We start from the raw sequence: 57137 nt of genomic DNA on the forward strand, positions 1-57137 counted from the left end.
CACCCCGACCACGAACCACCCACCTGGCCCACCACCTGGACCCAACAACACCCCACACCCAACACGCCCCAACACCAAGCGCCAGAAACCCCAGCACCAGAACGGCAACACCAGGAACCACAACACCAAAGACACCAAGCAGCAGAACAGCACACCCAAGACGCTCCGCCACCTGAACACCACGTCCCCAACCGGCGCGCGCCGGAGCAGTCGGAACTACCAGACGCCCAGACATATCAGCTGACAACAGCCGATCCACATGCTTCGGCACCGGCTGACTCCAGCACACCTCATCGAAAAAGCAGTACCAAGCACCCGACCGGGCAAAGGGCAACCAAAAGGGGCCAGGCCTACGAGAAAGCCCCCGTCACCTAGTGCGATGCGGGAGGACTGTCCCGGGCCCTGAGTGTCCCGCTCCGGACCTTTTCAGAACGCACTCCACCGGCGTCGGGCTTTCCCCGGCTGCAGATATCCCGCTAGATTCATCAGTAAGATGACTAATTTCGCGAATCACACCCAAGCCACCGCGTACTGGACCACCGCGCGCGAGCACGGCGAACTGCGCTCCGAGGAATTGTCCGCGCCGGGGCCCGACGAAGCCCTGGTCCGCACGCTCTATTCCGGCATCAGCAAGGGCACGGAGATGGTGGTGCACCGCGGCTCGGTGCCTCCCCGGGTGGCCGAAGAGATGCGTGCACCGCAGCAGGAGGGGGACTTCCCCGGGCCGGTGAAATTCGGCTACCTGTCGGTGGGAGTGGTGGAGGACGGCCCCGAAGCCTGGCTGGGACAACGGGTTTTCTGCCTGAACCCGCACCAGGACCGTTATGTGGTGCCTATCAGCTCGTTGACCAGGATTCCCGCTGACGTGCCGTCCAGGCGTGCAGTGCTCACGGGAACTGTCGAAACAGCGGTGAACGCACTCTGGGAAGCCGGCCCCCGGCTGGGCGACCGCGTGGCGGTTGTGGGCGCAGGGCTGGTGGGCGGCATGGTGGCTACGCTGTTGCGGACGTTCCCGCTGGGGCGGCTGCAGCTGATCGACGTCGATGCGGACCGCGAGCAGCTCGCCGACGCACTTGGTGTCGACTTCACGCACCCCGATGACGCCCTGGCTGACTGCGACATCGTCTTCCACTGCTCCGCGTCCCAGAAAGGCCTGGAGCGAAGCCTGCAACTGGTTGGTGACGAGGGCGACGTCATTGAAATGTCCTGGTACGCCGACCGGGAAGTCACCTTGCCACTCGGCGAGGATTTCCACGCCAGGCGCCTCTCGATCCGCGCCAGCCAGGTTGGCGTCGTCGCACGGGCGCGCCGCCATCGCCGCACCAACGCGGACCGCTTGGACCTCGCCGTCCAGCTCCTGGCCGATCCCGTCTTCGAAGCTTTCCTCACGGGCTCGTCGCCCTTTGCTGACCTGCCGGACGTGGTCAGGGACCTCGCCAGCGGCGCGAGGAACGCGCTGTGCCACGTCATCGAATACCCCCAAGACCCCGAAGTCCCTTCCAGCCCGCAGAGGTAGCCCATGTTCAACCTGACCGTCCGTCGTCACTTTATGATCGCCCACAGCCTGCCGCGCGAAGCGTTCGGCCCTGCCCAGGGCCTGCACGGCGCCACGTTTGTCGCGGAAGTGTCATTCCGCCGGCGGAGCCTTAACAACGACGCCATAGTCCTGGACATCGGCGCCGCCGGCACGGTCATCGAAGGGGTGCTCGCCGGCCTGAACTACAAGAACCTGGACGAGCACCCCGACTTTCAGGGAAAGCTCAGCACCACGGAGGCGCTGGCGGAATACATCGCCCAAAAAGTTGCAGCGGAAATCAAGGAAACGGACGACGGCGGCCAACTGGAAGGCATCGACGTCACCCTGCGTGAAAATCCCGACGCCTGGGCCACCTTCTCGCTGGACCTCGCCACCTGAAACATGGCCCGCCTCCGCTTCCTGGTGCCGGCAAACATCCGCCACAACTCCGGCGGTAACGCCTACAACGCCCGGCTGGTGACAGGACTGGAATCACTGGGCGCAAAGGTGCAACTACTGGCCATCGAAGGGACCTGGCCGGACGCCTCCGCGAACCAGCGGCGGCGCCTCGGCTCACTTCTCGGCGCCTGGGACCATACCGCCGGAACGGCAGCTGATTCCAGGTGGCACACCACCCCTCCCATCCCGCCGGTAACCATCGTTGACGGGCTGGTGGCCGTCGGCGCACCGGACGAGATGGAATGGGCAGCAAAAGCCCGGCAAAACACGTGGGTCCTGGTCCACATGCCGGTTCCGGCATCGCAGGATCCCGGCCCGCAGGAGAGGGAAGGCCGGGCGCTGCGTGCGGCCACCGGTGTGATCTGCACCAGCGCCACCGCCGCAGCCACGCTTGCAGCCCGCCACAACCTCCGCCGGATCCATACCGCCCGTCCCGGGGTCGCCCCCGCCGCACTCGCCGCAGGCTCCGCGCCGCCGCATATCCTTGCCGTTGCCGCGCTGCTCCCCAATAAGGACCAGCTGCTGGCGGTATCGGCGCTTGTCCGGCTGCAGGACCTCGACTGGACAGCCGCCCTGGTGGGTTCCGACCAGGCCGACCCCGGCTACGCCGTGAAGGTCCGCGCGGCGATAACGGCCAACGGGCTGAACGGACGTGTGCGGGTTCCGGGCGAACTGGCCGGTCAGGAGTTGGCGAATGAGTGGCATGCCGCTGACCTGAGCCTGTTGGTCTCGCGGGCGGAAGCATTCGGCATGGTGGTCACTGAATCGTTGGCCCGCGGCATTCCCGCGGTCGTCCGCCACGGCACGGGGGCAGTCGAGGCGTTGGGGCTTGCGGGGTTGGTGGCGGACGACGGCGGGCCCCGGCTTCCCGGCACAACCGTGGCATTTCCCGAGGGCGGCGCAGACAGTCCGGCCAGGCTGGCGGGGGTTCTCCGGAACTGGCTCACGAAACCCGCCACCCGGACAGAGTGGCGGGACGCGGCCGGCGAAGCCCGGAAAGCCCTGCCTGGCTGGGCGGTGACGGCACAGTCCGTCCTCGATGCCCTCGCCGGCGCCTGACTCGGCTCCCGGCCAGCCCATCCCCAGGCCGGGTGCCCGGGGTCCGGACCGCCCGCACGCCTGGTGCCCGGCCAGCCAGCCCCAGGCGTGGCGCCCGGTCAGGACCCGTTCCGGTGTCCCGCAAAAAAGTCGCGGAGCAACACCGCACACTCGGCTTCGCGGACGCCCGGATAAACCTCAACCCAGTGATTGAGCCGGCGTTCCCGCAAGACATCGAAGACAGACCCCGCAGCCCCGGCCTTTTCGTCCCACGCCCCGAACACCACGCGGGGAATCCGCGACAGCACCACCGCGCCCGCGCACATGGCGCACGGTTCCAGGGTCACTACAAGGGTGCAGTCCGACAGCCGCCAGCCGTCCCCGGCCAGAGGGCCGGCAGCGGGCGTGCCAGCCACGGGCTTATCGGCCAGAGGCGCACCGGCGCCCGACGCGCCGCCCACGGGCTGGATCCCGCCGCTCCCCGCTGCAGTCTTGCCTTGCTCAGCGCCCTCGTAGCCGCGAGTGGCGGCAAGCTCCCGCAGCCGGGCAGCAGCAGCGCGGATGGCCACCACTTCGGCATGGGCCGTGGGATCGCCCAGTTCCTCGCGCCGGTTGCGGCCGTAGCCCAGCACCGCGCCGTCAGGGCCCACCACCACGGCCCCGATGGGAACATCCCCGGTGTCAAGGGCGCCGCGGGCTTCCGCCAGGGCAAGGCGCATCCATTCGTTGTGATTCATTCCAGCGGAGACCATGGGTCAATGATAGTTTCGACGGATATCCGGAACCCGTGACGCACTTTAGCCGGGAGGCACAATGAGCACCGTCAGAGACCGTGTGGACAAGTGGATCAAGCCATACGCAGCCCTTTGGCTGACCCTGATCATCGGCGGTGCCCTGGTCATCACGCTTGCCCTCCTCGGCGCCGAAGTCTATTCGGACGTGGTGGACGATGAGGGCCTTGCAAGCCTGGACCTGCCGGCACTTGACTACGCCCAAACGCTCCGCAACCCGGAAACCGACGCCTTCGTCACGGGCTTCACCAACGTAGGCGGCGGCATCGGCATGCCGATCCTGGCCAGCATCCTCACCGCGTGGCTGACGTTCCTTAGCCGCACCTGGCGTCCCATCCTTCTCGTTGCCGGCGCTGCAGCCGTGTCCACGCTGGCAACCACCGTAGGCAAAAGGCTGGTGGGCAGGACCCGGCCGGACCACGCCGAAGCCGTTCCGCCGTATGAGGATTCACCCTCGTTCCCCAGCGGCCACACCCTCAACACCACTGTGGTGATCGGTGTGCTCATCTACCTGATGTGCCTGCAGTTCGAACGGCTCTCCGTCCGCATTACCGCTATCGCCGTGGGCGGCGCCTTTATTGTCGCCATGGGCCTGAGCAGGGTCTTCCTGGGCCATCACTGGATGACGGACGTGATGGCAGGCTGGTTCCTGGGCCTGGCGTGGGTGGGCATGGTGATCCTGGCCCACAGGCTGTTCCATCTGACCCGCAGGAAGGCCCACGCCGGACCCGCGCCGACATTTGAGCACCCGGTCCTTCGCGAGGAGCAGAAGTAGCGCAACCCACAGTGCCTTTACGGGCCTGCACGCCCGATCCACCTGTTCGCCGGATGATAGTTTTAGACCCATGCGCACTCTTGTTGTGGACCACCCGCTGGTCGCCCATAAGCTCACCGTCCTGCGGGACAAAAACACCCCGTCGCCGGTGTTCCGGCAACTGACGGAAGAGTTGGTGACGTTGCTGGCTTACGAGGCCACGCGCGAAGTCCGCACCCAGCCCGTCACCATCGAGACTCCCGTCAGCACCACGGTGGGCACCGCCTTCACCAAACCCACACCACTGGTGGTTCCCATCCTGCGCGCGGGGCTGGGAATGCTTGAAGGCATGACCAAGCTCGTCCCCACCGCTGAGGTGGGTTTCCTGGGCATGGCCCGGGACGAGGAGAGCCTGGAAATCATCACCTACGCCGAGCGCCTGCCCGAAGACCTCACCGACCGGCAGATCTTCGTCCTGGACCCCATGCTGGCCACCGGCGGCACACTCCGCGAGGCCATCAAGTTCCTGTTCAAGCGCGGCGCCTCGGACGTCACCTGCATCTGCCTCCTCGCAGCACCGGAAGGCTTGGCGAAGCTGGAGGAGGAGCTGGGCGAGTCCAATGTGACAATCGTGCTGGCCTCCATTGACGAGCGGCTCAACGAGAAGTCCTACATCGTTCCCGGCCTCGGTGACGCCGGCGACCGACTCTACGGCATCGCAGGCTAACCAGCCACCGGGCCGCGCAAAAACTGCCGGCGCGGTCAGCGGTGGCCGAACCCGTGGCCAGGAGCCCTTTCCTGGCCCCGGCACCCGGGCTACCCTGAGCGGATGGACTGGAAACTTGAACTTGTACTGGTGCCCGTCTCCGACGTGGACCGTGCCCGGGATTTTTATGCGAACCAAGTGGGTTTCACCCTTGACCACGATCACCGGGTCAACGAGAACCTGCGCTTCGTCCAGCTGACCCCGCCCGGATCAGGCTGCTCCATCGCAATCGGCGAGGGGCTCTCAGATGCGCCGGCAGGGTCCGCCCCCAACCTGCAGTTGGTGGTTCCTGACATCCAGGAGGCGCACCGGCACCTGAAAGCCAACGGTGTGGATGTCACGGATATCTCGGACCCCGGCTGGGGTGAGTTTGTGTATTTCAAGGATCCGGACGGCAACCAGTGGGCCGTCCAGTGCATGGCTAAACTTCCACCCATGTAGCTGACGGCCTGCCGTGAAAATTCGGACGGGCACGCCAGGAGCCGGGTGACGTGCAAAGCCGGCTGGGGCGCTGGGGCGCTGAACGGCTAACCGTGCTGCTGGCCAGGGTTCAGGTCCGAGACTGCCTTGGCCACGCGCCTGGCCCGGGTCTCTTCGGTTTTTGCCAGGGCCAGGGGCTCTACCAGGCGCCGCTGGGCGCTGTAGTTCAAGGCGGCGTACGCGTCGGACGCGGTGCTGTCTGCAGCCAGCGCGGCCGCCAGGTCAGCGGGCACCTCCACCACGCGTGGTTCGGTGTCCACCACCACGTCCACCTCAACGGCGTCCCCCGCGCCCGCCCCTGTCAGCTCACGATTAGCTGCGCTCAGGCCGATCAGGTAATGCCCGCCCATAACGGCAATGCTGCTGCGGTAGGACGCCCCGTTCAGCGTCACCACCACCGGCGGCCGTTTTCCGGCCGCCAAGGCGTCCACAATGCTGGCCGGGACTTCGATGCCGGTCTTGTTGCCGGAGCCGGCAATAACGGTGGTGAATTTCATGCCCCTTAGTATGGTGCCCGCGGAAGCGCCGCGTCACCTGTAGGCGACCCGGCGGTCCCGGGGACGGGACCGCCGGGATGGACCCCGCGGCTCCTAGTACCAGTTGTTGGCGAGGTGGAAGTTCAGGGCGGCTGCGGGGGAGCCGTAGCGCTCCTTGATGTAGTTCAGGCCCCAGTTGATCTGGGTGCGGTAGTTGGTGAGGTAATCCGCGCCGGAGCTTGCCATCTTCTCGGCCGGCAGCGACTGGACAATGCCATAGGCGCCGCTGCTCGCGTTGGTGGCCGTAGTGGTCCAGTCGGATTCTTTGGTCCAGAGCGTCAGCAGGCTCTGCATCTGGTCCGCCGACCAGCCGTAGGATGCCAGCTGGCTCGCCGCATAGGCCTGCGCACCGGCAGGGTCATTAACCGCGACGACGGGAGCGGGCTCCGGCGCTGGGGCAGGCTCGGGAACCGGTGCCGGTGCAGGCTCGGGGGCCGGTGCAGGAGCGGCTTCCACGGCGGGCGCCGGTTCCGCGGCAGGAGCAGCCGGAGCGGGCTCGGCGGCCTGGGGTGCAACAGCGATCGGCGCCGCAGATTCGCTCGGCGCAGCCTGGATTTCGCTCTTCTCCAGGCTCAGTGAGGAGCTTGCCTCGGCGGCTTTTGTTTCAGCCGCCACCGGGGAGGTGACGGAGCTGGTGGCTTGGCCGGCGGCACCGACTCCCACCAGCAGGGCGCAGGACGCGGCGAGGATGGCCGTGCGCCGGCCCAGGACGGCAATGCCGCGCTTTTTGGTGTGGAATGGACTGTCGGCCCCATTTTTCGGGCGCGTTTCTACCGGGAATTCAGACATGATGGATCGCCTCTCACACCTGCGGAGTTAGCTGTCGGGTTCGGATGAGGGCATCCGGCCATCCGGAAAATTCACGAAAATGGCTTAACCCCAAGGGCACGCAGTGCCCGGGACTGTGGGTCCCCCGCCTCTGCCATGGGTCAAGAAGGATCCGGAAGCGGCAGAGCTAGGCGTCATCCGGACATGCGCCCCGAACGGGAACCGCACCCTTTCGACGGTACAGGAGTCCGAAGCTTAAGTCACATTTAGGTAACGGACATCACGACGGCGGCGTGTCAGGTTGTGGAGGCGGCCGCCGCGAGCGGGAGGGAGATGGTGAATTGCGTCCTGCCCGGCTCGGACGTCACCCAGACCTTCCCGCCGTGCGCCTCGATGATCGACTGGACGATGGAAAGCCCCAGCCCGCTGGTGCCCTCCGCGGCGGCGGCCCCGGCCTGGTCGCCGCTGCCTTTCCTGGCCGCGTCCGCGCGGGCAAAGCGTGAAAAGACCTGGTCCACGAACCCTGCCGGGATCCCGCCGCCGTCGTCCGTCACCGTGACGAACGCCGTGTTGTCGGCCGTACCCACCCCAGCCAGGACGGTGGTTCCGGCCGGCGTGTGTTTCCGGGCGTTCGAGAGCAGGTTCATCAGGACCTGACGGAGCTGGGCTGGATCGCCCGTGACCACCACAGGCTCGTCCGGCAGTTCGAAGCGCCAATTGTGTCCGGGTGCCATCACCTTCTCGTCGCTGACGCTTTCCACCACGAGTTGCGTCAGGTCCACCTCGCTGAGCTTCAGCGGCTGGCCCTCATCCAGCCGCGCCAGCAGCAGCAGGTCTTCCACCAGCGCCGTCATACGCTCGGACTGGCTCTGCACGCGTGCCAGCGAACGGGCACCGTCGGGCGTGAACTGCTCCGTCATGCGCATCAGCTCCGTGTAACCACGGATGGCCGTCAGCGGGGTGCGGAGTTCATGCGAGGCGTCAGCCACGAACTGGCGCACCTTGGTTTCACTTTTCTGCCTCGCCTGCAGCGCGCTGGCCACGTTGTCCAGCATCAGGTTCAGCGCGTGCCCCACGCTGCCCACCTCGGTGCCCGGATTGGAGTTCGACGGCGGGACGCGCACCGCGAGTGCCACCTCGCCGGCGTCCAGCGGCAGTTGGGAGACCCTCGTGGCCACTTCCGAGAGTTGTTCCAGCGGTTTCATGGTGCGCCGGATCAGGACGGTGCCGATCAGCCCGACCAGCAGGAGACCGCCCAGGGATACAAAAACGAATGTCCACACCAGCGATGTGAGCGTGCTGTCCTTGACTGCCAGGGGGAGCCCGGTCACCAGGACGTCGCCGAAAGAGGTTTCGACGGCCACCAGCCGGTAGCTGCCGTTGGACAGTTCCCGGTCCACTGGCTTGCCGTCCGTCGCCAGGCCCAGGAGGACAGGCTTGTCGTCAGCCGCGAGGGGGGTGCGGGTGGTGTCTGAGGCGAGGAAACCGCCCGTGTTCACCTGGCCGTTGCGGATGCTGGCGTTGACGGTGCCCACACTCTGGCCCCGTGCGTCCAGTGGGTCCCGGCCGTTGAAGCCGCCCTGCGGCGGGCGGCCGGGATCGTTGGCCCGCTCCGCCGCCTGGCTCAGCTGGGCATCAAGCTGGCGGGTGAGGAAGGCATCCATTGAGGCGTAGCTGACCACCCCCACCGCGCCGCAGATGGCGATCAGCAGGGCCATGGCCAACGCCACCAAGCGCGTCCGCAGATGCCAGGTGGCGGGTCGGAGCACGCTCCGGCGGGGTGCCTCCGGGGCTGGTGTGGTGGCCACAGAACCTACTCTGCAGGCTTGATGACGTAGCCGGCACCGCGCACGGTATGGATCATGGGCGGGTGCACGGCATCAATTTTTTTGCGCAGGTAGGAAATGTAGAGCTCCACGATGTTGGCCTGGCCACCGAAGTCGTAGTCCCACACCCGGTCCAGGATCTGGGCCTTGCTGATGACCCGCTTGGGGTTCTCCATCAGGTAGCGGAGCAGCTCGAACTGGGTGGCGGTCAGCTGCACGTCGTCACCGGCGCGGGTCACTTCCCGGGTATCGATATTCAGGACCAGGTCGCCCACCACCAGTTCGGAGGTATCCATGGCGGCCACCCCGGAACGCTGCACCAGCCTGTGCAGCCGCAGCAGGACCTCCTCCATGCTGAATGGTTTGGTGACGTAATCGTCCCCGCCCGCCGCCAGGCCCACGATCCGGTCATGGATGGCGTCCTTGGCCGTCAGGAACAGCGCGGGTACCTCCGGGGCGAACGCCCGGATCCGGCCCAGCAACTCGACGCCGTCAAAGCCGGGGAGCATCACATCCAGCACCAGGACGTCCGGGCGGAAGTCCTTGGCCAGCTTCACGGCCTCCGGCCCGTCCGCGGCCACGGCAACGGACCAGCCCGCCATGCGCAGGCCCATGCTCATCAGTTCGGAGAGGCTGGGCTCGTCGTCAACCACCAGGGCCCGGATGGGGGACCCGTCCGGGTGGGACAGCTGGGGGAGGTTGTTGGTCATGGAGTGCGAAGTGGCCATGGGACAACTCTCCGATCGTTCGGTTAAGCCCGGCTTTGGGGTTCCTGTGTCCAGGCTGTGAATCCCAGCCTAGCGACCTGGGTGCCGCTCAGGTTGGAACGTCCGCCGCAGCTGGCGGGAGTCCCGACCGGCTCCAGCGCTTTCGAAGAACGTCCAGGGGCCAGGCTGCAGGGATCTTGCGGGAGCGCACCGGGAACTTTTTCCGGAGAAGCCGGACATCGGCTGGACAGCAGGGTGCGGGAAGGGAGGAATTTTCGTGAATTCGGCTTGGCTGAAGTTCTTAATCCTAAAAGAAGGAATTGCCGAATATTGTTCTCAACAACATGGATTTTCCAGGTGCTGAACGGATAACGAACGTTATTCTTTACGCCGGACAGAATCGTGATCTGCAACACAAAAGCGCATTTTGTCTCACCATGCGGACGATGCCGTCCATTGTTACTTGCAAGTTGGCATTGTTACGCGTCACACTTCCAATGTGAACAAGAACTCAACAGCACCTGCAGCCGCAGAATATTGGCCCAGCACACCCGCTGCTGCCGACATGCGCTGTTGTCGAATGTACGCCTGACTTCCCACCCTCCGAAGTTCTTAGGCATTCGCCCCCAGCCCAGCGTCGGGCGTCCCTCCCCAATTCGCAGTGCGGGGAAACCCAGCATTCGAGCCGCCCAGGCGGCCATTCACATTGAGGTAAGCACAACATGACCGTTGCATCCGGATACGTCCACATCTCCGTCCGTAACGCCGCCAAGGCCGGCCAGCCCTCGGGTCTTCGCCCGGGCTTCGGACCCCGCCCCGCGCTGGCTCCCGCAGGCAGCGGAAACACCTTCCCTGCGCAGGGCTACGCCCCCCAGGGATATAACCCCAACTCCTACGGGCAGCTCCGCGCCGTTCCTGCCGAGCCCGCGCCCCTTACGGCCCCCACCCCCGTGATTGCCGGGCCCAACGCCGTCCGCCCTGTGGCGAACGAGAACGTGGCCCGGGGCTTTGTTCTCTACATGGGCATCGATGAGGAAACCGCCGCAGCCGCAGGTACCTCCATCGCCAAGCTCGCCCAGGAAATCCGGGCCTACGCCCAGTCCCTGGTCACCGGCGCCGAAAGCTACGCCGCCGTTGCCGTGGCTCCGGCAGGCACCCCCGGTTCCGCGCTCGACGTCGTCCGTTCCACCTTTGGCGACCCCACCGTCAACGCCCGCCAGCGCACCGAAACCCCGCGTCCCCAGCTTCCCCAGGAACCCCGGCCCTCCGGCGTCCTGATCGACCTGGCCCGCCGCGAGGTGCACCTGGACGGCGAGTCGCTGAACCTGACCTTCAAGGAGTTCGAACTCCTGAACTACCTGGTGGAAAACGGCACCCGCACGGTTGGCCGTGACGAGCTTCTTGAGGGGCTGTGGCGCAACGCCGAGGAAGTGCCCAATGAGCGCACCATCGACGTGCACATCCGCCGCCTCCGCTCCAAGCTGGGACGCCTGGCCAACACGGTGCGCACGGTCCGTGGCCAGGGTTACCGCTTCTACGAGCACCCCGAAGTTGTTGTCTGGGCCGCTCCGGAATACTCGATCTAGCCTTACCACCGCCCGGAGGCAGATGGCCGCCGCGGTTGGGTGCGGGGCGGACGATAGGCTTGGGCCATGAGTGAGCACCACGTAAAACGCCTGGTCCTGATGCGCCATGCCAAGGCTGACTGGCCGGGCGGGGTGGCCGACCATGACCGTCCGCTGGAGGAACGGGGGCACCGCGATGCGCCCGCCGCCGGCCGCTGGCTTGTGGACCATAACGTGCTGCCGGATTTCATCCTCTGCTCGAGCGCGCTGCGGACGCGGCAGACCTGCACCTGGGTGTGCTCGGAACTGGGCGATAAGGCGCCCACGCCCAAGCTGGAAGGTGGCTTGTACGCCGCATCCGCGCTGCGGATGCTCTCGGTGGTCAACCAGGTGCCGGATACCGTGACCACCCTGATGCTGATCTCGCACCTGCCCGGTGTCCAGGACCTGGCCATGCACCTGGCGTCGCGTGATTCGGAACATGACGCCTACATGGACGCCGCCACCCGGTACCCCACAAATGCCCTCACGGTGCTGGAGACGGAGAAGACGTGGGCTGAACTGGACGGCCAGGACGCCCGGATCACCAGCTTTACAGTTCCGCGGGCCCGCTGATCTCCCGCAGTATCGCTGCCACGTGCCTGATGCCCGGGCTGGCTGTCATGGTGCGGCGGTAGACGATCCCCACCTGCCGTGCCTGCGCCGGGTTGGTGACCGGCACGGCCACCACCTCCGGCGGCAGCACCCCCCGGCCCAGCCGCGGCACCAGGGCCACCACGGCGCCCTGCTGGACCAGCGCGATGTGCGTGGCAAAATCAGGATCGTAGACCTGGATGTTGGGCACCCGGCCCAGCCCGGTGAAGATCCGCAGCAGGGCTTCGTTGCAGATTGCCCCGTTGGGCGTACTGATCCACCGTTCCCCCACCAGGTGGGCCGGTTCAACCTCGGTCCGGCCGGCCAGCGGGTGGTCCCGATGGACCAAAACATCGGCCACGTCCTCGCACAGCCACTCGAGGGTGAGGTGCTCCGGAATCACCAGGGGAACTGAGTTCCAGTTGTGGACCAGGCCCAAATCGGCCTCTCCATTGGCCACGCGGGCCACCGCCTCCCGCGGATCCTCGGCCAGGACGCTAACGTCCAGCATGGTGCCGGCCGCAGCCAGGCGGCCCAGGAGGGGGCCCACCAGCCCCCGGCAGGCGGTGGAGAAGGCCACCACCCGGAGCTTGCCCTCGGGTTTTGCGGGATCGGCCAGCAGGGTGGACTGAAGTTCCTCCAGTTCGGCAAGGATCCGCCGGCCGTAGGCGGCCAGCGCTTGACCCCGCTCGGTCAGCAGCACACCGCGGCCCCGCCGTTCCAGGACCGCGAAGCCCGCCTCCTTCTCCAGCTTCTTGACCTGCTGGGAAACGGCCGAGGGGCTGAAGCCGATCGACTCCGAAGCGGCGATCACCGATCCGTGCTGTTCAACGGCTGCAAGGGCACGCAGTGAGCCAATATCGATCATGAAGCAAACGTACATTGTTTTATAAACAATTCAACGCTGGTGCTTCATTCGTCGGTCTGCGACAGTGAGACCATGAATCTCCGTGACACCCTGTTGGCCATAGCAGTCGCCGTCCTGTGGGGCTTGAACTTCGTGGCCATCGACATCGGCCTGCACCCCGCTGGCCAGGAGGTTCCGCCCCTGCTGTTTGTGGCCATCCGGTTTGTCCTGGTGGTGTTCCCCTGCATCTTCTTCATCCGGAAACCGGACGTAAGCTGGGCGGCAATCATCGGTGTCGGACTCTTTATGAGCGCCGGCCAGTTCGGGCTCCTCTACCTCGCCATGGCGCTGGGGATGCCCGCGGGCCTCGCCTCACTGGTCCTGCAGGCGCAGGTCTTGCTGACCATCCTGCTGGCGTCGATGTTCCTGGGTGAACGGCCCAGCCGCCGGCAGGTGGGCGGGGTGGTTCTTGGTGTGGCGGGCCTCGCCGTCGTGGCTACCGGGCGCAGTGCCGTTGCACCGTTGCTGCCCCTGGTGATTGTGCTGGCGGCGGCCCTTTCCTGGGCGGCGGGAAATGTCATTGCCCGGCGGGCCAAGGCGGCATCCGGGCTGGGCCTGGTGGTCTGGTCGGGGGCCGTGGTGCCGCTGCCGCTGGCCGGCCTGTCACTCGTGGTGGACGGCCCCGAAGCGGTGTTCACTACGCTGGGCAACCTGCAGGCACCCACCATCCTGAGCGCGCTCTACACGGCCGTCTTCGCATCGCTGGTGGGATACGGCATCTGGAACCGGCTCCTGGCCAGCCACCCGTCGTCGTCGGTGGTGCCGTTTACCCTGCTGGTGCCAGTGGTGGGGATGAGCGCCGCCTGGCTGGTGCTGGGTGAGGTGCCCTCGGGGCCGGAAGTTGCTGGCGGGCTGCTGCTCCTGGCGGGGGTGGCGACGGCGGTCCTCACCTTCGGGCGGGGCCGGCGCCAGAGCCGGCGCGCAGGCCTGGATCCGTTGACGGTAGACGGGGTTGACGGCGTGGACGGGGTAGGCGCCGCGGGTATGCGCGGGACCGGGGTGCGCTGAGCCGGGGTGCGCTGTGCCGACGTGCACTGCGGTGGCGTTTGTTGGGTTGGTGTTCGGGCGTGTGCTGCGGCGGCGTGTGTTGGGCTGCTGAGCGTTGGGCGGCGTTTGTTGGGCTGGTGTTCCGGCGCCTACTGCTGCGGCGTGCGTTGGGTTGCTGAGCGTTGGGCGGCTGTGCGTTGCGTTGATGTCCGCTGGGACGCAGTGCGCCCGGCGGCGGCAGCGCGGGCTGCGGCCGTGCGCCGGGCCTGGGCCGGTACGCCGGTACGTGCCCGGCCGGTGGCAGCCCCCCGCTGGGATTGTCTCCCTTGGGAGGTCCCGCGTGGCGTGCTGCGGGTCCGTGTGGTGCCGGTTTGGCCGGGGCGGGGTCGGCCGGCGCGGGTTTGGCCCGGCAGGCGCCGTCCGGAGGTTCCCTGCCTGGCCCGGCGGCCAGCCGGCCACGCTGCTCCAAGGAAGAGGATGACGAGTGTAGCCGCGGCAGCAGCCCCGGCCCCATAAAAGTAGTCGTCCGGATCGCCGGTGGGCAGCGGGGTCCCAATGAACGAGCGCTGGCCGGCAAAGGCGAGCTCCCAGGTACTCAGGAACGCCAGGCTGAAGCCAATGGCCAGGCTGAAACAGGCGCCCGCTGCCAAGAGGGCAACCCGCCGGCCGCGGACCAGGATCTCGCCAACGGCGGCCAAAAATGCCACTGTGAGGACCCCCAGGAACGCAAAGAACACGGGCAGCGCGAGTGTCATCCCGGTGAGGACCAGCAGGCCCAAGGCCACGATCCCCGTGACTACCGCGAACTTGCCGCTGTTCCCCATGTGGCGCATTGCTCCATCATCCCGCAGGCGCGGGCGCCTTCAGGACGTAGCCGCGCATGATGGCCATGATTGCTGCAACGCTTTGGTCACGGGTGCGCTCCGGGTTGTAGGTCTGCCGGTCCAGTCCCACCACAAAGCAGGCGCCGAAGATCGCCGTTTCCAGGCTGCCGCGCGAAACGGTCGCGTCCACGGGGTAGGTTTTGGCCACGTTCTCCACCGCAGCGCCGATCACCGCCAGTAGTTCACCGCGCAGCACAGCGAACGTTCCCTGCCATTCGCTGGGGATGCGCCAGTTTTCGCTCACCCACAGGCGGGCGAAGGAAGGGTAGTCGGACATAAAGTCCATGGCCGCACCGATCATCCATTCCATGGCAAGCAACGGATCCTGCGTGCCGGAGGTGTCGGGATCCTGCGTGCCGGCGGGATCCTGCGTGCCGGCGGTGCCGGGGTCCTGGGCGCCGGCGGGAACGGCGGGGGCAGGCCCCTCCAGCCGGGCCTTGAGGATGTCCACGCCGTGCCGCAACAGTTGGGCAATCAGCTCGGATTTGCTGCCGAAGTTGTAATAGACGGTGCCCTTGGAAACGCCCGAGGCCGCAGCGATCTCATCAACAGTCACACCGGCGGCCCCGCGCTCGCCGATCAGCTCCATGGAAGCGTCGAAGATTTTCTGCCGGGTGGCGCCGGTGCGTGCGGGCCGCAGGGCTTTGGCAGGCTCAGGGGTTCCGATGCTCATACGGCGATCTCCGGCTTGAGGCTTTTCAGCGTCCAGTATTTGTTTTTGCGTACTGCCAGGGTGGACAGGGCTGCCCCCAGGAGGGTGTAGCCCAGCAGCCCCAGCACGGTGGGGATGATCATGGACAGGTCGGCGCCGTAGATCAGGTGCCGCATGCCGGTGACCACATATCCCATGGGCAGGATTTCATGGACCACGTGGAGGGGCTGCGGCGTGGTCTGCCACGGGAACGTGCCGCCGGAGGACACCAGCTGCAGTACCAGCAGGATCAGCACCACCAGCTTGCCGGGGGAGCCCAGCAGGGCCACCACACCCTGGATGAGCGCGCTGAAGGCCATGGCGGCCGCCAGCAGGAAGAGCCACATCAGGAACGGGTGGGCCGGGTTCAGTCCCAGCGCCAGGTCCACCACCAGCGTCAGCAGGGTGGCCTGGACCACCGATACCGCCAGGAACGGCAGCCAGCCGCCCACCGCAATCTTCCACGACGGCGCGTTGGAGGCCAGCGCACGCTGGGTGATGGGCCGCATCGCCTGGACCAGCATAAAGATTCCGATCCACATGGCGAGGGTGAGGAAGAAGGGTGCCAGCCCCGCCCCGTACGAGCCTGCCTTCGCCTGCGAGACGTTGCTGACGGACACTGGATCGGCGATCACGCGGGAGAGGTTGCTCTTTTGTGTGTCGTCGGGGTTGGGTACCTGGCCCGCGCCCTTGCCGATTTCGTCTGCCAGGGTCCTGGACCCGTCCGCGGCTGTGCCGGCACCCGCGGCAAGCTGGGCGGCGCCGTCGTCGAGCTTTCCGGCTCCGGCCACCAGGGAACCTGTGCCGTCCACGGCGGTCTGTTCGCCGGTGGCCAGGGTGGCGGCGCCGGTGTGCAGCTGGTCCGCACCACCTGAAGCCTGCACAATGGCGTCCTTCAGGGCGGGGGTAGCGGCAGCCAGCTGGGATGCGCCGACGCTGACAGCTTCTGCGCCGTCCGCCAGCTGCTGGATCTGGGCGGCGTCGGTCTGCAGCTTCGTTTTGGCCGTAGTGACCGGGTTGGACGCGGCCACTGCGTCGAAGTCGGCAAGAATGCTGTCTGCCTGCTCCTGCGTGATCACGCCTGCGTCCATCAGCCGGGTGTTGGATGCCACCACCCGGTCCCGGAGGCCTTTGTCCGCGGCCTCCAGTTGTGCGGCAACGTCCTGGACCTTGGTGTTGAGCTGCGCGTTTCCAGCCGCGACCTGCGCCGCACCGTCCGCCAGCGTCTTTGAATCGGTGGGGAGCATGGACGTTTTGTCCCTAAGGAGGGACAGCCCGCTGCTTAGGGAGCCGGCACCCTCCGTCAGCTGGTTGGCACCGTCGCGGAGCTTCACCTGCCCCGCGTAGAGTTCGTTGGCTCCGCTGTTCAGGGCAGTTGTTCCATCATGCAGGGTAGCGGTTCCGTCCCGAAGGGTGGCTACACCATCGGCCAGTTGCCCCGCGCCGTCAGCGGCCTTGAGCATCTGGGTGTGGATGGTGCCAAAGCCCGTGAGCAGCTGGTTGGCAGTCTCTTCGCCCACCTCCGTGGCCACGGTGCTGTGCACCGCGGTGGTCAGCTTGTCCACGATGGTGCTCAGGAGGTAATTGTTGGCGTCGTTGGTGGTGACATTGAGCATGGCCTGGCTGGCGGAGTCGAAGCTGCCCGGCGAGACCAGGTTGGCGGAAAAGTCCTGCGGAATTTTCAGCGCAAAGGCGTAGTCGCCGTTGCTGACGCCCTGATCCGCCTCCTGCGTGCTTGCCACGGGGATCCAGTGGAAGACGTTGCCGTCCACCAGGCTGTCGGCCACTTTTTCGCCGGCCGCCAGGGTGCTGCCGTCGGCAGCGGTGGCGCCGGTATCCTCCACCACCAGGGCGGCGTCCAGGTGGTCCAGGTTGCCGTACGGATCCCAGTTGGCGTAGAGGTACACCGCGCCGTACAGCAGCGGGACCATTGTCAGGGCAAGAATGGTCAGCTTGGGCAGCAGCCCACCGGTCATGCGCTTGAGTTCGGAGCGGGCCAGCCGCAGCACTGTCACTTGGCAACCTCAGTTTCGGTTTCGGCTATGTGTCTGGCCGGCACTCTTGGCTCCGGCTCCGGCTGAGCAGGGGTGGGTTCCGCCGGCTGTGGCTCCACTGCGCCGGAGCGCACGGCCACGGAACCCGGCGTGGTGGGCTCTGGTACGGCAGTTTCCGGCCCGTCATTTTCCTGCCCGGGCACAGCGTTGCCGATTTCCGCGACAGCCCCCGACCACAACGCCGGGACGGCACTGACGGTGGCGACGACGGCGAGCTGCCGGCCGCCGTCGGCCGCCAACTGCATCAGCCGCGGCAGCCAGTCCTGGGGATCCGCGCTGTGCCGGTCCGGGGAATCCACCACCACAAGGTCCGTGTGCGGGTTCGCCAGGGCAAGCGCCGTCAACAGTTCGAGGCGCCGCTTTGGGCCCAGTTGCTCGGTCCAGAGGTCCGCGATGTCCTCGAAGCTGTGGACCTTGAGCCAGGGTTTGCTGAGCAGCGCCCCACGGTAGCGGCGGGGGATGAGTGCCAGGTCCTCGGTCACCAGGTCGCGGACACTGAGGTGCCGCTCGGGCTCGTTGACGTCCACCGCGTCCACCAGCGCACTGGCCTGCCGAAGCACTTTGATGCGCGGATTGGCGTCCCAGGTGATGGTTCCCCCGCCTGGCTTCATCCGGCCGCTGAGGGCAAGGGCCAGCGCGGTCCGCTGGTCCTGCCGGGCGCCGGTGACCAGAAGGAGCCCGCCGCGCCGCACCGAGAGTGAGGTGGCGGGGAGCAGCGGGTCCCGGCGTCCGGGGACGTGGAGCTGGTGTGCTGAGAGCAAGGAAGGCCTTTCAGGGGATACGTCTGTATCCAGCCTAACCGAACTGACTGGTCAGTTCAAATAGCTACGCCTCGTGCTTAGAGCCCGTATTTCTCCAGAAGCCGCAGCCACACCTCGCTGATGGTGGGGTAGGAGGGGACGGCGTGCCACAGCCGGTCCAGCGGAACCTCACCCACAATGGCGATCGTGGCCGCGTGCAAAAGCTCCGCCACGTCGGGTCCGGCGAAGGTGGCGCCCAGGAGCACCTTGCGGTCCTCGTCGATCACCAGCTGGGCCCATCCCTCATAGTGCTCGGAGTGCAGGGATGAGCCGGCCACCTCGATGGGCAACTCCACCGAGGAGGCGTTGCAGCCGTCCTTCCTCGCGGTGTCCAGGGTGCGCCCCACCATTGCCAGCTCAGGGTCGGTGAACACCACACTCGGCACGGCGTGCTGGTTGGCGGTCTGGGCGTACCGGCTCCAATCGGGGGCTGCGCCTTTGAGGGTTCCGTTGGCCCGGGCGCTGATGGCGTCCCCCGTGGCCCGGGCCCCGTATTTGCCCTGGTGGGTGAAGAGGTTCCTGCCGGCGGCATCGCCCACGGCATACAGCCACGGCTCGTCGCCAGGTGCGCCTGCCACCAGGCCGGTATTGTCTGTGGCCAGGTTGAAGCGGCCGTTGCTGTCCGGGCCCAGGCCAACACTTTCCAGGCCGAGGCCCTCGAGGGCCGGGTGCCGCCCGGTGGAGACCAGGACCTTATCCGCCGTTACGGTGGTGCCGTCGCCCAGCGCCAGGCTGAACGTCCCGTCGTCGTTCTCCTTAATGCTGTTGGTGGCGGTGTGCAGCCGGAGCTCCACGCCGTCTGCCCGCAGGCCTGCGGCCACAAGGTCGGCGGCTTCGGTGGGGAAGCTGCCCAGCAGGCTGCTCCTCGCTACAAGGGTTACGGCCGCGCCAAGGCGGGCAAAAGCCTGTGCCAGTTCGACGCCGGCAACGCCGCCACCCAGGACGGCCAGGGACGCCGGGATTTCGCTGGCAGATGTGGCCTCCCGGGTACCCCAGACCTGGAGGTCCTCCAACCCATCGATGGGAGGTATGGTGGGCATCGAGCCGCTGGCCAGGACCACGGCGTGGCGTGCCTGCAGCCGGTGCTGCACGCCGTCCAGACCGGCCACCTCCACCTGCCTGGGCGCTGTCAGCCATGCGTGGCCGCGCACCAGCTCAATCCCGGTGTCCTTGACCCAGTCAACCTGGCTGTCATCCTGCCAGTTGGACGTGAAATAGTCCCGCCGCTTCAGCACCGCGGCGGCATCGAGGAGTTTAGTCACCGATTCCTTGGCGCCGGGGGTGGTCTGCGCTCCATGCAGGGCGGTTCCCGGGCGGAGCAGCGCCTTGGAGGGCATGCAGGCCCAGTAGGAACACTCGCCGCCCACCAGTTCGGCTTCCACCAGCACCACGGAGAGCCCGCCCTGGACCACCCGGCCCGCCACATTCTCACCAACGGCGCCAGCGCCGATCACCACTACATCAAATTCGCGCTCAACGGCCTCGGGCATCATGGGAAAAGCCTACGCCGGGCAACGTGTGAAGAAGCGCGTGGCGGACCCGGGGCCGGCGGTACGGCGGATGCGGGGTCTGGTCGGAAAACCAGCACCGACACACAAAAAAGGTCCGCACCGGCGAACCGGTGCGGACCTTTTTGGTGCGCCCAAAGGGATTCGAACCCCTGACCTTCTGTTCCGTAGACAGACGCTCTATCCAGCTGAGCTATGGGCGCATTCCGTGTCCCAGGAGAAGAACCGCACTCCCTGAACCTCGAATTACTTTACGCGAGGGTTGGCCGTGTGCCAAATCGAAACGCCTGTAATCTGCACAACTAGACCGGTCTACGTGACCTTAGTCACTTAAGCCGCGCTTTCGGGCGAAATTTTCCGCGTATTTCCGCGGTTTTCCCATTCCGGGTCCCGGCGACCCCTGAAAAGACCCCAAAAACACGAGTGGTCCGGACCATAGCATTTAGCACACACCGATGAACCCCAGGAAGGGATCCGATATGAGCGATCTGGCGCACAAGCCGCTGCTTGAGAATGCACCCACCACCCATGCCGGCCTGCTGGCTTGGGTTGAAGAGGTTGCCGAGCTCACGCAGCCGGACCGTATCTACTGGGTGGACGGCTCTGAAGCTGAAAACACCCGCCTCACCGATGAGCTCGTGGCAGCCGGAACGCTGACCCGGCTGAACCAGGACACCTTCCCGAACTCCTTCGCGGCGTTCTCCGACCCGGCAGACGTTGCCCGGGTCGAGGAGCAGACCTTCATCTGCTCGGAAAACAAGCGGGACGCAGGCTTCACCAATAACTGGATGGAACCGGCCAGCATGAAGGAGAAGCTGCGCGCCTTGTTCGCCGGCTCCATGCGCGGCCGCACCATGTACGTCATCCCGTTTGTGATGGGCCACCTTGACGCCGAGGACCCCAAGTTCGGCGTGGAAATCACCGACAGCGCCTACGTTGTCGCCTCGATGCGGATCATGGCCCGGATCGGCACGGACGTCCTGGACCGGATCACCGAGACCAACGCGTTCTACGTCCCCGCCCTGCATTCGCTGGGTGCCCCGCTGGAAGCCGGCCAGGCGGATGTGCCTTGGCCCTGCAACCCGGATAAGTGGATTGTGCACTTCCCGGAAGAGCGGTCCATCTGGTCCTTCGGCTCGGGCTACGGCGGAAACGCCCTGCTGGGCAAAAAGTGCTACGCCCTGCGGATCGCGTCCGTGATGGCCCGCGACGAAGGCTGGCTGGCCGAGCACATGCTCATCCTCAAGCTCACCTCGCCGGAACAGAAGACGTACTACGTCTCCGCTGCCTTCCCGTCCGCCTGCGGCAAGACCAACCTCGCGCTGCTCGACCCCACCATCGATGGCTGGAAGGTCGAAACCCTGGGTGACGACATCACCTGGATGCGTTTTGGCAAGGAAGGCGAGCTGCGCGCCGTCAACCCCGAGGCAGGCCTCTTCGGCGTGGCTCCGGGGACCGGCTGGGGCACCAACCCCAACGCCATGCGCGCCATCGCCAAGGGCAACAGCATCTTCACCAACGTGGCGCTGACCGACGACGGCGGCGTGTGGTGGGAGGGCATGACGGAGGAAGTGCCGGCGCACCTCACCGACTGGCAGGGCAACTCCTGGACGCCTGATTCCGACGCCCCGGCCGCGCACCCGAACTCCCGTTTCTGCACCCCGATCGACCAGATCGACATGCTTGCCGAGGAGTACAACAGCCCCGACGGCGTGGAGCTTTCCGCGATCCTCTTCGGCGGCCGCCGCAAGACCACCATCCCCCTGGTGACCGAGGCCCGCAGCTGGTCCAACGGCATCTTCATGGGTTCCACCCTGTCCTCGGAAACCACTGCCGCGGCAGCCGGCGCGGTGGGTGTGGTCCGCCGCGACCCCATGGCCATGCTGCCCTTCATCGGCTACGACGCCGGCGACTACCTGAACCACTGGGTCAACCTGTCCGCCAAGGGCAACCCGGAGCGCCTGCCCAGGATCTTCCTGGTCAACTGGTTCCGCCGGAACGCCGAGGGTGGTTTCGCCTGGCCCGGCTTCGGCGACAACGCCCGGGTCCTCAAGTGGGCCATCGAGCGCCTTGAAGGCAAGGCTGACGCCGTGGAGACCCCCATCGGGTTTGTGCCCACCGGCGACGCGATCGACCTCAAGGGCCTGGACATGACCCCGGCGGAGGTCGAGGACGCCGTCCGCGTGGATCCCGCCGAATGGGCCACCGAGCTCGCATCGATCGAGGAGTGGTACGCCAACTTCGGCGGCTCGCTCCCGGACGCACTCCAGTCGGAACTCGCCGGGCTGAAGGAACGCCTCGGCTGATTCTTACGCGTACGACGGCGGCCCCGCACCTTTTTCCGAAAAAGGTGCGGGGTCGCCGTCGTTATGCTGCCGCGGTGCCGCCGAATTTGGCAGTGGACAGTGGACGCTGGACAGCGGCAGGCGCGGGGTCGGTGCAGCTCAGCCTGCCTGCCAGATGTCGGGACCAAACACCTCGTAGTGGATCGAGGTGGCGGGGATGCCGGCGTCGATGGCCTCGCTGCGGATGCTGCGCATAAAAGGCAGGGGGCCGCAGAGGTAGAGGGCGGCGCCGGCCGGCAGGTCCACTTCCCGCAGGGACATAAAGCCCTGGTTGGATCCGGCTGCGGGCTCCTCCAGCCACAGCTGCAGTTCCGCGCCGTCCAGCCGCGCGACGTCATGCGTCATCTGACTGCGCAGCGCCCAGCTGTCCATTGTGCTTTCTGCGTGCAGCACCAGGACCTGCCGCTCCGAACCGGCCGCCGCGAGCGAGCGCAGGATGGAGGCTGTGGGGGTGCAGCCGATACCGGCCGAGGCCAGGATTACGGGGCCGGTACCGTCTTTGAGCGTGATTCCGCCGTAGGGATTGGAGATCTCCAGGATGTCGCCAACCTGGACGTCCCGGTGCAGGACGGGGGAGACCTCGCCACTGTCGTCGAGTTTGGCGGTGAAGCTGCGGCCGGTGCCGGCGTCCCCCGACAAGGAGTACTGGCGGACCTGGCGGATCCCGTCCGGCAGCGCGACCTTGACGCTGATGTATTGGCCGGGCAGCGCTGCAGTGACGGGGGTGTCGTCGGCAGGTTCCAGTGTGAAGGTCAGGGCGCCGCTGCCGGCGGGGGTTTTGGCGGTGACGGTCCAGGGCATCCACATGCGGCTGTTGGCCTGGCTGGCGTACAGTCCCTTTTCGAGTTTGATCAGGGCGTCCGCCATCAGCCAGTAGACCTCGGTCCACGCTGCGGTGATGTTGGGGGTGATGACTGCGGCGAGGTCCTCGGCGATGGCGGCGAACAGGTGCTGGTACACCACCTGGTACTGCGGTTCGCTGATGCCAAGCGACGCGTGGCGGTGGGCGATGCGCGCCAGGACAGCCTCGGGCAGAGTTCCTGGATTGTCCACCAAATGGGTTGCAAATGCGGCGATGCTGCCGGCCAGGGCCTGCTGCTGGGTGCCGGAGCGCTGATTGGACCGGCTGAACAGGCCGTCCAGCAGTTCCGGGTGGGCGGTGAACAGCCGGTCGTAGAAGTTGGTGGTGATGGCACCGATCCGTGAGCCAACCAGCGGGAGGGTGGCTTCGATGACGGGGCGTGATTTGTCCGACAGCATGGGAACTCCTGAAGTAGGGACCGGGGCCTTCGTTCGGCCGATAATACTTGCATTGGAAATGCAAGTATTTATGCCCCATTTCTACACTGCGTAGAAATTTGGGTCAAATCCCTCGTGGGTGGGCAGCTGGGTGCGGGCAAAACCGGTCGGGTCAGAGCCCGGGGCGCAGGCCAATCAGTTGGAAGACCGGCGCCATCTGGCCGCTTCCGGGCAGTTCCGCCACCACGACGGTGTCGAGCTCCCGGTAGAAGGCCTCGCGGGCCCTGGCCAGCGCGGCCCGCAGCTTGCAGTCGTTGATCAGCGGGCACGGTCCGCCGGGGGCCACGCAGTCCGCAGGATCGGTCCGCGTATCAAGCTCCCGGAGGACCCGGCCAACAGTGACCCGGCGGCCGGCAGGGTTCAGCCGGGAACCGCCTGAGCGGCCACGCTCCACATCGATCAGGCCAAGGGCCCGCAGCCTGGCCATTGCCTTGCTCACGTGGTTATACGGCGTCCCCACCGCATCGGCGATGTTTTGGGTGGTGAGCAGGGTCCCGTCCGGGACTGCGGCGAGCACCAGCAGTGCCCGCAGGCTGACATCCGCGAACGCGTTGATCTTCACGGCAGCTCTGGTCTAGTCCACCCAGATAACGGGCTCGTTAGTGTCTGCCGCGAGTTCCCCGAACTCCCACGTGTGGGTGGCCTGGTTGGCCGCGTACGGCAGCGCGGCGGCGAACACTGCGCCGTCCCGGTGCTCGGTGGCCACGGAGATGGCGTCCGAGTCCTCCTCGAGCAGCATGATGTCGCAGACCACTGCCGCCGCCCGGAAATCGTCCCGGTTCTGGCGCAGCAGGGCGTGCAGGTCGCTGATCATGGCGTCGGCGTCGAAATCCGCGTCCTCCCCTGCCGGGGAGTCAGCGGGGGAGACCGCCACCAGGCGCACCTCGCCGTCGTTCTGCACGGTCAAGGCGAAGGGCAGGAAACCGCCGTTGCGCTCCAGCTGTTCCTGGGCTGCACTGACGCCGGTCCCCAGGAGGTTTTCCAGGTCCGTGGCCGTGGCCTCGGGCACCGAATCGCGCCATGGGAGGTCCCCGTCAGTGGTCTGGTCCGCGGCGGCAACGCCGTTCTCTTCCGCCAAGGGTCAGGCCCGCACGATCGACAGGACCCGGTCGCGGACGCGTTCCATGGTGGCGCGGTCCGTGGCCTCTGCGTTGAGCCGCAGGAAAGGTTCGGTGTTGGAGGGGCGGAGGTTGAACCAGTAGCTGCCGTCGTTGGCCGTGAACGTGCTGCCGTCCATGGTGTCGATGGTGATGTCCTCGGCGGCGAAGTCCTGCCGGACGCGGTCCACAGCGCCGGCCTTGTCCTCGATTTCGGAGTTGATCTCGCCTGAGCTGACGTACGGTTCATATTCGCGGCCCAGGTCGGAGAGCGCGCCGTCCTGCTCGCCGAGCGCGGCGAGGACGTGCATGGCGGCCAGCATGCCGGTGTCCGCGTTCCAGAAGTCCCGGAAGTAGAAGTGGGCTGAGTGCTCGCCGCCGAACACCGCGCCTTCCTCAGCCATAACGGCCTTGATGAAGGAATGGCCGACACGCGTGCGGACGGCGCGGCCGCCGTCGTGCGCCACCAGTTCCGGAACCGCGCGGGAGGTGAGGAGGTTGTGGATGATCGTGGGGGTGCTTTCGCCCTGGGCCTTCGCGCGGGCAATCTCGCGGCGCGCCACCATACCGGTGATGGCCGACGGCGACACCGGCTCGCCTTTTTCGTCAATCACAAAGCACCGGTCGGCGTCGCCGTCGAAGGCGAGGCCGATATCGGCACCGTGCGCCACCACCGCTGCCTGCAGGTCGCGGAGGTTTTCCGGCTCCAGCGGGTTGGCCGGGTGGTTGGGGAAGGACCCGTCCAGCTCGAAGTAGAGCGGAACGATGTCGAAGGGAAGCTTGGGCAGCAACGTGTCGCCGAGGACGGCGGGGGTGGTCAGGCCGGCCATGCCGTTGCCTGCGTCCACCACGATCTTGAGCGGGCGGGAACCGGTGAGGTCCACCAACGTGCGCAGGTACTCGGCGTAATCCTTGAGGACGTCACGGACGCCGATCAGGCCACGGGTTTCCGCTGCGGGGATGCTGCCGGTGTTGAGGTACTGCTCGGCGAGGGCCTGGATGTCCTTGAGCCCGGTTTCGGAGGAAATGGGCACGGCCCCGGCCTTGGACATCTTGATGCCGTTGTAGCCGGCGGGGTTGTGGCTGGCGGTGAACGTGGCGCCCGCCCGGTTGAGGAACCCGCAGGCAAAGTACAGCTCATCGGTGGAGATCAGGTCCAGCAGCTCAACGTTGGCGCCGCGGGTGGCTGCGCCGTCGGCGAAGGCCTTACTGAACTCGGGGGATGAGGGCCGCATGTCCCCGCCCACCAGGATGGTCTGGCCCTCAAGTTCCAGAATGTCCACAAAGGCGGCCCCCACGGCTTCGACAATTTCGGCGGTGATGGACTCGCCCACAATGCCACGGACGTCGTAGGCCTTGAAGGATGCTGAAAGATCAAAAGTCTTTGTCTGTTCGCTAGTCACGGGCTTTATCTTACGTGGGCCGGTGAAGCGGCTGTTCAGGTGCGGGCGCGGCGGCATTTTGTGACGGCGCCGGGGCACGGCCCCCGGCCCGGTTGTCCACAAACGGGACTCCGGTTGGGTGGGGTGTCGGTGCCGGCTGGGATACTGAATCAATGGTCGATAACCAGAACGCCACCGCAATGTCCCCTTCCACAGAAACCGGAACCGCCCCCACCGGCACCCTGGTGGCCGGTGATGCCCCGGCTCCCGGCGGCACCCGCGGGCAGGCGCTGGAAGTCCTGCGTGGCCTGGTGGGCCACCCTGACGCCGCGTTCCACGACGGCCAGTTTGAAGCCATCGAGGCACTGGTCGACGGCGGCCGGCGGGCCCTGGTGGTCCAGCGCACCGGCTGGGGCAAATCGGCGGTCTACTTTGTGGCATCCCTGCTGCTTCGCCGGCGCGGCGCGGGGCCAACCCTGATCGTTTCGCCGCTGCTGGCCCTGATGCGGGACCAGGTGGCCGCCGCGGCGCGGGCCGGAGTCCGGGCGGTGGCCATCAACTCCGCAAACCAGCTGGAATGGGATGCGGTGCGCCAACAGCTGGCAAATGATGAGGTGGACGTCCTGCTGGTGTCCCCGGAACGGCTTACCAACCCGGCGTTCCGCGAAACCCAGCTGCCGGAGCTCATCCGGCGGACCGGGCTCCTGGTCATTGACGAGGCCCACTGCATTTCCGACTGGGGCCACGATTTCCGGCCGGACTACCGTCGCATTGCGGATCTGATCACGCAGTTGCCGGACACCGTCCCCGTGCTGGCCACCACGGCCACCGCCAACTCACGTGTGGTCCATGACATCGAGGAGCAGCTCGGCGCAGGTGTCCTGACCATCCGCGGCGCCCTGGGCCGTGACTCGCTGCGGCTGGGCGTCCTCCGGCTGCCGGACTCCCGGCAGCGTCTGGGCTGGCTGCTCACGCACCTGGCGGAGCTCCCCGGCAGCGGCATCATCTATACCCTCACGGTGTCCGCGGCGGAGGACACCGCCCGGCTGCTGGCGGAGGCAGGCCACGAGGTCCTTGCCTACACCGGCCGCACCGATCCGGCGGACCGCGAACGTGCCGAGCAGCTCCTGAAGGACAACCAGGTCAAGGCCCTCGTGGCCACGTCCGCGCTGGGCATGGGCTTCGACAAGCCGGACCTCGGCTTTGTGGTGCACCTCGGGGCGCCGTCCTCTCCGGTTGCCTACTACCAGCAGGTGGGCCGCGCCGGCCGTGGCGCCGCCAACGCGGACGTCCTGCTGCTCCCTGGCTCGGAGGACCGTGACATCTGGCAGTACTTCGCCACCGCCTCCATGCCGTCAGAGGAAAAGGCTGCGGCAGTGCTCACCGCCCTGGCCGAAGCCGGATCCGCCTTGTCCACGGTGGCGCTCGAAGCGCGTGTGGACCTTCGCCGGACCCCGCTGGAGCTGCTCCTGAAGGTACTGTCCGTGGACGGCGCAGTGGAGCGCGTTGGCGGCGGCTGGCGCTCCACCGGCCAGCCCTGGAGCTACGATGCCGAGCGGTACGAGCGCATTGCCGAAGCCCGGGTGGACGAGCAGGACTCCATGGTGATCTACCAGGACACCGCCGGGTGCCGGATGGAGTACATAACCTCCGTCCTGGACGACGAAACGGCCCACCCCTGCGGCCGCTGCGACAACTGCGCCGGGCAATGGTTCCAGGCCGATGTGGCTGCCGATGCCACGGCAGCCGCGGGCCAGACCCTCAGCCGGGCGGGCGGCCCGCTGGAAGCCAGGCTGCAGTGGCCCAGCGGCATGGACCGGCTGGGCGTCCCGGTGAAGGGGAAGCTTAAAGCGGGGGAGGGCCTGTCGGAAGGACGGGTCCTGGCGCGGCTGACGGACCTGGGGTGGGGCGGGGCCCTGCGGGGGATCTTCGCTTCAGGGGACCAGGACCAGCCCGTGGAGCCGGGCATGCTGCAGGCCTGCGTGCAGGTCCTGCGCGAATGGGGCACCGGGGACGGCCGCAGCGCCGGCTGGAGCGGCGCCGGGAGGCCGGCCGCCATCATCAGCATCCCGTCGCGGAGCAAGCCCCAGCTGGTGGGCTCGCTGGCACGGGGCATCTCCGAGATTGGCCGCATCCCCTACCTGGGGGAGCTGCAGCTGGCCCACGGCGGACCCACCGGCGCCCGCGGCGGCAACAGCGCCTACCGCCTGGCCGGCGTCTGGGACAGGCTGGTGGTGGGCCCCGAACTGGAAGAAGCCCTGACCGGGGTGCAAGGCCAGAGCGTGATGCTCATCGATGACCTCGTGGACAGCCGCTGGACGGTGACCGTGGCCGGCCGTGCCCTCCTGCAGGCCGGGGCGGGAGCCGTGCTGCCGCTGGTGCTGGCGCAGGCCGGCTGACGGGCAGGGCGCGCGGGGAGGTCCGGGTTCAGGCAGGTCCGGCTGCGTTTGCTGCGTTGCCGGGCCGGCTGACTTCCGCGCCGGCGTGCCGCGATAAAAAGAGGCTGTCCACGGTGCTGGCCAGCATCAGGACAGCCATGGCCAGGAACGCGCCGCGGAACGGGGCCGCCTGGTCCTGCCCAAAAACGGCCACCCCGTCGAAAAGCCGGATCAACAGGGCCGCCACGGCGATGCCGGCCCCGGCGGCGAGCTGCACCAGGGTGGCCGACACCGTGTTTGCCGAGGTCAGCATGGCGGGGACGATGTCCGCGTACTGCACCGACGCGTAAGCGGAGAACCCGATGGACCGGAAAACGCCGCTAAGGACCAACAGGGCGAAGATCAGGGCGCCGGGTGTATCCGGGGTCAGCGCGGCGCACAAGGCGAAGGTCACCGCTGATGACAGGGAAGCAAACACCAGCATCGCCTTGAACCCGAAGCGCCGGATCAGCGGCGTGGTGGCCGGCTTGATGCCAATATTGCCGATGAAGACCGCCGCCACCATGATGCCTGCCTGCAACGGCGACCAGCCGAAGCCCGACTGGAACATCAGCGGCAGCAGGAACGGGACCGAGCTGATGGTCAACCGATAAATGAAACCGCCCGTGGCCATGGCCCGGAACGTGCGGGTCCGGAACACCTCCAGGTTGAACAGCGGGTTCCGGGCGCGGCGCATCCACAGCACCGCTCCCAGCAGGGACACCGCCCCTGCCGCCGCCGACAGGGCAGCCCACGGCGTCTCCGGGTGACCGCTGGCGAGCTCAAGGCCCACCACCAGGGCGCCAACACCCATGGTGGTGAGTGCGAGGCCGGGCCAGTCGAGCCGCCGCCCGGGATCGCCCGCGGAAACGGGAACCAGGCGCAGCGCCGCCACAAACGCGGCCAGGCCCAGGGGCAGATTGATCAGGAAGATCCAGTGCCAGGAAAGATACGTGGTCAGCGCACCGCCCACCAGCGGGGCCAGCACGGGGGCGAGCAATCCGGGCCAGACAAGGAAAGCCGTGGCCCGCAGCAGCTCCGACTTGGGCGTGCCGCGGAGCACCACCAGCGTGCCCACCGGCACCATCATGGCCCCGCCCGCGCCCTGGATGATCCGGCTGATGGTCAGGGCCGTCAGGTCCTGGCTCAGCGAGCAGGCCAGTGAAGCCACCGTAAACACGGCCAGGGCCAGGCAAAACACCCGACGGGCGCCGAAACGTTCCGCCAGCCAGCCGCTGATGGGAATCCCCACGGCCACGGTCAACAGGTACGCCGTCATGGTGATGTTCACGTCCGCCGCGGGGACGTCGAAGTCAGCGGAGATGTTGGGGATGGCGGTGGTGAGGATGGTTCCGTCGAGGAACTCCATAAAAAACGCCGCCGCCACCAGGAGGGCAAGGCGCGGGTTCCAGGCCGGCCCGGTACCCGGTTCCGCGGCGGCCTGCTTGCTTGTTGACATCGTTTTATCCTGCCACCGGGCCCGCCGGCGCCGGTGGTGCTGTCCGTCCTGCGGACCGGCAGGCCGGACAAACGCCCGGCCCTGCCGGCTGCCTGGGTGTTCAGAAGCCCCGGGTACGCAAAAGGCCAGGTACGCAAAAGGCCCCGGTCAAGGACCGGGGCCGAACGCGGAGACGGGGGGATTTGAACCCCCGGTGGAGTTGTGCCCCACACTTCATTAGCAGTGAAGCCCATTCGGCCGCTCTGGCACGTCTCCAATTGCTATTCCTAGCCCACCAAGAATACGCAGATGTGGCCATGCAGTGCAAAACGGCAGGCGCCCTGTCCGCAGCAGGCTTCCCGGGCTCGCGGTTTCAGCCGGAAATCCCGGCCTGCCCGGGCCGGACCATCCTCATTTCGGCAAGGTTTTCCCACTCCGGAACCAGGTCCGCAGCGCCATCGGCCCTAAAGCCGAAGTGCCGGTAGAAGCCGATGGCGCGGGTGTTTTCCGAGGCCACCCAAAGGCTTGCGGCATCGGTGCCAAGCGCTGCCCGCAGCAGTCGGCCACCAAGACCCAGGCCGTGGTGCGAGGCCAGCAGGTACAGCCCCCACAGTTCACGGTCCGCCGCTGGCGGTTCCACGCCTGCGGTGCTTGGCACGGGCCGGACGCCGGCGAACCCCACTGCCGTGCCGCCGTCGTACGCTGCCCATAGGCTTCCTGCCGGCGGATCCGCCAGCAGCTGCGTCCACAACGGCAGCCGGCCTGCCGGTTCCAGTGCCGCCAGGAACCCGTCCGACAGGATGCCGTGGTAGGCCTCCTGCCAGCAGCGGACGTGCACCTCGGCAAGCCGCCCGGCGTCCGCCGCCGTGGGCGGCCTTATGGACAGCACGGGGCTCACCCGGCCCCGCCGGCAAGGGCCTTCCACAGGAAGTGCTGGCTTCGGGCCTGCAGCGCTGCTGCCTGCCGGTTGTCGGAGGCGCCGGCGTGGCCGCCCTCGAGCGCTTCGTGGAACCACACGTTGGGGATGCCCATGGCCAGCATCCGGGCAGCCATCTTTCGGGCCTGCACGGGACCCACCCTGTCATCCGAGGTGGCGGTCCAGATGAACGTTTCGGGGTATTCCACGCCGTCCTTGAGCAGGTGGTAGGGCGAGAAGGTCCGGATGTACTCCCACTGGTCCGCTACGTCCGGATCGCCGTATTCGGCGATCCACGAGTGCCCGGCGGACAGTTTGGTGTACCGGCGCATGTCCAGCAGCGGCACCCCGCAGGAGACCGCGCCGAAAAGTTCGGGGTACGAGGTGAGCATGTTGCCCACCAGCAGGCCGCCGTTGGACCCGCCCACACACCCCAACCGCTCCCTTGAGGTCACGCCGCGGGAGATCAGGTCCCGGGCCACGGCCGCGAAGTCCTGGTACGCCTTGTGCCGGTTTTCCTTCAGGGCGGCCCGGTGCCAGGACGGCCCGTATTCGCCGCCGCCGCGGATGTTGGCCACCACGTAGACGCCGCCGCGCGAGTGCGTTCCGCCGCCGTCAACCCCGGCCGCGCCGGTGGTGCGGCGCTCCAGCCAGGCCCGGCCCACGGTACCGCTGTAGGCCGGGGTCCGGGACACCTCGAAGCCGCCGTAGCCGGAAAGCTGCGTGGGGTTCTGGCCGTCCAGGGCCAGGCCGCGCGCGGCGATCTGGAAGTAGGGGACCCGGGTGCCGTCCTCGGAGACCGCAAAATGCTGCTGGACCTCGTAGCCGCCGTCGGCAAAGTACGACGGCGACGACTTCACTTCGGCGTGCCGGCTCAGGACCGCGGGGGCGCCGGAGTCCTGGCCGCCGGCGTCCGTGCGCTCCAGTGAGCCCCGGAACAGGGTGCTGGGTGTGGTGAAGCCCGTGGCGATGAGCCAGAAATCGTCGCCCGCGCCGCCACCGTCCGTGGTGTCCTCATCGTCCACCGCGTAGGCGTTCACGTCGTGCAGCGGCGGGCAGGCATCCAGGATCGTGGAGGTCCAGGCGGCGTCCGGGCTGCCCGATGGTGTGGCGGGGTCCAGGACCCGGATCTCGGCGGAGACGTCCTTGAGCAGGTTCAGCAGCAGGAAGTTCCGGGTCCAGCTCCAGGACTGCAATGACGTGGCGGCGTCAGGGGCGAACAGCACCGAGATGTTCCGGCCGCCTGCGAGGTAGTCCTCGAACTTCGTGGCCAGCAGCGAGCCGGCAGGATACGTGGTGCCGGCCAGGGTCCAGTCCTGCTGGGGACGGAACAGCAGCCACTCCCGGTGAACCCTCAGGTTGACGTCCGTGGGCACGTCGACCGCCACCCAGCCGCCGTCCCGCAGCACCAGGTTGGTCTGGTTGTAGAAATCGATGTAGTCAATGGCGAAGGTCCGCTCGAAGCCGGGGGTGGAGTCGTGGGCCACCACCGCCACCATGTGGTCCGCCGGCACTTCGAAGAGCAGCGGCGCGTCAGCCAGGGCCGTACCGCGTTTGAGGGTGACGGCCGTCCGGGCGTACGAGGAGGCGGTCATGGGCAGACCTTCGGCCGTGGAGGCCACCAGCAGGGTGTCGGCGTCGAGCCAGGACACGTTGCCCTTGGCTGTGGGGAGGTCGAAGCCGCCGTCGGCCGGGTCCACAAACCCGCGGGACTGGACATCGTATTCGCGGTACCGGTTGGCGTCCCCGCCGTCGGGGGAGAGGGCCAGCAGCGCCAGGCGGTGCGGTTCCCCGGGTGCGGGCCGCAGGAACGTGGCACCGTGGAAGACCCACTCCACGCCTTCCCTGGCGGCCAGGGCGTCCACGTCCAGGAGGACGTCCCACTCGGGCGTATCCGTGCAGTAGCTCTCCCACGTGGTCCGGCGCCACAGGCCCTTGGGGTTGTCCTGGTCCTTCCAGAAGTTGTAGTACCAGTCCCCGCGCTTGCCCACCATGGCGATCCGGTCCGTGGCGTCCAGCACCTCCAGGATGCTGCTTTCCAGGGCTGCGTACTCCGCGTCCTCCAGGAGGTCCTCCGTCCGGGAATTCTGCTCCCGGACCCAGGCCAGCTGTTCTTCGCCGTAGATCTCCTCCAGCCAGACGTTTTCGTCGGTAGGCTCCGGCGCCGCACCCGTGGCGGACGATGAATCAGCTGCTGTGGTGGTCATGCGCCCCATCCAAACAACATCTTCCGCCTGCGGGCAAGTCAAGCGTTCAGCCCTTAGCGGATACGCTGGATGCCGTGGAAACAACGCAGAGCATCCGGACCGTCATCATCGGTGCCGGTCCCCGCGGCACCAGTGTGCTGGAGCGCCTGCTCGCCCACACCGCAGCCCGTCCCGCCGCAACGGCCGGTCCGCGGCTCCACATCGACGTGGTTGACCCCTACCCGGCCGGGCCCGGCCATGTCTGGCAGCCGCACCAGTCCCGGCTGTTCCTGATGAACACCCAGTCGTTTTATCCGACGCTGATTCCCGAGGACCCCGAACTCCCGGTTCCGGTGGCCGGCACCACCTTCGACCAATGGCGGATCCGTCAGCAGGAGCACCCGGCGTCCTCCCTTTCAGCAGCTGAACGGGCCGAACTGGCGGGTCTTGGTTCCACCGGCTTCCCCAGCCGCGCCCTCTACGGCCGGTACCTGCGCAGCACCCTCGAGCAGCTGGTGGACCACGCGCCGCAGGATGTCACCCTTGAGTTCCACGAAACCAGCGCCTTGTCGGTCCACCGCCGCGACGACGGGATGTTCGACGTCGGCCTGGCCGCCGGGGCCGTGCTGACGGCAGGGTCCGTGGTGCTGGCGCTGGGGCACATCCCGTCACGCCTGAACCCGGAGCAGCGGGAACTGCAGGCCGCTGCGCAGCAGCTTGGCCTGCGCTACCTGCCGCCCGCGGTCCCCGCCGACGTCGACTGGGACAGTGTCCCCGCCGGCGAACCCGTCCTGGTCCGCGGGATGGGCCTGAACTTCTTCGACACCATCGGCCAGCTCACCGAAGGCCGCGGCGGCACGTTCCTCAGCAACGGCGGCCGGCTGGAGTATCAGCCCTCCGGCCAGGAACCCCTCATCATTGCCGCGTCCCGCCGCGGAACCCCGTACCGGGCCAAGGCGGCGCTGGAAGGCTACTACCCGGCGTCGGTATCCCTCCGCTACTTCACCGAAGAGGCCCTGGGCCGGCTCCGGAAGGCAGGGATCAGGCCCGGTTTCGACTTCGACCTGTGGCCGCTCCTGCACCGGGACACGCTGTGGGCCTACTACGCCACGCTGGTGCGCTCGCAGCCCGGCGCGGTCCCGGACGCTGACGCTTTCCTGGCTGCCCTGGATGAGGCGCTGCACCCGCACGCCCACACGGCCGCGAACTGGGAAGACACCGTGGAGAGTGTGCTGGCCGTGCATGTGGGACCGCGGCACCGCCTGGACCTTCGTGGGCTGGCTGCGCCCCTGGCCGGCCGGACGTTCGCGTCCCGGGCGGAGCAGGACGCCGCAGTGGTGGAATACCTGCTGGATGACGCCCGCCGGTCCGGCCTGGGCGAGGACGATCCCGTCAAGATGGCCATCGGTGCCCTGCACCACGGCCGGGCGCTCCTCAAAACCGCAGTGGCCGACGGCGGCATCACCGACGAATCGTGGGTGGCCGGCCTGCGCGGCTGGTTCGAAAACTTCGTGGAGGGCCTGGCCAGCGGCCCGCCCGCCCTCCGCTCCGAGCAGCTCGCAGCCCTGGCCACCGCCGGGGTGGTCAGCTTTGCCGGACCCGACCCCAAGTTCGGCGTGGACCGCAAGAGCCGGACGTTCACCGTCACCTCGCCCTGGGTGCACGATGCGCCGGTGGCAGCCCGGACCATGGTGGAGGCCCTGGCGCCGGGCAACCGGGTGTCCGCGAATGACTCGCCGCTGCTGGAACAACTCCTGGCGGACGGCCTGGTCCGGCCCCGGCTGATGATGACTGCCGAGGGCGCCCCCATCCAGTCAACAGGCCTGGACGTGGCGCCGCACCCGTACCGGCCGCTTGCCGCGAACGGGTCGGTCACCGAGGGCCTCTACGTGCTGGGCCTGCAGCTCTCATCGGCCCAGTGGGGTACCGCCATCGCCGCTGAAGCGGCCCAGCCCGGCAGCCCCGCTTACCGCAGCGCCCAGCGGACCCTCAGGGACGCCGACGAAATCGCCGCCGCCATCCTGGCCGCCTGACCCCCGCCCCGGTTAACGCACAACGCCCGCCCACGGATGTGGGCGGGCGTTGGACGTCAGGGGCGGATCAGCCCCGCAGGCACACCTGGTACTGGAGCCACTGGATGCCGTAGCGGATCCAGCCCAGCACGTCGTACCACTTGGTGGGGGCCGTGGGGGCCTTGCAGACCGGTGCCGGCGGAGTGACGGGTGCAACCGTCACGTCCGCAGTCACGGTCGTTCCGGATTCCGCGGCGGTCAGCACCAGGGTGGCAGCGCCCGCCGCAGCTCCGGCGGGAACCGGCAGGCTGACGGCGGCGGTTCCGGCTGCCACGGGAACCGTGCCCAGCCGGGTCACCTTTCCGGCTGCGTCGGTAAACACCGCGGTGAGCGAGGTGTTCACCGGGCTGCCCAGGGAGGTGAGGTCCAGCCTGGTGATGGCCAGCGTCACCGGCTCGCCGGGCTTGACCCCGGCCGCTGTGCTGTTGGCTACGGCCACGGAACGCCGGGCAAAGTCCGGTGCCACGGGACCGCTTTTCTGCAGGTACCCGATCCAGGCATCCCGGTCCACCAGGCCGGAGTCCTTGGTGCCGGTGCCCTGCGTGAAGACCCGGAAGTTGTCGCCGCCCGTTGCCAGGAAGCTGAACGTGCCGATCCGGTAGGACTTCGCCGGATCGATCAGGGTGCCGTTCACGCGGATCGAGGTGATCCGGTCACCGGCGGCGCGGGCTGCGTCGTAGGTGTAATTGACGTTTTTGGACAGGCCCAGCTGCTGGTAGGCGCGGCTGGGAACCGAACCGTCGGCGTTGGTCTGCCACTGCTGCTCCAGCAGGGTTTTCACCTGCGCGCCGGTCAGCGACGTGGTCCACAGGTTGTTCACAAACGGCAGTACCGCGTTGGCCTCGGCGTACGTGATGGTGCCGTCCGGGGCGTAGTACAGCTCGTTTCGCAGGCCGCCGGGATTGACGACGCCGATCTCCGCGCCGCCGAGGTCCGCGGACTTCAGCGAATCCAACAGGGAATCGGCCACCAGGTTGCCCAGGGTGGACTCGCTGGCACGGTCATCACGCTTGGCGGGGCCTCCTGCGGGGTCCGGGGTGAACGCGGTGGTGATGTCCTTGGTGACCGAACCGATGGGCTGGTCGCCGATGACGGCTGCGTCGGCGAGGGCCTTCTTGACGATGCCGTCCACCGTTGCGACGCGGGGGTAGGCGGCGATCAGCCCGGCGGCGGGGTCGGTGGTGCGTTTGACGTTCCCGGCCTTGTACGCGGTCACGGCCTTGGTGGCGGTGTCCACGGTCAGCTGGATCTGGCCGATGTTTTCGCCGTAGTTGCCGGTCTGGACGATCGGACGGGTCTTGCCGTCAACACCGGGGACGGGTGCGTCCCAGGCGTATTCCTTGTGCGTGTGGCCGGTGAAGATGGCGTCCACGTCGGCTGAGGTTTCGGTGACCAGCTTGGCGAACGGTCCGCCGGCTGCCACTTCCTGCTCCAGTGTTGCGCCGTCCGGGGTTCCCGAGCCGGCGCCGTCGTGGTTCTCCACGATGATGACGTCCGCCAGGTTCCCGGCGGTGATGGTGGCAGCCACCCGGTTGATGGCCGCTACGGGGTCGCCGAACTCGAGGCCGGTGATGCCGGCCGGGGTGACCAGCGACGGGACTTCCTGGGTGACGGTGCCGATCACGGCCACCTTGATGCCGTTCATGTCCAGGACCGTGTACTCCGGCAGGACCGGGGTGGTGGTGCCCTTGGCATAGACGTTGGCGCCCAGGTACGGGAACTTCGCGTTGGTGCCGCCGGCGATCACGCGGTCCCGCAGGTCCGCCCAGCCGCCGTCGAATTCGTGGTTGCCCACCGCGGATGCCTTCAGCTCCAGGGTGTTCAGCACGTCGATGGTGGGCTGGTCCTTGGCAACCGCGGACGCGAACAGCGAGGCGCCGATGTTGTCGCCTGCGGAGAGGAACGCCGTGGCGCCCGGGGCAGCGGCTGCCCGCAGCTTCTCGATGGTGCCGGCGAACTGGACGGTGTTGGTGTCGATCCGGCCGTGGAAATCGTTGATGCCCAGGAAGTTCAGGTCAACACTGGCCGGCGCGGACTGCAGGTTCAGGCCCACCACCACGGGATCGTGGTCGCTGGCGCGGAACTGGTCCGGGGCGTAGTAGTCGGTGACGTTGTTGTTGTAGCGGCTGTATTCAAGGGCCACCGACTCCACCGAGTTGATGTTCCAGATGTCGGCACCGGACACCACGGCGTCAGCCGCGGGGGAGGCGAGGATGTGGTCCAGGGAACCCACCAGGCCACCGAAGAGGTAGGAATGCTTCGCGGAGCCGTCGGTGTTGCGGGCCTTGTTGTCCTGGTTGACGTAACCGGCGGCGGTGAAGACATTGATGGGGTCTTCGTGGCCGTAGGAGTTGAAGTCGCCGATCAGGAAGACCTTATCGGTGGCCTTGCTGGCCTGCAGGCCCTCGGTGAACGCCAGCAGGGATTTGGCCTGGGCGGTACGTGCGAGGTTCGAAGCGCCCTGGCCCTTGTCGGTGTCGTCCGGGGTGGCTGCGGAGCCCTTGGACTTGAAGTGGTTGGCGATGGCGATGAATTCGGTGCCGGCTGCGCCGCCCACCGGCTTGAAAACCTGTGCCAGCGGTTTGCGGGCGGTGGCGAATGCCGCGGTGTCGTTGTGGATGATGGACTCGCCCACCGTTTCGACTGCCGCTTTTTTGAAGATGAAGGCCGTGCGGATCATGTCTTCATCGGACAGCGGGGGAGCGTTGGCGGGGGTCCGGACGTAGTCCCAGATACCGGGCGTCTCGATGTTCAGCGCCGCCACCAGCTTGGCCAGGGCGTCGTCGCGGTTTTTGCCGAACTGGGCGGAGTTCTCAATTTCCATCAGCGTGACCACGTCCGCGCCGGCCTTGGTGATGGCCGCCACGATCTTGGCCTGCTGGCGTTCGAAGTTTTCCGCGTTGGCGGCACCGCGGGCGTCGCAGCCGCTGCGGACCGTGATGGGATTGCCTGCCCGGTCCGCGTAGAACGTGCAGCCGGCAAGGGTGTCGCCGGTGGTGGGGAAGTAGTTCAGCACGTTGAACGAGGCGATCTTGACGTTGCCGCCGACAGCCTGCGGCGCTTCGGTGCGGGTGGCGCCGAAGGATGCCGGCTGCACCGTGTCCTTGTTCGCTGCGGTGAGGTGCGTCAGCGGCTGGAACTTCCAGGCGTCGTTGGAGTAGCCCAGCACTACGTTCGTGGTGAATGTTGCGGGGGATCCGACGCGGACCGGGTCCGTTGTGGTCAGGTACGGCAGGATCTCTGCCTTGGTGCCCGCGTCCTTGAGGAAGTTGGTGCTGGAGCCGTCGTCGAGCTTGATGCCACGCGCCGTGTTGTCGGCCACGGTGGCGGTGTATTCGGCTGACCCGAAGGGCGCGACGGCGGTGGGCTGGACCAGCGGTCCGGTGCCGCCGGCCAGGCCGATTTCGCCGTACTGGTTCAGGGTGTAGTTGTCAGTCACCGTGAGGGGACCCTGCGGGGCCAGGAGCATGCCTTCCAGGGATTCCCGGAAGGTTTCGCTGGCCGGAAGGGTGAAGGCGGTGGCCTTCACCTCGGGCGCGGCTTCGGCAAGTTTGGTGAGGCCGGCGGCCGCGGTCACGTTGACCTGGGTCATGCCGTAGTACTCGGCAACGGCGCCGGTGACCTCGACATGGTCACCGATCCGGACGCCGGCCACGGTGGCGGGAGAGTAGATGAAGATGCCGTCCGAGGCCGCGTGGTTGGTGGCGTTGAGGTCACCGCCGGTGCCGGGCGTCTGCAGGTAGTAGCCGTTGAGGCCGCCGGTGGGGAAGGCTGCCGTGACCTTTCCGCGGGTGGTGACAGTGGCCCCCACCATGGGGCTGGCCGTTCCGGTGCCCTGGATCTCGGCGATGGTGCGCGTGACCGGATCCGGGGTGGGCTCGGGATCAGGATCCGGCGTGGGATCCGGGTCAGGGGCGGTGCCGCCCGCGTTCGTCGGCGTGATCGCCGCGGCGAGGGTGAAGTCAGCGGCGTTGCTGTTGGTGTCCACCCCGGGAACGCGGTTCAGGGACCGGACATCGGAGTTACCCGACGGCGCCGTCGCCGGGGCCGTCTCGAAGGTGTTGGAGCCGCCGTAGCCCAGGAGGTCTGCCACGTTGGCGGGCTCGACCGCGCTGCCGGTGGGTACCGCGAGGGCACCCGGCTGCCTGGCCAGGATCAGGGTGCCGCCGGCGCCTGCGGGGTTGATGCTGCCGGCCACCAGGTCCGGGGTGGGCAGGGCCGCGCCGTTGGCGCCGTTGCTTCCACCCTGGACCAGGTAGTGGCCCTTGGCGGGAATGCTGCCCGTCAGGGGAGCCACTCCGCTGGGGTTGCCGGTGGAGCCGGCGGCCCGGTACTGGAGCGACCAGCCGCTGAGCGGAACGGCAGTGTCCGATGAGTTGTAGAGTTCAACAAATTTGTTTTTGAACGCTGCCCCGCCGCTGCCCCCGCTCAGGTAGGCCTCATTGATGGTGACGGGGGAGGTGCCCGCGGCCGCTGGTGCGGCGTCCACGGCGGCGGCGGGCAGGGCTGCCAGCGGGGCGGCTATTAGCCCCACTGACAGCGCTGTGCCCAGCGCCAGTTTCCAGGTTGAGTGATGCATTCTGCTCCGGCTTTCGTTGGTTTGCCCCTGTAGGGACGCGACGGAAGGGGTGGGGATTGCCGCCAGGTGTGCTGATCGGGGCAATGCCGAAAAGGCGTGGCCCGGGCCATCACAACACCTCCAAATGAACGCAGTATTGATGGGACGTGCATTCGGCTTGTGTGCTGGACATCACAAACACTACCCGCGGGTAGTGTTTGGGGTTGGCCGGCTGGGGTTGGTCCGGCGAAGAATTTACGCCCCCGTAACGGGCTGCGGAGGTTCTAGCCGGCAGGCTGCTGCCGGTTGTCTTCCACGATCCTGAACCGCGCGCCGGTGGGGTCGGCGAGCTGCGCCACCCGGCCGAAACCGCTGTCCTGCGGCCCCTCCAGCAAGGTGGCACCCAGGGTCAGCGCCGCGGCCACGCTGGCGTCGGCGTCGTCCACGGCAAAGTAAACCTGCCAGTGCGGCGGGACGTCGGCCGGCAGGTAGGCGGACGCGTCCATGACTCCGGCGTGGGCGTTTTCACCCTCGCCGGAGGTGGCGTACCGGAACTCCGGGGTATCGCTCAGGACAGCGGGCTGCCAGCCGAACACGGTGGCGTAGAACTCCAGGGCGCCCCGGTAGTCCTTCGCATGGAGTTCGAACCAGGCCGGGGCGCCGGGCTCGGCCGCGATATCGAAGCCGTGCATGGCCCCTGGCTGCCACGCGCCGGTGGCGGCCCCGGCGGAGTCCTGGAAGAACAGCATGGTGCCTTGCTCCGGGACCTCCAGGGGACCCAGGTGGATGGAACCGCCATGCGCCACCACGGCGTCGGCGGTGGCTGCAGCGTCATCGGTGCGCAGATAGACGGACCACAGGTCCGGCATGCCCACCTGGTCCGGCTGCCGGGCCATGATGCCCGCCACCGTGCTGCCGTTCCTGGCAGCCATGATGTACCCGCCGTATTTTTCGGTGTCGCCCACCTCGAATTCCCAGCCGAACAGGCTGCCGTAAAACGCGCAGGCCTGGTCCGTGTCGCTGGTCATAAGGTCGATCCAGCAGGGCGAACCGTTGATGAAATCCGGAGTGGGCATGGAATCTCCTGGGTGCAAGGTCAGCTGTCCGGCCCCAGCGGCCGGATCACTCCAGAGACTATGGCGGGCCCCTGACACTGGCAAGCGCCCTGTGCGGCGGGTGCGGATCGGGCGGTTAAGCAAAAAACCCCGGCGGCCAGATCACTGGCACGCCGGGGTTATTCCGCGGAAGGTAAGAGATTCGAACTCTTGGTACGGGGTTACCGCACACTAGTTTTCAAGACTAGCTCCTTCGGCCGCTCGGACAACCTTCCTCAACGAGTAGTGTTTCATAGGCACTTGCCTGCAACAAAACAGAGCCCGGAAAGTGTCCGGTGCACACTGGTGGCAGGCCAGTATTCAGTCAGGAACGGGAGAGGTCCATGAAAGCCGTCTTTATATCGGAACCGGGCGGCCCGGAGGTGCTGGCAGTCCGCGAGGTGGACGCCCCCGTGCCGGGTACGGGCGAGGTGCTGATCGACGTGGTGGCTGCCGGCCTGAACCGCGCGGACGTGCAGCAGCGCAAGGGCGTATACCCGCCCCCGCCCGGTGCGTCCGAAATTCCCGGCCTGGAGGTTTCCGGCCGGATCGCGGGTTTCGGGCCCGGTGTCGCCAAGGCGTTTTCCCTGGGCGACAAGGTGGTGGCCCTGCTGGCCGGCGGCGGTTATGCCCAGCAGGTGGCGGTCCCCGCCGAGCAGGTCCTGCGGCTGCCGGACGGCGTGGACCTGGTCACCGCCGCGTCCCTGCCCGAGGTTGCGGCCACTGTTTATTCGAACCTGATCATGACCGCGCAGCTGCAGGCCGGCGAAACGGTCCTGATCCACGGGGCCACCGGCGGGATCGGCACGTTCGCCATCCAGCTGGCCAAAGCCTTCGGCGCGCGGGTTGCCACCACCGCAGGGTCCGATGAGAAGGTTGGCACCGCCACGGCCTTCCTCGGTGCGGATATCGCCATCAACTACCGGGAAGAGGACTTTCCGGAGAGCCTGCGCCGCCAGAACGGGGGCAAGGGGGCCGATGTGATCCTGGATGTGGTGGGAGCCAAATACCTCCGCCAGAACGTGGATGCCCTGGCCGAATACGGCAGGCTGGTGGTTATCGGGCTGCAGGGTGGTGCCACGGGCGAACTCGACCTCGGCAAGCTGTTGTCCAAGCGCGGTGCGGTGGTGGCCACGGCCCTGCGGCCCCGGCCTGTCGCCGAAAAGGGCGCCATCATGACGGCGGTGCGCGACGCGGTGTGGCCGCTGGTCAGTGACGGCCGGATCCGCCCCTTGGTGGCCAGGTCCTTCCCGCTGGAACAGGTCAGGGCGGCGCACCGGTACTTCGATACCGGCGATCACGTGGGCAAGATCCTGCTGGTGATGTAGTCCGCCGTTCCGGCGGCGCAGGCGCTAGATACTCAGTATTGCCAGGGGACTTCACTCCGGCTAGGCTCGTCTATACGCGGTATGCACGGGTCTTGGGGGTCCGTGCATACCGGCAGCCAGCCACGCAAGGGAGCCGTATGTCCATCCGCCACAGCCTCCTCGCCCTCCTGCAGGACCAGCCGCGGTACGGCTACCAGCTCCGGGTCGAGTTTGAAAACCGTACGGGCGCTACCTGGCCGTTGAACATCGGGCAGGTCTACACCACCCTGGACCGGCTGGAACGCGACGCCCTGGTGGCCAAGGAGGGCGACGACGGCGAAGGCCACGTGGTGTACAGCATCACCGCCGCCGGGACTGCTGAAGTCCGGGGCTGGTTCGCCGCACCGGTGGAACGGAACAACCCGCCGCGGAATGAGCTCGCCATCAAGCTCGCGCTCGCCGTGACGCTGCCGGGAGTGGATGTCCAGGCCATCATCCAGGCGCAGCGCGTTGCCTCCATCAGGGCGCTGCAGGATTACACCAGGGCCCGCCGGGACGCCGCCGGCACACCGCGGACAGGAGATACGGCCTGGCTGCTGGTGCTCGACTCGCTGATCTTCCAGACCGAAGCGGAAGTCCGGTGGCTTGACCTTTGCGAGGCGCGGATGGTCCAACAGGCGCAGGCCGCCGGCCAGGCCGTCACCCGCCCATTATCCGCCGGGGTCCCGGAAGACGCCACGCCCACCGCGGATACCCGCCGATGAGCGTCCAGGGTCCGCAGCAGGTCCTCGAACTCGCCAAAGTCAGCCGGACATTCGGCGCGGGCGCCACGGCGGTGGCGGCCCTGCGCGAAGTGGACCTGAGCGTGGCAGCAGGAGAATTTGTGGCCGTGATGGGGCCGTCCGGATCCGGGAAATCCTCCCTCCTCGCTCTCGCAGGCGGACTGGACAAGCCCACGGGCGGCGGGGTCTTTGTGGAATCCACCTCCCTTGCCGGGCTGGGCCTGAATGACCTGGCACGGCTCCGCCGCCGCGCTGTGGGGTATGTGTTCCAGGACTTCAACCTGGTCCCCACCCTGACGGCCGCGGAGAACGTCAGCCTGCCGCTGGAACTGGATGGCACACCCCTGAAAAAGGCCCGCCGGCAGGCCGCCGACGCGCTGCGCCAGGTGGGTATCCCGGAGCTGGCGGACCGTTTCCTGGACCAGATGTCCGGCGGACAGCAGCAGCGGGTGGCAATCGCCCGCGCCATTGTGGGCGAGCGGCGCCTGATTCTTGCCGACGAGCCCACCGGAGCATTGGACTCCACCACCGGGCACGGGGTGATGGAGGTTTTGCGGGCCCGCGCCGATGCGGGTGCCGCCGTGATGCTGGTTACCCACGAGGCCCGGCACGCGGCCTGGGCCGACCGGGTGGTGTTCCTGCGTGATGGCCGGATCGTGGACCAGGCCTCGGCCATGCATGATCCCACGATGCTGCTGACCCAGGCCGGCCTCTGATGCCGTTGAATCTGGCTCCGGCGCCTGGCGGGCGGCGGGGCAGCTTCCGCGTTGCCCTCCGGATGGCCCGCCGGGACATCCGCCGCCACCGCGGCAGGTCGGTGCTGATTGTCCTGCTGATCCTGCTGCCCGTCGCGGCCATGACCGGGGCTGCGACCTTGAACCAAAGCCTGCACCGCACTCCCGATGAGACCGTCCGCTATGAACTGGGCGGCATGCAGGCGCGGTTCAGCACTCTTCCCGCTCCCAACGGCGACTCCGTCCAGGACCCGCTGGATGACACCAGGGTGGTCTCCAGCTCCGGTGCGCACGATCCCGGGTTCGTTGGCAGTGACCCGCTGGACCTTGTCCCGGCGGGGTATGAGGTGGTCCCGCACCGGCAGCTCCAGCTGACCACCCGGGTGGGCGACGGCGACGCCTCCTTCGGCGCGAGGGTGGTCGACGCGCTCTACCCGGCCTTCGCCGGCCGCTACTCACTGCTTTCCGGCCGCGCGCCGCAGTCCCCGGCCGAGGTACTGGCCTCCCCAGGGTTCCTGGACCGGTTCGGCCTGGAGCCGGGCACCACCATCACCACTTCCGCCGGCACGTTCACACCCGTGGGCATCCTCCGTGACGCCGACACCTCTGACGGCAATTCGTTCCTCTACCTTGCGGCGGACCAGGTTCCGGCCGGGCTGCTGGCCGGGGTGGCCGCGGACTCTGTCACCACGTCCTACTACCTCGCCGGACCCGAACCCGTCACGTGGCAGCAGGTCCGGGCGGCCAACCGGGCGGGGGTGGCCGTACTGTCCCGTGACGTGGTGCTCAATCCGCCGCCCGCGGACCAGCAAACGTTCGACGGCGGCCCGTTGCCGGACCAGGGGTTGGCCGCGGAACTCGGCATGTATGCAACGTTTGCGCTGATCGGAGCGCTGGCACTGCTGGAGGTCGGCCTGCTGGCGGGCACTGCCTTTGCCGTGGGCGCCAAAGGCCAGGTCCGCGAACTTGCACTGCTGGCCGCTTCCGGCGCCGAAGCGCCCACCCTCCGCGCCGTCGTCACGGCGGCAGGCCTGTGGCTGGGCGGGACCGCCGTTGTGCTGGGCGCGGCCCTGGGGTTCGGCGCGGCAGCCCTTGTGGTGCTGTGGGTCCGGGCTGCCGGTTCGGCCCGCCTGGCCGGGGTGCACCCGGACCCGGTGCCTACAGCCGTCGCCATGGTGATGGGGCTTGCCGCCTGCCTCCTCGCCGCGCGGTCGCCTGCACACCACGTGGCCCGCCGGGCGGTGCTGGGGGCGCTGAAGACCGGGCGCGCCCCGGCCGGAAGCGCGAAAAAGAGTGCCATCACCGGCGCTGCCCTACTGCTGGCCGCCGCCGGTGCCTTCGCCGGAAGCTGGTTCGTGGGACACTCCACCAGCGATCCGGACCGGCTGGCGGAGCTGTTCCCCGCGGCCTCGGGCCTGCTGACCGGGGGTGCGGTGTTGACCGTGGTGGCGCTGTCACTGCTGACCGGGTGGCTCCTTACCCTTCTCCCGCGCCGGACCGGGCGGCTGCCACTGGCGCTCCGCCTGGCTGCCCGCGATGCCACCAGGAACCGCAACCGCACAGTGCCCGCAGTGGCCGCAGTCCTGGCCGCGGCGGCGCTGGCCAGCAGTGCCCTGGTCCTGGCGGCGAGCCAGCAGGCCGGGATCCGCGAAACCTACTCCTGGACCGCCCTTGAGAACCAGGCCTTCCTGCCCCTGTCGCTGGAGCAGCCGCCCCTGGTGGACGGCACCCCGCAGCCAGCCACCGCAGTGGCGCCGGAGCAGCTTTCCGCCGCGCTCAGCGGAGCCCTGGGCACCGTGGCCTGGACCAGGGTGGTCGCCACGCCCGCCCCGCCGCTGAACTGCTTCGATGGTCCCGGTGCAGACCTTGCCCCCGCCCGGACGGCCACCAGGAACTGCCTCCAGTACGCGCTGGGCACCCCGCCGGGCAACGCCTGCCCCGTGACGCCGATGGGGCGGCTGCAGGATCCCGGCGACCCGCGCTGCAAGGGACCGCTGGCCCAGGGGACCGGCTCGCCCCGGTCCATCGTGGTGGGCGGCGCTGACGAGATCCGTGCCGTCCTGGGCGTGGAACCCGGGCCGGCTGCCCTGGCCGTCCTGGCGAACGGCGGAATGGTGGTGACCAACCAGGTCTTTGTCCGCGACGGGACGGTGGAACTTCAAACCCTGGACCTTCGCCGGCCCATGGCCGAACCAGCGGGGCGCCAAATGCAGTATGACCCGGTCGGCAGCGTCCCCCTGGTGGCGGCGGTGGTGGAACCGCTGGTTCCGGTTCCCTACTACGGCGTCATTTCCGCCGGCACGGCAGCGCGGCTGGGGATGGAGCCGCGTCCCAGTGAGTTGCTGGTCCAGCTCACGGAGCACCCCTCCGCGGCCCAGGTTGACACTGCCAACGGCGTTATTGCCTCGACGTACAAACACCCCGGCGCCGCCCTCTGGGTGGAACCGGGGATCCCCAGGGACAGTTCCTGGCAGATGTGGGCCATCGTGCTGGCCAGCGCGCTGATCACCGTCAGCGCCGCCGGCATCACCACCGGTCTGGCGCTCGCCGATGGCCGCCGGGACCAGAGGACCCTGGCCGCGGTGGGTGCCGCACCCAGGCTCCGCAAAGCGCTCGCCGGAAGCCAGGCGCTCTTCACGGCCGGGCTGGGCGCGGCACTGGGTGCAGCGGCCGGCGTGGTCCCCGCTGTGCTGCTCGTGGCAGCCACGGAAATGCGGATCGCGCTGGCGGTCCCGTGGACGTACCTGCTGGTCCTGGTGCTGGCAGTCCCGCTGGTGGCCGCCGCCCTCGCCTGGACGTTCACCAGGGCGGCCCTGCCCACGGGCCGGCGGGAGCAAGGAACCTGACGGCCTGCGGGCATGGCCGGGTCCGGGCTGGGGCCAGAAGCCAATAGGTCACACAATTGGGTCTTTTTGATTGACCGCAACAGGCCTAGCGTGGGTTGCAGGAGCCGCCTGCCAGGGGCGGCGGAGCCCACGGAGGAAGCTCATGACAACCCACGTTGCCGATTGCAGTGTCACCCGTTGTTCGTTCAACGACCATGAAGGCTGCACAGCGCACGCCATTACTGTGGGGGGAACGGAAGACCACGCCTCCTGTGCCACCTTCATCGACACCGGCCACAGCGGCGGCCTGCCCAAAGTCCTGGCCGATGTCGGGGCCTGCCAGCGCTCCGAATGCGTTCACAACGACCACCTGATGTGCAACGCCCCCGCCGTGCACGTTGGCCCGGGCGCGGACAACGCCGACTGCCTCACCTACTCGCACGCCTGACCACCGGACACCACTGTCCCGGGACAGGGCCTCCGACCGGACACCCGGCCGGGGGCCCTGCCTGTTTCGCGGCACTGCCACGCAGGTACCGACAGCTGCAACCCAGCCGCCAATCCCGTACCGACCCAACAGCGGCAAACCCCATCCATCCGACCGGCCGGACTGCCCGGCCGGACGCCCGCTGCCCGGCCCGCCCAAGACGTGAGCGCACCCTGCAAGCCAGGTGCCGGCGTCGTTCGCCGCCCCATGCCCGCCGTTCGCCGCACCCCGCCGGCGGCATAACCCGAAAGCCGTCCCGGCAGCCGGATGCGTTGGTAAGGTGCCTGCAAGCAACAGTGAACACTCTCAAGGAGGAGACATGGCACCAACACCTGAGCAACGAAGGAATCCATCGCCGGGGGAAGGTGCCGTGGCCACTGACCCGGCCCTGCCCGCCGTCGCCGTGGACGACGCCGTCCTGGAAGCCGAGGACAGGAAGTGGACACCGGCGAAAATCGCCCTGTGGGCCGCCATTGCGCTGCTGGGCGGCGTGGCCTGGTTCATGCTGGCCATTGTGCGCGGCGAAACCGTCAACGCCATCTGGTTCGTCTTCGCCTCCGTCTGCACGTACCTCATCGGCTACCGCTTCTACTCGAAGGTCATCGAGCGCTACCTGACCAAACCTGACGACAAACGCGCCACCCCCGCCGAATATAAGGCTGACGGCAAGGACTACGTCCGGACCGACCGGAACGTCCTGTTCGGGCACCACTTCGCCGCGATCGCCGGCGCGGGCCCGTTGGTGGGGCCGATCATCGCAGCCCAGATGGGCTACCTTCCCGGCACCATCTGGATCATCATCGGCGTGGTCCTTGCCGGTGCAGTCCAGGACTACCTGGTGATGTTCTTCTCCATGCGCCGCGGCGGCCGTTCCCTGGGCCAGATGGCGCGCGAGGAACTTGGTGTGGTGGGCGGCACCGCAGCCCTGGTAGCCACGCTGCTGATCATGGTCATCATCGTGGCCATCCTGGCGCTCGTTGTGGTCAACGCGCTCGGCGAAAGCCCCTGGGGTGTCTTCTCCGTGGGACTGACCATCCCCATTGCGCTGTTTATGGGTGTCTACCTGCGTTACCTGCGGCCCGGCAAAATCATGGAGGTTTCCCTCATCGGGTTTGTCCTGCTGATGGCCGCCATCATCGGCGGCGGCTTTGTGGCCGAGACCGCGTGGGGCGCCGAACTCTTCACCCTGGATAAGGTCACCCTGGCGTGGGGCCTGATCATCTACGGCTTCATCGCCGCCATCCTCCCGGTATGGCTGCTGCTTGCCCCCCGCGACTACCTGTCCACCTTTATGAAGATCGGCGTGATCGTGATGCTGGCACTTGCCATCATTGTGGTCCGGCCTGAAATCACCGTGCCGGCGTTCAGCGAGTTCGCCGGCCGCGACAACGGCCCGGTGTTCTCCGGAGCGCTGTTCCCCTTCCTGTTCGTCACCATCGCCTGCGGCGCGCTCTCCGGCTTCCACGCCCTGATTTCCTCCGGCACCACCCCCAAACTGGTGGAGAAGGAACGGCAGACGCGTTTTATTGGCTATGGCGGAATGCTGATGGAATCCTTTGTGGCCATCATGGCCCTGGTGGCTGCCATCTCGATCGACCGCGGCCTGTACTTCGCCATGAACGCCCCGGCCGCGCTGACCGGCGGCACCGTCGAAACTGCCGCCACCTGGGTGAACAGCCTGGGCCTCGCCGGCGTGAACATCACCCCCGATTTCCTGGCCCAGACAGCTGCCAACGTGGGCGAGGAAAGCATCATCTCGCGCACCGGCGGCGCCCCCACCCTCGCAGTGGGCCTGGCCCACATCATGCAGCAGTTCATCGGCGGCACGGCCATGATGTCGTTCTGGTACCACTTCGCCATCATGTTTGAGGCCCTGTTCATCCTGACCGCCGTGGACGCCGGCACCCGCGTTGCCCGCTTTATGCTGCAGGACTCGGTGGGCAACTTCATTCCCAAGTTCAAGGAAGCCTCCTGGCGGCCCGGAGCCTGGCTCTGCACCGCCATCATGGTGGGGGCGTGGGGTGCGGTGCTCCTGATGGGCGTCACGGACCCGTTGGGCGGGATCAATACCCTGTTCCCGCTGTTCGGCATCGCCAACCAGCTGCTGGCCGCTATCGCGCTGTCTGTATGTCTGGCCATTGTGGCCAAGAAGGGCACGTTCAAGTACCTGTGGATTGTGGCCCTGCCCCTGGCATTCGCCGCCGTCGTCACCATTACGGCGAGCTTCCAGAAGATCTTCTCCGCCACCCCGTCGGTGGGCTACTTCGCCAACAACGCAGCATTCAGCAAGGCGCTGGCGGATGGGAAAACCGAGTTCGGCTCGGCCAAGTCTGTGGCTGCCATGGAGGCAGTGGTCCGCAACACCGGGATCCAGGGCTGGCTGTCGGTGATCTTTGTGGTGCTGAGCATCATCGTGATCGCCACCGCCCTGCTGGCAACCGTAAAGGCCTTCCGGACCCGGGACGCCGCCGGGCGGCCTGAAGGCAACGAGGACCCGGCCGTGCCATCGAAGGTGTTCGCCCCGGCCGGGGTCATCCCCACGGCCGCCGAGCGTGCCCTGCTGGCTGAGTGGGACAAGGTGCCCGCCAGCCAGCGGTTCGAACGGGCGGGACACCACTGATGCCGGCGCCCATGGCGGTCCTGGCCAAAGGCGTCAGGGGCGCTGCCCGCTACCTGGGCAGCGTGATGGGCGCCGACGCTTACACCCGGTACCTGGAACACCACCAGGCTATGGGGCACCGGTCGGCGCCCCTGACAGAGCGGGAGTTCTGGCGTGACCGTACGGACCGCCAGGACGCCAACCCCCAGGGCCGCTGCTGCTGATTGAGCCTGCAGCGGACAACCCCGTCAGGGACGTTCACACGGGGGCCGGGGACGGATCGCTCATGAGAGTATGAACGCATGAGCGATCCGATCCCCGCACAGGCAGCCGAGGACCTACCGGTGGAAGGCACCACCCTTGACGGGGACCGGCCCGGCGACGGCGGGTCCGCTCCGGCGGAACCCGCGCCCGGGGCCGGCGCCCGGACCAAAGGTGGCAACCTGCAGGACCTGGTGGACCAGCCGGCCAAGGTGATGCGGATCGGCACCATGATCCGCCAGCTCCTTGCCGAGGTGAAGTCCGCGCCGCTGGATGACGCCGCACGCGGCAGGCTGGCCGAGATCCACGCCCGCTCCATCAAGGAACTCGAAGACGGGCTGGCGCCCGAGCTGGTGGCGGAACTGGACCGGATCCGGTTGCCCTTTGACGATAACGCCACGCCCTCGGACGCCGAGCTGCGCATCGCCCAGGCCCAGCTCGTGGGCTGGCTGGAAGGCCTGTTCCACGGCATCCAAACGGCCATCGCTGCCCAGCACGCAGCCAGGGAACACTCCGCCCAGCTCCAGCTGCGCCAGCTGCCGCCCGGCACTGTGATTGCCCCCGGGGTAGTAATCGGCGACAACGGCGAACCCCAACGAGCCGGCACCCCGCCGGGATCGCCCGCGCAGCCTGGCCAGCCCAACGATCCGGACCACGGTCCCGGACAGTACCTGTAGGCCAGCTTGGGTTTTTTCAGCGCCGCCAGGCAAGGGCGCAAGGACGACACAGAGCTGGGCAAGGGGCTGTGGCGGCGCGCCCACGACCGCTTCCACCGGGGCCTTGACCGGTTCCACCAGGTCCTGGAAGGCGTCGAGGACGACCAGCTGTATGCCGAGCTGGTGGAGGTCGCCAACAGCCTCGCAGCCCTCCTGGACCGCGTCCGGATCATCTGCGTGGAAGCCCAGCGGCGTTCCCCCAGCGAGGGGCTGGACATTCCCGTGGCCCTGTCCGGGGTGCACCGGGCGTTGTCCAAGGCCGGCAATTCCCTGGCCACCACCGCTGAAGCTGCCGCCATGCTGCGGCTGGCCGTTGGCCCGATTCCGGTCGGGGCAGCCTCTGTGCGGCGCCGGGCCGAATCGGTTTTTGAACAGGTGGCCGACGCCGAGAGGCACCTTCGCGGGGACGCTCCGGCAGCAGGACAGCAGGATATTCCCGGTTAAGCGCCTGGCATAGTCCGGCCGGATTCACCCCTTCAGGCGGCAGCGGTTTGGCAGGATGAGGGCATGACTTCTTCACCAACACTGACTTTCAATGACGGAAACACGATCCCCCAGCTCGGCTATGGCGTGTGGCAGGTTGAGGACGACGTAGCGGAAAAAGTGGTCCGCCAGGCTTTCGAAGCAGGCTTCCGGCACATCGACACCGCGAAGATCTACGGCAATGAAGCCGGCGTGGGCCGCGCCATCGCCTCCTCCGGCATCTCCCCGGAAGAGCTGTTCATCACCACCAAGCTGTGGAACGCGGATCAGGGCTACGAGGAAACGCTGGCCGCTTTCGAAGAGTCCATGGCCCGGCTCGGCCTGGAAACCCTTGACCTGTACCTGATCCACTGGATGCAGCCCAAGCAGGACAAGTACGTTGACACCTGGAAGGCCGTGGTGGAGCTGCAGAAGCGCGGCCGGGTCAAGTCCATCGGTGTCTCCAACTTCACCACGGCCGGGCTGCAGCGCCTGATCGATGAAACCGGCGTGGTTCCGGCCATCCACCAGATCGAACTGCACCCTTACTTCAGCCAGCGCGAACTCCGCCAGTTCGGTGCTGCGAACGGCATCCTCACCCAGGCCTGGTCCCCGCTGGGCCAGGGCGGCGAGCTCCTGGAAGACCCGGCAGTGGCTGCCGTCGCGGCCAAGCACCAGGTCACCCCGGCGCAGGTCGTCATCGCCTGGCACCTGGCGATCGGGAACGTGGTCATCCCCAAGTCCGTCACCGAATCCCGGATCCGCGAGAACTTCGCGGCCCTCGAAGTGGCCCTGGACGCCGGCGACATCGAGGCCCTCAACGGCCTGGACCGCACCGCGGCCGGCGAAGGCCGGATCGGTGCCGACCCGGCCGTTTCCGACTTCGCCTGACCACCACGGCCAGGCACCGGCACGGCCCCCACGCCGGCCGCGTGAAGCCGCCGGAACCCGTACTGCCCGCATGGGCGGTGCGGGTTCCCGCGTTAACCGCGTTGCTGCGGCGCCCCGCTGTGCCCGGCGCTAAGCGGCGAGGCGGACCTGCTCGACGGTGACGGTGTCCACCACGGCCCAGCCGTCCGCACCGGTGCTGTGCCGGTCGGCGAACCGCCGGGCGCCGGCCAAGGTGTCGAAGACTTCAGCCCGGGCGCGGCCGCAGTCGGCGTCAAAGTACGTGACGTGAAATTCCTGAACGGTGTGCGTTTCCATGCTTCAAGTCTGCAACCGGGGTACGACATTCCCCGGGATCAGTCCCGCGTGTTGCCCAGGCGGAGCACCCGTTCCTGCGCCAGCATGGCCGTCCGCTCAGCTTTCGCCGCTGCCCGGGCGGCCTGCTTGGCCTCCGCTGCGCCCGCGGCCAGGGCCTTCCGCTCCGCAGCGAGCTGCTCCTCGGCTGCCTTGAGCCGGCTGCGGAGCTGCCCGGTTTCCGTTTCCAGGTCAGCGACAGTGGCACGCGAGCGTTCCGACTGTTCCAGCAGGTCCGCCGCGAGTTGCGCGGTCCTGGCTTCCTCGGCGCGGGCCCCGGCGAGTGATTCCTTCGCCCGGTCCAGCGCTGGTGCGGAGGCCGCCCGGGGGGTTTGCCGGACCGCCTCGAGCCGCGGCTTGGTGCGGGCCGGGGCTTTGGCGGGTTCCGGCGTCGGGCGCTTCTGCAGTGGTTCGGTGTCCGCGGGTTCGTCGCTGGCGGGTTCTGCCCGCGACGCGGAGGAAACGCCCGCGGGTGCTGTTGCTCCCGGGACTGCAGTGGCGCCGTCAAGGTCCACGGCGTTCACGCCATCTGCCGCGAGGGTCTTGAGGAGCAGGCCGCTGCGTACGGCGCCGGCGGCCCCGGGATCGGCCGTCAGGGCCCGCAGCGTCTCTTCGACGTCCGTGGCCATGGCGCCGCTGATGGTCCTGCCGTGATCAGTGGACACTGTCCGGGCGGTGTCGACCGCGGCTGCCAGGAGGGTGCGGCGCTCCCGGGCAAGCCCGCGGAGGGCCGCCGCGTCGAGGTTCGCCTGCGCGGCCTGCATCCGGTGGCCCAGGTCCGCGAGGCCCGCCAGGACGTCCGGCTTGTCGCGGGCCAGCATGTTCACGGCCCAGGCCGCCACCGATGGTTTGGGCAGCTTCAGGACCGCGGCCCCGAGGGCTTTGTCTCCGGCGGCCGCCGCCTTGGCTGCGGCCGCCCGGACGGCCACGAAGTCGTCCAGGGATGTGCTGTACAGCGTGTCTGCGATGCCGGCCAGCTGGTCGTCGTCCATGCACGCCATCTTAGGCATGCGCGCGGAGTCAGGCCTGCTGGCCGGGGGACCGGATAATGCGGCGGCGGGTCGCCTCGGCAATGGCGGCCGTGCGGTTGTCCACGCCCAGCTTTCCGTAAATGTGGACCAGATGGGTCTTGACCGTGGCCTCTGAGATGAACACCCGCTGCGCCATGGCCCGGTTGGACAGCCCGGTGGCGAGCAGTTCAAGCAGCTCCACCTCACGCCGGGTGAGGGCCGTGCCGGGGTTGGTGATCCGGTCCATCAGCAGCGCGGCCACTTTGGGTGCCAGGGCGCTTTGGCCTGCAGCGGCGGCAAGCACCGCCTGCTGGATCTGCTCCGGTGGCGCGTCCTTGAGCATGTAGCCGCTGGCGCCCGCTTCGACGGCGGCAAGGATGTCGGCGTCGGTGTCGTATGTGGTGAGGATCAGGACGGGCGGAGCCGGGTCCAGCAGCCGGATCAGCCGGGTGGCGGTCACACCGTCCATCCCGGCGCCCATCTGCAGGTCCATCAGGACCAGGTCCACTGGATCGCCCAGGACCTGCCGGCGCTGCAGTTCGTCGACGGCGGCCTGCCCGTCCGCGGCTTCGGCCGCCACCAGGATGCCCGCAAAATCGGTGAGCATGGCGCGCAGGCCGGCCCGCACCACGGGGTGGTCGTCCACCAGCAGCACCCGGATGGCGGTCATGGGGTGCCCGGTCCGGGCAACGGCAGCCGGATGGCCACCACGGTGCCCTCCCCGGGCGCCGACTGCAGCTCCAGGGTGCCGTGCAGCGCCGCCACCCGCGCGGCCAGGGAACCCAGGCCAAAGCCCCGCCCGTCCGCTGCGGGGCGCACCTCCGCGACCTGTGCTGCCGGGTCAAAGCCGATGCCGTCGTCGTAAACATCCAACGTGACCTCGTTGCCCAGGAACGCCAGCGTCACCACGGCTGCGGAGGCCTGCGCGTGGGCAGTGACGTTGGCCAGGCTGGCCTGGACCGCCCGGAGCAGTGCCACGGCGTGCGGCGGTGGCAGTTCAACGGGGACACCGTCCAGTTCGAAGCGGCAGCGGAGCACCTTCCCGCGGGCCGCAACTGCGGCTTCCGTGGCCGCGCAGAGCCGGCGCAGGCTGTCCACCAGGGAGGCGTCCTGCAGCTGCGGGGCGGAGAGGCCGCGGACAAAGCTGCGGGCCTCGGCCAGGTTGCCGGCGGCGGTATCCTGAACCACCCGGAGGCGGTCGCGGGCGGTGGTGGTGTCGCCGTCCTGCAAAGACTTCTCCGCGGCCCGGGCCATCAGCACAATGCTGGAAAGCCCCTGGGCCAGGGTGTCGTGGATTTCGCGGGCCAGCCGGGTGCGCTCGGCCAGGACACCGGTGTTGTGCTGGGCAGCTGAGAGTTCCGCCCGGGTCCTGCGGAGTTCGTCGGCGGCCCGGCGCTGGCTTTCCGCCTCCAGGTAGAGGGCCCGGTACGCCAGCCCCGTTACCACCGAAAACGCCGCGCCCAGCGCGGGCCCCAGCACCACCGCCGCATGTGGAACGGGAAGCCCGCCGGCAGCCCACTGGGCGCCGATGACCGCGGCCGTCATCACGGCGATGCCCACCAGTGCAGCCCGCCGGGGCAGCAGGTGCAGGTGCAGGAAAAACAGCGGGAACGCCAGCCAGGAAAAGTCCGCGCTGCCGGCCAGGAGCACGGCCCACAGCACCGTGACCGTCGCCAGCCACGGCAGGCCGTAACGGCGCGGATCGAAGCCCTGGCCGCTGGCCGAGAACCGCTTTTCAAGGATGGTGCCCGCCAGGTAGGCGGCCGCCAGGAGTGCGGCGCCGCCCATCAGGGCCGGCCGCAGCGGATGGGGATCGCCGGCCAGCAACAGCCTTGCCGCTGCCACGGCCAGCAGGACCGCAAAGCCCACATGCAGGGTGATCCGCAGGACGCGGAGGATGGCTGCCGAAGATCCGCCCTCATGACCTGCCGGCGGCGCGGCAGGGGCGGCGGAACCAGGCGCCGCAGGCGGGCTGGCTGGTTCGGTGGCTGGCATCTGTCCAGCCTATGCGCCGGCGGCAACCAGCGGATCAACCGATCGGTTGAGTCCGGTCTCCACACCATGGGCCGCAGGGATCAACCGCCTGCACGATGGCACGCGGCGTGCACCGGCGGAGAGTTGAAAGGGAAAGCCACCCCGCCCTACCGGAAGAAGTCCAACGTGTTCCTCGCCATCCGCGACATCCGTTTTGCCAAGGGCAGGTTTGCCCTGATGGGCAGCGTGGTCGCTTTGATCACCTTGCTCCTGGTCCTGCTCTCCGGCCTGACAGCAGGCCTGGCCGACCAGTCCACGTCCGCGATCGCCCGGCTGGGCAGCGGCGGCACCGGGACCGTGGACAGGATAGTGTTCGGCGGGCCGGCCGGTGCAGGCGCCAAGGCATCCTTTACCGACAGCGCCGTCACTGCGGACCAGGTGGCACTCTGGCGGGACCAGCCAGGCGTCGAGGCCGCCCAAGCGGTGGGGATCAGCCAGTCCCGCGTGCAGGCTGCCGGCCCGGACGGGGAGGTCACGGCCACCGCGAACGTCGCAGTCTTCGGGGTAGCGCCCGACGGCGGCCTGGCGCCTGGCCCGGTCACGGCAGGTACCGCTGTGCTCGGCTCGGGGGTTGCGGACGACCTGTCGCTGTCTGTCGGCGACCCGGTCACCGTCGGCGGCATGGAACTGTCCGTCGCCGCCGTTGTGGCCGACCAGTGGTACTCCCATACCAGCGTCGTATGGGTGGACCTGCCCGTCTGGGCTTCGCTGGCCCATGTGACCGGGCCCGCCCAGACCGGCACCGTGGCCGCCGTCACGCTCGGGCCGGCCGGCGCGGATGAAGCGGCGGCCAACGCAGCTGCCGGCACCGTCAGTGCCACCCGCACAGGCTCGTTCCAGGCTTTGGGTTCGTTCCGGAGCGAGAACGGATCGCTGATGTTGATGCAGGGGTTCCTGTACGGCATCTCCGCGCTGGTCATTGTGGCGTTCCTGACCGTGTGGACCATCCAGCGGACCCGGGACATCGCGGTGCTGAAGGCCTTGGGTGCCGGTAGCGGCTACATCCTGCGGGACGCCATGGCGCAGGCGGCGCTGGTCCTGGTGGCCGGCGCGGCCGTTGGTGGTGGTGCCGGCGTTGTTGGCGGCCTGCTCGCTGGCCAGGCGGCGCCGTTCCTGGTCTCACCCGTCACCACCCTGGTACCCGTGCTCGGCATTGTGTGCCTGGGCCTGGCCGGCGCAGCGCTGGCGGTACGCCGCGTCGCCGGGGTTGACCCATTGCTTGCCCTCGGTGGCAACTGACCTGCCCCGCCATAATGCCGCAGCCAACCCAGCCTGCACGCCATCTCCAGCCATCAGAAGGATTTAACCCATGTCAGCCAACTCCGATTCCGCGCCGCTGTCCCTCGTCAACGCTACCCTTGAGTATCCGGACGGGGAAGGCATCGTCACGGCCCTCGACGGCGTCCACCTCACCGTGCAGGCCGGCCGGATGATGTCCCTGGTGGGTCCGTCCGGATCCGGAAAGTCCAGTCTGCTCGCCGTTGCCGCGACCCTGGTCCGGCCCACGTCCGGGCTGGTGCTGATAGCCGGCACCGACGCCGGCGGACTGGGGCAGCGGGAGCTCAGTGCCCTGCGGCGGGAAACCATCGGGATCATCTTCCAACAGCCGAACCTTCTGGCGTCCCTGACCGCCGTCGAACAGCTTATTATCGGCGCCCACCTGCGGGGTGCACCGCTCCGGGATGCGGGCGCCAAGGCTAAGGAGCTGCTGTCACTGGTGGGCCTGGCGGACTGCGCCGGCAAGCGTCCGCACCAGCTGTCAGGCGGGCAGCGCCAGCGCGTCAATATTGCGCGCGCGTTGATGGGGAAACCCAGGATCCTGCTGGTGGATGAACCCACGGCAGCCCTGGACCACGACAGAAGCCGGGAAATCGTGCAACTGCTGCGTCGCATCACCGACGAGTTCCAGGTGGCAACCGTGATGGTTACTCACGACACCGAGTTTGTGCCGCTGACCGATGACGTGGCCACCATGCGCGATGGCCGGCTGGGGCTTGCCGTACGCACCGGCTGATGTCCCGGGCGGTCAGCGCCGGAGCTTGGCTTCCGCCAGCGCCGTCTGCAGCTCCCGCCAGGCACCGGTGGACCAGAGCGCCCACACCACCAGCGCCGGCTGGAAAAACAGCCGGATCAGGCGGCTCCGGTCCGAATCCAGTCCGAACCCGTCAGTGCCGGTCGCGTACTGGGAGATGTTGCCGGGAAAA

General features: G+C 68.0%; 50 protein-coding genes, 3 tRNA genes and 1 riboswitch (1 of these 54 running past the window's edge). Of the genes, 25 read left to right on the forward strand and 28 right to left on the reverse strand.

What is annotated here, in order from left to right; all coding sequences use genetic code 11:
- The 4 genes from QRN07_RS18875 to QRN07_RS18890 all read left to right on the forward strand — a co-directional run.
- The coding region (locus tag QRN07_RS18875) for a hypothetical protein (RefSeq protein WP_285241894.1) at positions 1–244 on the forward strand (244 nt) is incomplete at its 5' end.
- A 249-nt stretch (positions 245–493) separates the two neighbouring features.
- Positions 494–1516, forward strand: coding sequence for a zinc-dependent alcohol dehydrogenase (locus tag QRN07_RS18880; protein WP_285241895.1), 1023 nt, complete (start codon positions 494–496; stop codon positions 1514–1516).
- A 3-nt stretch (positions 1517–1519) separates the two neighbouring features.
- Positions 1520–1915 carry a 6-pyruvoyl trahydropterin synthase family protein gene (locus QRN07_RS18885; RefSeq protein ID WP_050686088.1) on the forward strand — a complete coding sequence of 132 codons (396 nt, stop codon included), beginning with the start codon at positions 1520–1522 and terminating at the stop codon, positions 1913–1915.
- Between the two features lie 3 nt (positions 1916–1918).
- Entirely contained in the window at positions 1919–3034 is a 1116-nt protein-coding gene (locus QRN07_RS18890) for a glycosyltransferase (RefSeq protein WP_285241896.1), read from the forward strand.
- Positions 3035–3132: 98 nt separating this feature from the next.
- Here the strand turns inward: QRN07_RS18890 and QRN07_RS18895 are convergent, their stop codons facing one another.
- Complete coding sequence (locus QRN07_RS18895; protein WP_285241897.1) at positions 3133–3765, reverse strand: nucleoside deaminase; 633 nt, start codon at positions 3763–3765, stop codon at positions 3133–3135.
- 61 nt (positions 3766–3826) lie between these two features.
- On the opposite strand from QRN07_RS18895, the gene QRN07_RS18900 reads away from it, so the two are divergent.
- The 3 genes from QRN07_RS18900 (at position 3827) to QRN07_RS18910 (ending at position 5765) form a co-directional block, all read left to right on the forward strand.
- Entirely contained in the window at positions 3827–4579 is a 753-nt protein-coding gene (locus QRN07_RS18900; protein ID WP_285241898.1) for a phosphatase PAP2 family protein, read from the forward strand.
- A gap of 70 nt (positions 4580–4649) precedes the next feature.
- The gene (gene upp / locus QRN07_RS18905; RefSeq protein WP_050686092.1) at positions 4650–5285 is read left to right on the forward strand and encodes a uracil phosphoribosyltransferase; all 636 of its coding nucleotides are present in this window, start codon (positions 4650–4652) and stop codon (positions 5283–5285) included.
- Positions 5286–5387: 102 nt separating this feature from the next.
- Positions 5388–5765, forward strand: coding sequence for a glyoxalase superfamily protein (locus tag QRN07_RS18910; RefSeq protein ID WP_050686093.1), 378 nt, complete (start codon positions 5388–5390; stop codon positions 5763–5765).
- An 86-nt stretch (positions 5766–5851) separates the two neighbouring features.
- Here QRN07_RS18910 and QRN07_RS18915 read toward each other — a convergent pair whose 3' ends face one another.
- The 4 genes from QRN07_RS18915 to QRN07_RS18930 all read right to left on the reverse strand — a co-directional run bounded on the left by QRN07_RS18915 (position 5852) and on the right by QRN07_RS18930 (position 9662).
- Positions 5852–6301 carry a YdeI/OmpD-associated family protein gene (locus QRN07_RS18915; RefSeq protein ID WP_285241899.1) on the reverse strand — a complete coding sequence of 150 codons (450 nt, stop codon included), beginning with the start codon at positions 6299–6301 and terminating at the stop codon, positions 5852–5854.
- Positions 6302–6394: 93 nt separating this feature from the next.
- Entirely contained in the window at positions 6395–7129 is a 735-nt protein-coding gene (locus QRN07_RS18920) for an aggregation-promoting factor C-terminal-like domain-containing protein (protein ID WP_285241900.1), read from the reverse strand.
- A gap of 5 nt (positions 7130–7134) precedes the next feature.
- Positions 7135–7286, reverse strand: a riboswitch (cyclic di-AMP (ydaO/yuaA leader).
- A gap of 118 nt (positions 7287–7404) precedes the next feature.
- Entirely contained in the window at positions 7405–8916 is a 1512-nt protein-coding gene (locus tag QRN07_RS18925; protein WP_285241901.1) for a sensor histidine kinase, read from the reverse strand.
- A gap of 5 nt (positions 8917–8921) precedes the next feature.
- Positions 8922–9662: a response regulator transcription factor gene (locus QRN07_RS18930; RefSeq protein ID WP_285241902.1), complete on the reverse strand. Its 741-nt coding sequence runs from the start codon at positions 9660–9662 to the stop codon at positions 8922–8924.
- A 701-nt stretch (positions 9663–10363) separates the two neighbouring features.
- Between QRN07_RS18930 and QRN07_RS18935 the strand changes: the two genes are divergently transcribed.
- Together QRN07_RS18935 and QRN07_RS18940 are read left to right on the forward strand one after the other, a co-directional pair.
- Complete coding sequence (locus QRN07_RS18935; protein ID WP_050686100.1) at positions 10364–11227, forward strand: winged helix-turn-helix domain-containing protein; 864 nt, start codon at positions 10364–10366, stop codon at positions 11225–11227.
- A 66-nt stretch (positions 11228–11293) separates the two neighbouring features.
- On the forward strand, positions 11294–11821 hold the full coding sequence (locus QRN07_RS18940) for a SixA phosphatase family protein (RefSeq protein ID WP_050686102.1): 528 nt from the start codon (positions 11294–11296) through the stop codon (positions 11819–11821).
- On the opposite strand, the gene QRN07_RS18945 is transcribed toward QRN07_RS18940, so the two are convergent.
- Entirely contained in the window at positions 11799–12707 is a 909-nt protein-coding gene (locus QRN07_RS18945; protein ID WP_050686164.1) for a LysR family transcriptional regulator, read from the reverse strand. The genes QRN07_RS18940 and QRN07_RS18945 overlap by 23 nt on opposite strands.
- A 72-nt stretch (positions 12708–12779) precedes the next feature.
- Between QRN07_RS18945 and QRN07_RS18950 the strand changes: the two genes are divergently transcribed.
- Positions 12780–13754 (forward strand): EamA family transporter, encoded by a 975-nt coding sequence (locus QRN07_RS18950; RefSeq protein WP_197273576.1) that lies wholly within the window; start codon positions 12780–12782, stop codon positions 13752–13754.
- 128 nt (positions 13755–13882) lie between these two features.
- Here the strand turns inward: QRN07_RS18950 and QRN07_RS18955 are convergent, their stop codons facing one another.
- The 6 genes from QRN07_RS18955 to QRN07_RS18980 all read right to left on the reverse strand — a co-directional run bounded on the left by QRN07_RS18955 (position 13883) and on the right by QRN07_RS18980 (position 19873).
- The gene (locus QRN07_RS18955; protein WP_285241903.1) at positions 13883–14557 is read right to left on the reverse strand and encodes a hypothetical protein; all 675 of its coding nucleotides are present in this window, start codon (positions 14555–14557) and stop codon (positions 13883–13885) included.
- A 16-nt stretch (positions 14558–14573) separates the two neighbouring features.
- On the reverse strand, positions 14574–15290 hold the full coding sequence (locus tag QRN07_RS18960; protein ID WP_285241904.1) for a TetR/AcrR family transcriptional regulator: 717 nt from the start codon (positions 15288–15290) through the stop codon (positions 14574–14576).
- Complete coding sequence (locus QRN07_RS18965; RefSeq protein WP_285241905.1) at positions 15287–17323, reverse strand: YhgE/Pip family protein; 2037 nt, start codon at positions 17321–17323, stop codon at positions 15287–15289. Before QRN07_RS18965 ends, QRN07_RS18960 begins: the two co-directional genes overlap by 4 nt.
- On the reverse strand, positions 17320–18123 hold the full coding sequence (locus QRN07_RS18970) for an ABC transporter ATP-binding protein (protein WP_285241906.1): 804 nt from the start codon (positions 18121–18123) through the stop codon (positions 17320–17322). Before QRN07_RS18970 ends, QRN07_RS18965 begins: the two co-directional genes overlap by 4 nt.
- A 77-nt stretch (positions 18124–18200) precedes the next feature.
- Positions 18201–19655: a dihydrolipoyl dehydrogenase family protein gene (locus QRN07_RS18975; RefSeq protein WP_285241907.1), complete on the reverse strand. Its 1455-nt coding sequence runs from the start codon at positions 19653–19655 to the stop codon at positions 18201–18203.
- Positions 19656–19796: 141 nt separating this feature from the next.
- Positions 19797–19873, reverse strand: a tRNA-Arg gene (locus QRN07_RS18980).
- A 276-nt stretch (positions 19874–20149) separates the two neighbouring features.
- Between QRN07_RS18980 and QRN07_RS18985 the strand changes: the two genes are divergently transcribed.
- Entirely contained in the window at positions 20150–21976 is a 1827-nt protein-coding gene (locus QRN07_RS18985) for a phosphoenolpyruvate carboxykinase (GTP) (protein ID WP_050686110.1), read from the forward strand.
- Positions 21977–22114: 138 nt separating this feature from the next.
- On the opposite strand, the gene QRN07_RS18990 is transcribed toward QRN07_RS18985, so the two are convergent.
- The 4 genes from QRN07_RS18990 to QRN07_RS19005 all read right to left on the reverse strand — a co-directional run bounded on the left by QRN07_RS18990 (position 22115) and on the right by QRN07_RS19005 (position 25814).
- Entirely contained in the window at positions 22115–23275 is a 1161-nt protein-coding gene (locus QRN07_RS18990; RefSeq protein ID WP_285241908.1) for a globin domain-containing protein, read from the reverse strand.
- 151 nt (positions 23276–23426) lie between these two features.
- Positions 23427–23876 (reverse strand): RrF2 family transcriptional regulator, encoded by a 450-nt coding sequence (locus tag QRN07_RS18995; protein ID WP_050686112.1) that lies wholly within the window; start codon positions 23874–23876, stop codon positions 23427–23429.
- A gap of 12 nt (positions 23877–23888) precedes the next feature.
- Positions 23889–24392, reverse strand: coding sequence for a hypothetical protein (locus QRN07_RS19000; RefSeq protein ID WP_285241909.1), 504 nt, complete (start codon positions 24390–24392; stop codon positions 23889–23891).
- A 3-nt stretch (positions 24393–24395) separates the two neighbouring features.
- Complete coding sequence (locus QRN07_RS19005) at positions 24396–25814, reverse strand: phosphomannomutase/phosphoglucomutase (protein WP_285241910.1); 1419 nt, start codon at positions 25812–25814, stop codon at positions 24396–24398.
- Between the two features lie 152 nt (positions 25815–25966).
- Here QRN07_RS19005 and QRN07_RS19010 point away from each other — a divergent pair, with 152 nt between their 5' ends.
- Positions 25967–28192, forward strand: coding sequence for a RecQ family ATP-dependent DNA helicase (locus QRN07_RS19010; protein ID WP_285241911.1), 2226 nt, complete (start codon positions 25967–25969; stop codon positions 28190–28192).
- Positions 28193–28220: 28 nt separating this feature from the next.
- On the opposite strand, the gene QRN07_RS19015 is transcribed toward QRN07_RS19010, so the two are convergent.
- The 4 genes from QRN07_RS19015 to QRN07_RS19030 all read right to left on the reverse strand — a co-directional run bounded on the left by QRN07_RS19015 (position 28221) and on the right by QRN07_RS19030 (position 32771).
- Entirely contained in the window at positions 28221–29669 is a 1449-nt protein-coding gene (locus QRN07_RS19015) for an MFS transporter (RefSeq protein ID WP_050686118.1), read from the reverse strand.
- 167 nt (positions 29670–29836) lie between these two features.
- Positions 29837–29924 (reverse strand) — tRNA-Ser (locus QRN07_RS19020).
- A 97-nt stretch (positions 29925–30021) separates the two neighbouring features.
- On the reverse strand, positions 30022–30537 hold the full coding sequence (locus QRN07_RS19025) for a GNAT family N-acetyltransferase (protein ID WP_350224307.1): 516 nt from the start codon (positions 30535–30537) through the stop codon (positions 30022–30024).
- A 5-nt stretch (positions 30538–30542) separates the two neighbouring features.
- Complete coding sequence (locus tag QRN07_RS19030) at positions 30543–32771, reverse strand: prolyl oligopeptidase family serine peptidase (protein ID WP_285241912.1); 2229 nt, start codon at positions 32769–32771, stop codon at positions 30543–30545.
- Positions 32772–32845: 74 nt separating this feature from the next.
- Between QRN07_RS19030 and QRN07_RS19035 the strand changes: the two genes are divergently transcribed.
- A complete protein-coding gene (locus QRN07_RS19035) occupies positions 32846–34783 on the forward strand; it encodes an FAD/NAD(P)-binding protein (protein ID WP_285241913.1) in 1938 nt (645 codons plus the stop codon).
- A 67-nt stretch (positions 34784–34850) separates the two neighbouring features.
- Here the strand turns inward: QRN07_RS19035 and QRN07_RS19040 are convergent, their stop codons facing one another.
- The 3 genes from QRN07_RS19040 to QRN07_RS19050 all read right to left on the reverse strand — a co-directional run bounded on the left by QRN07_RS19040 (position 34851) and on the right by QRN07_RS19050 (position 40710).
- A complete protein-coding gene (locus QRN07_RS19040; protein WP_285241914.1) occupies positions 34851–39401 on the reverse strand; it encodes an ExeM/NucH family extracellular endonuclease in 4551 nt (1516 codons plus the stop codon).
- Between the two features lie 263 nt (positions 39402–39664).
- Positions 39665–40456 (reverse strand): VOC family protein, encoded by a 792-nt coding sequence (locus tag QRN07_RS19045; protein ID WP_285241915.1) that lies wholly within the window; start codon positions 40454–40456, stop codon positions 39665–39667.
- A gap of 166 nt (positions 40457–40622) precedes the next feature.
- Positions 40623–40710: transfer RNA gene (locus QRN07_RS19050), tRNA-Ser, on the reverse strand.
- Positions 40711–40818: 108 nt separating this feature from the next.
- On the opposite strand from QRN07_RS19050, the gene QRN07_RS19055 reads away from it, so the two are divergent.
- The 10 genes from QRN07_RS19055 (at position 40819) to QRN07_RS19100 (ending at position 51538) form a co-directional block, all read left to right on the forward strand.
- On the forward strand, positions 40819–41802 hold the full coding sequence (locus QRN07_RS19055; RefSeq protein ID WP_285241916.1) for an NAD(P)H-quinone oxidoreductase: 984 nt from the start codon (positions 40819–40821) through the stop codon (positions 41800–41802).
- 137 nt (positions 41803–41939) lie between these two features.
- Positions 41940–42545: a PadR family transcriptional regulator gene (locus QRN07_RS19060; RefSeq protein ID WP_285241917.1), complete on the forward strand. Its 606-nt coding sequence runs from the start codon at positions 41940–41942 to the stop codon at positions 42543–42545.
- Positions 42542–43279 (forward strand): ABC transporter ATP-binding protein, encoded by a 738-nt coding sequence (locus QRN07_RS19065; protein ID WP_285241918.1) that lies wholly within the window; start codon positions 42542–42544, stop codon positions 43277–43279. Before QRN07_RS19060 ends, QRN07_RS19065 begins: the two co-directional genes overlap by 4 nt.
- Positions 43279–46143 carry an ABC transporter permease family protein gene (locus tag QRN07_RS19070; RefSeq protein ID WP_285241919.1) on the forward strand — a complete coding sequence of 955 codons (2865 nt, stop codon included), beginning with the start codon at positions 43279–43281 and terminating at the stop codon, positions 46141–46143. Before QRN07_RS19065 ends, QRN07_RS19070 begins: the two co-directional genes overlap by 1 nt.
- 142 nt (positions 46144–46285) lie before the next feature.
- On the forward strand, positions 46286–46570 hold the full coding sequence (locus QRN07_RS19075; protein ID WP_050686138.1) for a DUF1540 domain-containing protein: 285 nt from the start codon (positions 46286–46288) through the stop codon (positions 46568–46570).
- Positions 46571–46928: 358 nt separating this feature from the next.
- Positions 46929–49229, forward strand: a complete 2301-nt coding sequence (locus tag QRN07_RS19080; protein WP_050686140.1) for a carbon starvation CstA family protein — start codon at positions 46929–46931, stop codon at positions 49227–49229.
- Positions 49229–49432: a YbdD/YjiX family protein gene (locus tag QRN07_RS19085; protein ID WP_285241920.1), complete on the forward strand. Its 204-nt coding sequence runs from the start codon at positions 49229–49231 to the stop codon at positions 49430–49432. The genes QRN07_RS19080 and QRN07_RS19085 overlap by 1 nt, the downstream gene beginning before the upstream one ends.
- Positions 49433–49510: 78 nt before the next feature.
- On the forward strand, positions 49511–50146 hold the full coding sequence (locus QRN07_RS19090; protein ID WP_050686144.1) for a bacterial proteasome activator family protein: 636 nt from the start codon (positions 49511–49513) through the stop codon (positions 50144–50146).
- A 6-nt stretch (positions 50147–50152) separates the two neighbouring features.
- Positions 50153–50629 carry a hypothetical protein gene (locus tag QRN07_RS19095; protein ID WP_285241921.1) on the forward strand — a complete coding sequence of 159 codons (477 nt, stop codon included), beginning with the start codon at positions 50153–50155 and terminating at the stop codon, positions 50627–50629.
- Positions 50630–50692: 63 nt separating this feature from the next.
- Entirely contained in the window at positions 50693–51538 is an 846-nt protein-coding gene (locus QRN07_RS19100; RefSeq protein ID WP_285241922.1) for an aldo/keto reductase, read from the forward strand.
- 129 nt (positions 51539–51667) lie between these two features.
- On the opposite strand, the gene QRN07_RS19105 is transcribed toward QRN07_RS19100, so the two are convergent.
- From QRN07_RS19105 to QRN07_RS19120, 4 genes are read right to left on the reverse strand one after another with little or no spacing between them, the layout of a single operon-like run.
- Positions 51668–51853 carry a hypothetical protein gene (locus tag QRN07_RS19105; protein WP_050686148.1) on the reverse strand — a complete coding sequence of 62 codons (186 nt, stop codon included), beginning with the start codon at positions 51851–51853 and terminating at the stop codon, positions 51668–51670.
- Positions 51854–51891: 38 nt separating this feature from the next.
- Positions 51892–52881 carry a hypothetical protein gene (locus QRN07_RS19110; protein ID WP_285241923.1) on the reverse strand — a complete coding sequence of 330 codons (990 nt, stop codon included), beginning with the start codon at positions 52879–52881 and terminating at the stop codon, positions 51892–51894.
- Positions 52882–52909: 28 nt separating this feature from the next.
- Positions 52910–53569 carry a response regulator transcription factor gene (locus QRN07_RS19115; RefSeq protein ID WP_050686150.1) on the reverse strand — a complete coding sequence of 220 codons (660 nt, stop codon included), beginning with the start codon at positions 53567–53569 and terminating at the stop codon, positions 52910–52912.
- On the reverse strand, positions 53566–54894 hold the full coding sequence (locus tag QRN07_RS19120; protein WP_285241924.1) for a sensor histidine kinase: 1329 nt from the start codon (positions 54892–54894) through the stop codon (positions 53566–53568). The genes QRN07_RS19115 and QRN07_RS19120 overlap by 4 nt, the downstream gene beginning before the upstream one ends.
- Before the next feature lie 165 nt (positions 54895–55059).
- On the opposite strand from QRN07_RS19120, the gene QRN07_RS19125 reads away from it, so the two are divergent.
- Positions 55060–56172 carry an ABC transporter permease gene (locus tag QRN07_RS19125; RefSeq protein WP_285241925.1) on the forward strand — a complete coding sequence of 371 codons (1113 nt, stop codon included), beginning with the start codon at positions 55060–55062 and terminating at the stop codon, positions 56170–56172.
- A gap of 70 nt (positions 56173–56242) precedes the next feature.
- Positions 56243–56947: an ABC transporter ATP-binding protein gene (locus QRN07_RS19130; RefSeq protein WP_056600218.1), complete on the forward strand. Its 705-nt coding sequence runs from the start codon at positions 56243–56245 to the stop codon at positions 56945–56947.
- A 12-nt stretch (positions 56948–56959) separates the two neighbouring features.
- Here QRN07_RS19130 and QRN07_RS19135 read toward each other — a convergent pair whose 3' ends face one another.
- Positions 56960–57137 carry the final stretch of a DoxX family protein gene (locus tag QRN07_RS19135; protein ID WP_200933664.1) on the reverse strand. It continues 299 nt past the right edge of the window, so only the last 178 of its 477 coding nucleotides appear in the window; its start codon lies off the right edge, out of view — the gene reads right to left on this strand; it ends in the stop codon at positions 56960–56962.

This window comes from Pseudarthrobacter sp. MEB009 (genome assembly GCF_030208875.1).
GTDB lineage: Bacteria > Actinomycetota > Actinomycetes > Actinomycetales > Micrococcaceae > Arthrobacter.

Bases quoted from the DNA above. Each gene is read 5' to 3' on its own strand.
- QRN07_RS19110 (WP_285241923.1), bottom strand. From the start codon at position 52,881: ATGGACGACGACCAGCTGGCCGGCATCGCAGACACGCTGTACAGCACA.
- QRN07_RS19100 (WP_285241922.1), top strand. From the start codon at position 50,693: ATGACTTCTTCACCAACACTGACTTTCAATGACGGAAACACGATCCCC.
- QRN07_RS19010 (WP_285241911.1), top strand. From the start codon at position 25,967: ATGGTCGATAACCAGAACGCCACCGCAATGTCCCCTTCCACAGAAACC.
- QRN07_RS19030 (WP_285241912.1), bottom strand. From the start codon at position 32,771: ATGACCACCACAGCAGCTGATTCATCGTCCGCCACGGGTGCGGCGCCG.
- QRN07_RS18960 (WP_285241904.1), bottom strand. From the start codon at position 15,290: ATGAGCATCGGAACCCCTGAGCCTGCCAAAGCCCTGCGGCCCGCACGC.
- QRN07_RS19015 (WP_050686118.1), bottom strand. From the start codon at position 29,669: ATGTCAACAAGCAAGCAGGCCGCCGCGGAACCGGGTACCGGGCCGGCC.
- QRN07_RS19115 (WP_050686150.1), bottom strand. From the start codon at position 53,569: ATGACCGCCATCCGGGTGCTGCTGGTGGACGACCACCCCGTGGTGCGG.
- QRN07_RS19120 (WP_285241924.1), bottom strand. From the start codon at position 54,894: ATGCCAGCCACCGAACCAGCCAGCCCGCCTGCGGCGCCTGGTTCCGCC.
- QRN07_RS18910 (WP_050686093.1), top strand. From the start codon at position 5,388: ATGGACTGGAAACTTGAACTTGTACTGGTGCCCGTCTCCGACGTGGAC.
- QRN07_RS18915 (WP_285241899.1), bottom strand. From the start codon at position 6,301: ATGAAATTCACCACCGTTATTGCCGGCTCCGGCAACAAGACCGGCATC.
- QRN07_RS19060 (WP_285241917.1), top strand. From the start codon at position 41,940: ATGTCCATCCGCCACAGCCTCCTCGCCCTCCTGCAGGACCAGCCGCGG.
- QRN07_RS19130 (WP_056600218.1), top strand. From the start codon at position 56,243: ATGTCAGCCAACTCCGATTCCGCGCCGCTGTCCCTCGTCAACGCTACC.
- QRN07_RS18940 (WP_050686102.1), top strand. From the start codon at position 11,294: ATGAGTGAGCACCACGTAAAACGCCTGGTCCTGATGCGCCATGCCAAG.
- QRN07_RS18890 (WP_285241896.1), top strand. From the start codon at position 1,919: ATGGCCCGCCTCCGCTTCCTGGTGCCGGCAAACATCCGCCACAACTCC.
- QRN07_RS18900 (WP_285241898.1), top strand. From the start codon at position 3,827: ATGAGCACCGTCAGAGACCGTGTGGACAAGTGGATCAAGCCATACGCA.
- QRN07_RS19075 (WP_050686138.1), top strand. From the start codon at position 46,286: ATGACAACCCACGTTGCCGATTGCAGTGTCACCCGTTGTTCGTTCAAC.
- QRN07_RS18985 (WP_050686110.1), top strand. From the start codon at position 20,150: ATGAGCGATCTGGCGCACAAGCCGCTGCTTGAGAATGCACCCACCACC.
- QRN07_RS19070 (WP_285241919.1), top strand. From the start codon at position 43,279: ATGCCGTTGAATCTGGCTCCGGCGCCTGGCGGGCGGCGGGGCAGCTTC.
- QRN07_RS19090 (WP_050686144.1), top strand. From the start codon at position 49,511: ATGAGCGATCCGATCCCCGCACAGGCAGCCGAGGACCTACCGGTGGAA.
- QRN07_RS18895 (WP_285241897.1), bottom strand. From the start codon at position 3,765: ATGGTCTCCGCTGGAATGAATCACAACGAATGGATGCGCCTTGCCCTG.
- QRN07_RS18945 (WP_050686164.1), bottom strand. From the start codon at position 12,707: ATGATCGATATTGGCTCACTGCGTGCCCTTGCAGCCGTTGAACAGCAC.
- QRN07_RS19055 (WP_285241916.1), top strand. From the start codon at position 40,819: ATGAAAGCCGTCTTTATATCGGAACCGGGCGGCCCGGAGGTGCTGGCA.
- QRN07_RS18975 (WP_285241907.1), bottom strand. From the start codon at position 19,655: ATGATGCCCGAGGCCGTTGAGCGCGAATTTGATGTAGTGGTGATCGGC.
- QRN07_RS18955 (WP_285241903.1), bottom strand. From the start codon at position 14,557: ATGGGGAACAGCGGCAAGTTCGCGGTAGTCACGGGGATCGTGGCCTTG.
- QRN07_RS18990 (WP_285241908.1), bottom strand. From the start codon at position 23,275: ATGCTGTCGGACAAATCACGCCCCGTCATCGAAGCCACCCTCCCGCTG.
- QRN07_RS18935 (WP_050686100.1), top strand. From the start codon at position 10,364: ATGACCGTTGCATCCGGATACGTCCACATCTCCGTCCGTAACGCCGCC.
- QRN07_RS19105 (WP_050686148.1), bottom strand. From the start codon at position 51,853: ATGGAAACGCACACCGTTCAGGAATTTCACGTCACGTACTTTGACGCC.
- QRN07_RS19085 (WP_285241920.1), top strand. From the start codon at position 49,229: ATGCCGGCGCCCATGGCGGTCCTGGCCAAAGGCGTCAGGGGCGCTGCC.
- upp (WP_050686092.1), top strand. From the start codon at position 4,650: ATGCGCACTCTTGTTGTGGACCACCCGCTGGTCGCCCATAAGCTCACC.
- QRN07_RS18950 (WP_197273576.1), top strand. From the start codon at position 12,780: ATGAATCTCCGTGACACCCTGTTGGCCATAGCAGTCGCCGTCCTGTGG.
- QRN07_RS18920 (WP_285241900.1), bottom strand. From the start codon at position 7,129: ATGTCTGAATTCCCGGTAGAAACGCGCCCGAAAAATGGGGCCGACAGT.
- QRN07_RS18885 (WP_050686088.1), top strand. From the start codon at position 1,520: ATGTTCAACCTGACCGTCCGTCGTCACTTTATGATCGCCCACAGCCTG.
- QRN07_RS19065 (WP_285241918.1), top strand. From the start codon at position 42,542: ATGAGCGTCCAGGGTCCGCAGCAGGTCCTCGAACTCGCCAAAGTCAGC.
- QRN07_RS19040 (WP_285241914.1), bottom strand. From the start codon at position 39,401: ATGCATCACTCAACCTGGAAACTGGCGCTGGGCACAGCGCTGTCAGTG.
- QRN07_RS18880 (WP_285241895.1), top strand. From the start codon at position 494: ATGACTAATTTCGCGAATCACACCCAAGCCACCGCGTACTGGACCACC.
- QRN07_RS19045 (WP_285241915.1), bottom strand. From the start codon at position 40,456: ATGCCCACTCCGGATTTCATCAACGGTTCGCCCTGCTGGATCGACCTT.
- QRN07_RS18930 (WP_285241902.1), bottom strand. From the start codon at position 9,662: ATGGCCACTTCGCACTCCATGACCAACAACCTCCCCCAGCTGTCCCAC.
- QRN07_RS19080 (WP_050686140.1), top strand. From the start codon at position 46,929: ATGGCACCAACACCTGAGCAACGAAGGAATCCATCGCCGGGGGAAGGT.